Here is a 57,671-nt window from a genome sequence, read left to right on the forward strand (position 1 = left end):
TCGCGATCATGGTGGGCTAGGAGCGCAGTCCTGCCTTGTCGCGTCAGTGTCATGACGGGGTACAGACTCAGGACACCACTAGCGAGCCCAAGGGCCAGCATGTGGAGGGCGGAGCCGATCTGCGATGCAAGCTCGAAGCTTTAGGAGCGACTGGACCTCCCGCACCTCCTCCGATGATCAGTCGGAAGACATGACGCCTGTTTAGGGGCGACATGTCCAGATACAAGGAGCGGCCCGAGGCCACCTCGAGCCGCTCATGCAGGAAAGCGCCTATGGCCACGCCTGAAGCGCCCTTGTGGGAGGGACTTCAGTCCCGACGCGCTACACCATAGATCACCACGGTATGACGGCGCTCTTTCAACGGACGTGGCAGGCCGACGCCGGACGTCCAGCCTCGCTCAGCCATCCAACTCCGGGTAATGCCGGAAGATGCCGTTCTCGTTGAACGGCAGGCGCCGCGGCGAGGCCAGGTAGGCGGCGATGCCCGGGCGCTCGCAGACGCGCTGCTGCAGCGCGCGCAGCCGCGGCAGCTTCGGCGAGAGTTTTTTCATCGCCTGCGGGAAGGCGTAGTCCAGCCCGCTCATCAACTGGAACAGCGACAGGTCCACGTAGGAATGCTCGCGCAGCACGTGGCGCCCGCCGCCCTGGTCCAGCACCTGCTCGAAATAGCCCAGGAACTTCGGCAGCCGTTGCTTGCGTAGGTCTTCGGCGCGGCGCCGCGCTTCGGCTTGCTGGTCTTCGTAGTACAGCGCGCTGGCGATCGGGTGGTGACTGTCGTGGACCTCGGTGACCAGGTCGGCGATGGTCAGTTGCAGTTGCAGGGCCTGCAGTCGCCGCGATTCGCTGTCCGGCACCAGGCCCAGCGGCGGGCCGAGGTAGTGCAGGATGTTGGCGACCTGCGCGATCACCAAGCGACCGGCCTTGAGGAACGGCGGCGCGAACGGGCGCGCGCCGGCATGGGCGCCATCGAGGAAAGGCTGCATCGCCGCATCGCCCTGCTCGCGCGCCACGTCGCGATAGCCGGCGCCGGCATCCTCCAGCGCCAGCCGCACGAACTCGCCGCGGCCCTGGATGCCGGTCCAGTAGTAGAGCTCGTAGTGCATGGCGGGGCCTGTGCGTGGGGACGGGAGCGCCGAGGGTAGCCGCCGTTGCGGTAGCGGCGTGTGACTGCCCGGTGCCGGAGTGCGGCGGACGTCACGTCGCGTCGCCGCCGTCCCGCGAGGTGTATACAGACGTCGCGGACGGCCTTGAAACAGGGGCGGACAGCCGCATTTTGCTGGCATGCCGGCACGGCCGGCCCTTTCCTTCAGAGGACTTCCCGATGCGGATGGACAAGCTCACCTCGCGCTTCCAGCAGGCCCTGGCCGACGCGCAGTCGCTGGCCGTGGGCCGCGACCACACCATCATCGAACCGGTGCACGTGTTCGTGGCGCTGCTCGACCAGGCCGGCGGCAGCACCCGGCCGTTGCTGGCGCAGGCCGGCGTCAATGTGCCGGTGCTGCGCGAGCGGCTCGGCGAGGCGCTGGACAAGCTGCCCAAGGTCAGCGGCCAGCCCGGCAACGTGTCGATGGGCAACGACCTCAGTCGCCTGCTCAACCAGACCGACAAGCTGGCGCAGCAGCACAACGACCAGTTCATCGCCAGCGAGTGGTTCGTGCTGGCCGCGGCCGACGACGGCGGCCCGTTGGGCCTGGCGCTGCGCGCGGCCGGCGCCGACAAGAAGAAGCTCGAAGCCGCCATCGACAAGCTGCGCGGCGGCGAGACGGTGCAGTCGGAGAACGCCGAGGAGCAGCGCCAGGCGTTGGAGAAGTACACCATCGACCTCACCGCGCGCGCCGAGAGCGGCAAGCTCGATCCGGTGATCGGCCGCGACGAGGAAATCCGCCGCACCGTGCAGGTGCTGCAGCGGCGTACCAAGAACAACCCGGTGCTGATCGGCGAGCCCGGCGTCGGCAAGACCGCCATCGTCGAGGGCCTGGCCCAGCGCATCGTCAACGGCGAAGTGCCCGAAGGCCTGCGCGGCAAGCGCGTGCTGTCGCTGGACATGGGCGCGCTGATCGCCGGCGCCAAGTTCCGCGGCGAGTTCGAGGAGCGGCTCAAGGGCGTGCTCAACGATCTGTCCAAGAACGAGGGCCAGATCATCCTGTTCATCGACGAACTGCACACCATGGTCGGCGCCGGCAAGGCCGATGGCGCCATGGACGCGGGCAACATGCTGAAGCCGGCGCTGGCGCGCGGCGAGTTGCACTGCATCGGCGCCACCACCCTGGACGAGTACCGCAAGTACATCGAGAAGGACGCGGCGCTGGAGCGGCGCTTCCAGAAGGTGTTCGTCGGCGAGCCGAGCGTGGAGGACACCATCGCCATCCTGCGCGGGCTCAAGGAGCGCTACGCGGTGCACCACGGCGTGGAGATCACCGACCCGGCGATCGTCGCCGCGGCCACGCTGTCCAATCGCTACATCACCGACCGCCAGTTGCCGGACAAGGCCATCGACCTGATGGACGAAGCGGCCAGCCGCATCCGCATGGAGATCGACTCCAAGCCGGAGGAACTGGACCGCCTGGAGCGGCGCCTGATCCAGCTCAAGATCCAGCGCGAGATGCTGAAGAAGGAGAAGGACGAGGCCTCGCGGCAGCGCCTGGCCGACCTGGAGAGCGACATCGACAAGCTCGAGCGCGAGTTCTCCGATCTGGACGAGGTGTGGAAGTCGGAGAAGGCCGCGCTGCAGGGCGCGACCAAGATCAAGGAGCAGATCGAGCAGGCGCGCGTGGAACTGGAGGCCGCGCAGCGGCGCCAGGACTACGCCAAGATGAGCGAGATCCAGTACGGCCTGCTGCCGAACCTGGAGAAGCAGCTGGCCGCGGCCAACGAGGCCGAACAGCACGACTTCAAGCTGGTACAGGACCGCGTCACCGCCGAGGAGATCGCCGAGGTGGTGTCGCGCTGGACCGGTATCCCGGTCAACAAGATGCTCGAGGGCGAGCGCGACAAGCTGCTGCGCATGGAGGACGAACTGCACCAGCGCGTGGTCGGCCAGGAAGAGGCGATCAAGGTGGTGTCCGACGCGGTGCGCCGCTCGCGCGCCGGCCTGTCCGATCCGAACCGGCCCAGCGGCTCGTTCCTGTTCCTGGGCCCCACCGGCGTCGGCAAGACCGAGCTGTGCAAGGCGCTGGCCGAGTTCCTGTTCGACAGCAGCGACGCGATGATCCGCATCGACATGAGCGAGTTCATGGAGAAGCACTCGGTGGCGCGGCTGATCGGTGCGCCTCCGGGCTATGTCGGCTATGAGGAAGGCGGCTACCTGACGGAGGCGGTGCGGCGTCGGCCGTATTCGCTGATCCTGCTCGACGAAGTCGAGAAGGCGCACAGCGACGTGTTCAACATCCTGCTGCAGGTGCTCGACGACGGCCGCCTCACCGATGGCCAGGGGCGTACCGTGGACTTCCGCAACACCGTCATCGTGATGACCTCCAACCTGGGCTCGCACCAGATCCAGGAGCTGAGCGGCGACGGCAGCGCCGAGGCCTACACGCAGATGAAGGCGGCGGTGATGGGCGTGGTGCAGGCGCACTTCCGCCCGGAGTTCATCAACCGCCTGGACGACATCGTGGTGTTCCATCCGCTGGACAAGGCGCAGATCAAGTCGATCGCGCGCATCCAGCTGCATGGCCTGGAGAAGCGCCTGGCCGAGCGCGGGCTGAAGATCGAACTGGGCGAGCGCGCGCTGGAGCTGCTCGGCAATGTCGGCTTCGACCCGGTGTACGGCGCGCGTCCGCTCAAGCGCGCGATCCAGTCGCAACTGGAGAACCCGCTGGCGCAGCAGATCCTGTCCGGCCAGTTCCTCAGCGGCGACACCATCAAGGTCGAGGCCGAGGGCGGCAAGCTGGTGTTCGAGAAGGCCTGATGGGTTCCATCGCGCAGGCGCGTTCCGCTGTGTCGGCGGCGCGCGCCCTGCTGGTGGACATGGACGGAGTGCTGCGGCTGTGGCCCGACGACGATGCGGCGCTGGAGCGCGCGCACGGCGTGCCGCCGGGCAGTCTGCGCGCGGTGGCATTCGCGCCGGCGCTGCTGGAGCCGGCGATTCGCGGTGCGACGCTCGATGCGCAATGGCGGGCCGAGGTGGCCGCGCGCCTCGCCGCGCTCGCGCACGGGGCCGACGTTGCGGCCTTGGTCGACGCCTGGTCCGCGCCGACGGCGGCGCGGCTCAACCCGCCGGTGCTGGCGCTGCTGCGTCAGGTGCGCCAGCGCATGCCCGTGGTGCTGCTGAGCAACGCCACCTCGCGCCTGTCGCACGACCTGCAGGCGCTCGGCATCGCCGACGCGTTCGATGCGGTGGTGAATTCCAGCGAGGTCGGTGCGATCAAACCCGAGCCGGCGATCTTCCTGCATGCACTGGCGCGGCTCGGCGTAAAGGCGGACGCGGCCTTGATCGTCGACGATGCGACGATCAACGTCGATGCTGCGTGCGCCTTGGGCCTGCGTGCCGAGGGCTATGTCGATGCCGAGGCGTTGCGTGCCTGGCTGTTGGCCCATGGCGCGCTGCATGCCGCGACGGATCGGCGCGCCAAGGTCGGCGTTCCCTCCGGCAGCAGTGCGTGCGCCTACTTCTCCAGGGACAGCGTGATGCCTGCTACGCAGGCCGCCTCGGGGTGTGCGCGTTGCGCGGCGAACGTACCTTGCAGGGTGGCCCCCACGGCAAGCTTGTCGCGCTGGAAACTGGCGCCGACGCCAAAGTCGGTATCGGCGTATTGCGGTGGTGGCGGCTCGACAGCGAAGTACTCTTTCGAGAATCCGGCGGCGGCCAGCCTGTCGGCCAGTTGCCCTAGCCGCAGCGGGCAGGCGTCGCCCATGTCGCGATAGCGGTAGCCGAGCCCGCTGCCCGCAGCCACGGGCGCATCTTCCTTGGAACTGATGGAAAGCGAGAGCGAGGCCCGGTCGGGCAAGTACTTCGCTTCGACCTCTTGCGTGAACGCCATGCCGGCGGCGTCGACGAAAGCAGCGAAGACGTTGCCGACCGGTGGCCGCGGCGAGGGATTCCACGGTTCGGCATACGGCGGCGGCAGCATGCCGGGGAAAAAATCCAGGTCGAACCGATCGCAGAGATGGCGCAAGGTCAACGCCGCCTCGTCGCCAGCGATCACCGCGTCGAGCACGCCGAGGTAGCGTTGCATCATGACGTGCGCGGGCACGCTGGAATCCTGTTCGGGATCGGCCAGATAGCGCTGGTGCTGCGCCTCGCAAGTGTAGGGCTGGCTCCACTGTTCCATCGCATAGGACGGCGGCGGCGCGGCCCGCGCGAACGCTGGCAGGGCGAAGAGCAGCAGCGGAATCGAGCGGATGGCGGCGCGTTGCATCGGGTGAGCATCCCGGCGGGCTGGCCGGCCCATCATACCGGGTGCCCGCGCGCCGTCCGCACCGGGTGGGCTGACAACCCGGCGTCATGGCCTCATAACCGCGGGTTTGCATTCGCTGCCACGCAGGGCGCTATCGTCTCGGCTCCTCTTGCCGAGATCCGTCCATGTCCGACCCGAACTGGAAGCTGGAAACCATCGCCGTGCACGGCGGCTATCGTCCCGATCCGACCACCCGCGCGGTGGCGGTGCCGATCTACCAGACTGTGGCCTATGCCTTCGACGACACCCAGCACGGCGCCGACCTGTTCGACCTGAAGGTGCGGGGCAACATCTACAGCCGCATCATGAACCCCACCACAGACGTGCTGGAGCAGCGCATCGCCGCGCTTGAAGGCGGTATCGGCGCGCTGGCGGTGGCCTCCGGGCAGGCGGCGGTGACCTATGCCATCCAGACCATCGCCGAGGCCGGCGACAACATCGTCTCCTCCAGCGCGCTGTACGGCGGCACCTACAACCTGTTCGCGCATACGCTGCCGCTGTCCGGCATCCAGACCCGCTTCGCCGACTACCGCGATCCGGGCGCGTTCGCCGGGTTGATCGACGAGCGCACCAAGGCCATCTTCGTCGAGTCGATCGGCAATCCGCGCGGCAACGTCACCGACCTGGAAGCGGTGGCCGCCATCGCCCACGCGCATGGCGTGCCGCTGATCGTCGACAACACCGTGCCCACGCCGTACCTGCTGCGGCCGTTCGACTTCGGCGCCGACATCGTGGTGCATTCGCTGACCAAGTACCTGGGCGGCCACGGCACCAGCCTGGGCGGGGCGATCGTCGATTCCGGGCGCTTCCCGTGGGCGACGCACGCACAGCGCTTCCGCCGCCTCAACGAGCCGGACGTGAGCTACCACGGTGTGGTCTACACCGAGGCGCTGGGTGAGGCTGCCTACATCGGTCGCGCGCGGGTGGTGCCGCTACGCAACACCGGCGCGGCGCTGTCGCCGTTCAACGCGTTCCAGATCCTGCAGGGCATCGAGACGTTGCCGCTGCGCATGGACCGGATCAACCAGAACGCGCTGGCGCTGGCGCGGCACCTGCAGGGCGAGGCCAAGGTGGAGTGGGTCAACTACGCCGGCCTGCCGGACCATCCCGAGCACGCGCTGGCGCAAAAGTACCTGCGCGGCCACGGCTCGGGTGTGCTGACCTTCGGCCTGCGCGGCGGCCGCGCCGCCGGCGCGCGCTTCCTCGATGCGCTGCAACTGTTCACCCGCCTGGTCAACATCGGCGACGCCAAGTCGCTGGCCACGCATCCGGCGTCCACCACGCATCGCCAGCTCTCGCCCGAGGAATTGCAGCGCAGCGGCGTCAGCGAGGATACGGTGCGGCTGTCGGTGGGCATCGAGCACATCGACGACCTGCTCGCCGACCTGCAGCAGGCGCTGGCGCAGGCCTGAGCCACGCCGCGGGCTGCACGCGTGCTCAGCGGAAGAACTGGCTCGGCGGCTGCCCGAACTGGCGCTTGAACATGGCGGTGAACGCGCTGGGGCTGTCGTAGCCCAGCTCCAGCGCCACGTCGATGATGCGGTCGCCGGCGGCCAGCCGTTCGAGCCCGCGCAGCAGGCGCAGTTGCTGGCGCCACTGGCCGAAGCGCATCTGCAGTTCGCGTTGGCACAGGCGCTGGATGGTCTTGACGTCCACACCCAGCGCCGCGGCCCAGGCGTGCAGCGTGGTGGGAGCGGCCGGGTCGGCGTCGAGCGCGGCGGCGATGCGCAGCAGGCGCGGATCGCGCGGCTGCGGCAGGTACAGCGGCAGCGCCGGCAGGGCATGCAGTTCGTCCAGGATCAGCCGCATCAGCCGCCCGTCGCGCGAGTCGGCGGCGTGGTCCCAGGGGATCTCCGCGGCGCTGCGGATCAGTGCTTCCAGCAGCGGCTCCACCGCCATCACCGTCGGCGTGTCTGGCATGCCGGCGATGGCGGCGGGGCGGATGTACAGGCTGCGCATGCGCAGGACGCCGATCCAGCGCACGCTGTGCTCGGTGCCGGCGGGGATCCACAGCGCGCGCGTGCTCGGCACCACCCAGTGGCCCTGGCCCGAGCGTACCACCATCAGGCCGGAGACCGCGTAGATCAACTGATGACGCGCATGCCGGTGCGGGGCGATGGCGCTGTCGGGCGGGTAGTCGACGGCCTTGCACACCACGTCGGCGGGCGCGTCGTCCGCATTGCGGCCGGCGCGCGGCACCAGCATGTCCTTTTTGCGATGGTTACTGGGCATGTCGCGCAAGAAGGTCGGGGCAGGGCAGCCTACCATGCACGCACTCCCGGCAATGCCTGTCCCGCCATGTCCACGCTGCGTCCTGCCGCGCCCGCTGCTGCCTCTCCCGCCGCTCCCGTCGCCCTGCGCAAGGTCGCGTCCGGCGTTCTGGCTGCGATCACCTCCTCGCACCTGATCAACGACATGATGCAGTCGCTGATCCTGGCGCTGTACCCGGTGCTCAAGGGCCAGTTCCAGCTCAGCTTCGCCCAGGTCGGGCTGATCACTCTCACCTACCAGATCACCGCCTCGCTGTTCCAGCCGCTGATCGGGCTGCGCACCGATCGCCGACCGGCGCCGTATTCGCTGCCGATGGGCATGAGTTCCACGCTGTGCGGGTTGTTGCTGCTGGCCTATGCGCCCAGCTTCGGCATGGTGTTGCTGGCGGCGGCCTTGGTCGGGATCGGCTCGGCGATCTTCCATCCCGAATCCTCGCGCATCGCGCGGCTGGCCTCGGGCGGCCGCCATGGTCTTGCGCAATCGGTGTTCCAGGTCGGCGGCAATACCGGCACCGCGCTGGGGCCGCTGATCGCCGCGGCGGTGATCGTGCCCAACGGCCGCCACAGCGTGGCCTGGTTCGGCGGCGCGGCGTTGCTCGGCATCGCCTTGTTGTCCTACGTCGGGCGCTGGTACGCGCTGCACCTGCAGGCCGCGCGCGCGGCGCCGCGGCCGGTCGCCGCGGTGCCGGCGCTGCCGCGCGCCACGGTGGTGCGCATCGTCGGCATCCTGCTGCTGCTGATCTTCTCCAAGTATTTCTACATCGCCGGGCTGAGCAGCTACTACACGTTCTACCTGATCCAGCGCTTCGGCATTTCGGTGCAGAGCGCGCAGCTGCACCTGTTCGCGTTCCTGCTGGCGTCGGCATTGGGCACGTTGATCGGCGGCCCGGTCGGCGACCGCATCGGCCGCAAGCCGGTGATCTGGGTGTCGATCCTGGGCGTGGCGCCGTTCGCGCTGGCGCTGCCGCACGTGGGCCTGCATGCGGCCACCGCGTTGACCGTGCTGATCGGCTTCGTGTTGTCCTCGGCGTTCTCGGCGATCCTGGTGTATGCGCAGGAAATGATGCCCGGCCGCATCGGCACCATCTCCGGGCTGTTCTTCGGCTTCGCCTTCGGCATGGGCGGGCTGGGCGCGGCGGTGCTGGGCCTGCTCGCCGACCATCGCGGCATCGTCTTCGTGTACCAGGTGATGTCGTTCCTGCCGCTGCTGGGCAGCGTCGCCGCGCTGCTGCCGGGCCGGCGACCCGACGCTGTCGCGACGCACTAGCACGACCGCGCGTGGCCGGCATCGGCCGGCGTGGACAGCTTGGCGAAAGCCAGCGGCCGCATGCTGTCGCGCCGGCCGTCGCGCCCCCATCGCCGTCTTCGCATGCCTGTCATCGCCATGGTCTCGTCCATTGCCCACGCCTGGTCCACGCTGGTCGACCTGGTCGCCAGCCACGCGGTGGCGCCGCTGCTGGCGGCGCTGCACCTGACCGGGCTCAGCGACGATCCGCACGACATCGCCGCCTCGCTGCTGGTGGCGGCCCTGCAGCTGTCCATCATCGGCGTGCTGTTCCGGCCGCTGGAGAGCCTGTGGCCGGCCGAGCGCTGGGAACATCGGCGGCTGGCGCGGATCGACTTCCACTACACCTGGTTGATGCTGATCGGGGTGTTCCCGCTGTTCTCGTTCCTGATCCTGACCCCGGTGGTGAACGCGCTGGGCGGCGCCGACCCCAACGCCGCGGCGGCGCCGGAGACCGGCCTGCGCCATGCCTGGCCGTGGCTGGACCGGCATCCGCTGGCGCTGTTCGCGCTGTACTACCTGGCCTACGACTTCACCTACTACTGGATGCACCGGGTGCAGCACTGGATGCCGTGGTGGTGGGCGATGCACAGCATGCACCACAGCCAGCGCCAGCTCAGCTGCTGGGCCAACGACCGCAGCAACTACCTGGACGGCATGCTGCAGTCGTTCGTGCTGGCCGCGGTGGGCATCGCGTTCGGCATCGAGGCCGACGAGTTCGCCTGGCTGATGCTGCTCGGCGAGCTGGTGCAGAACCTGTCGCATGCCAACACCCGGTTCGGCTTCGGTCCGGTGCTCGACAAGATCCTGGTCGATCCGCCGTTCCACCGCCTGCACCACATGCGCGTGGACCCGGAGCGACCGGGGCTGCACAACTGCAACTTCGGCCAGGTGTTCGCGTTCTGGGACGTGCTGTTCGGCACCGCGCTGTACGGCGAGCCGGTGCGGCCGACCGGCGTGGGCGACCCGATGGTGGACCGCGACAACGAGCTGGGCCTGGTGGCGCTGCAGTTGGAAGGGCTCAAGCGCTTCTGGGGTGCGGTGCGGCGCCGCTCAGGATGGACGCCGGGCGAAGTGGCGTTCGGCGAGGACTATGCGCCGATTCCGGTGGATCATGCTGGTTTGCCACTGCATGTCGAGCCGCCTGCGGCTGCGGCTTCTACGCCGGCGTCGAATGGTTGAAGGGCCGGGATTGGAGAGTCGGGATGACCAGCCGTTCGGCTGTGGAAAGCAGGGATTCGTAAGAGCGGTGGCGGTTGGCAATGCCGGTCCTTGCTGGCTTCGCTGGCTGTCGTACCCTCACCCCAACCCCTCTCCCGAGGGGAGAGGGGCTCGGCTTTTCCCTTCTCCCCTTGGGAGAAGGTGCCCCGCAGGGGCGGATGAGGGTACGGGCGTAGCCTCGTGCACCCGAACATCGCGAGACGCCAGGCGCCGTACCCTCACCCCAACCCCTCTCCCGGGGGAGAGGGGCTCGGCTTTTCCCCCTTCTCCCCTTGGGAGAAGGTGCCCCGCAGGGGCGGATGAGGGTAGGGCGCAGCCTCGTGCCCCCGAACATCGCGAGACGCCAGGCGCCGTACCCTCACCCCAACCCCTCTCCCGGGGGGAGAGGGGCTCGGCTTTTCCCTTCTCCCCTTGGGAGAAGGTGCCCCGAAGGGGCGGATGAGGGTAGGGCGCAGCCTCGTGCCCCCAAACACCGCGAGACGCTACGCGCCGTACCCCCACCCCAACCTCTCTCCCACGGGACTTCCTTCGGTCGCCGGGGGGAGAGGGGCTTACTGGCTCACTGTTTTTTTGAGGCAACCGCTCATGAAGGTCTTGCGGGCGTCGCCCTGCAGTTTCTGCGTCGCGGCTTGCGCGTTGCAGTCCTTCATCCGTTGCTGCGAAGCGTTGCCGGCTGCAGGCGCGGTGCCGCCGCTGAGGCAGGCCTTTTGCGCGCTCTTGTACTCATCGCCTTTCTTGCCCTTGTTCTGGGCCGAGCACTTGGCCATCAGGGTCTGTTGTGCGGTCTGCGGCTTGGTCGCGGCGGCGGCCAGCAGTGGGGCGGCGGTGAAGCTCAGCAGCAGGCAGGTGGCGGCGAAGCGGGCGGAACGGGTCATGGCGGCAGCTCCGGTTGGATGTGCCGGCAGGGTGCGCCGGCACGGGTGACCGGATCATGACGCGGCGGCGGCCGAGTCGGCAATGCGGCGCTGCGGCAAGGCGTCGGCGGCCTGCGCCGGCCCGTCGAGGAACAGCATCTGTGGCGGTGGATGCATCAGGAACTGCTGGTGCGAGATGTTCCAGGCGTAGGCGCCGGCCAGCGGGAACGCCAGGAAGTCGCCCGGCGCCAGTGCGGCCACCGGCTGGTCGCGGGCCAGTACGTCCTTGGGCGTGCACAGTTGCCCGACCAGGGTCACCCGCGCATCGCGCAGCACCGGCGGCTGGGTGCCGCGCAGCACCAGGAACGGATGGTCGTGGCCTTGCGCGGCAGGCGTGCGGAAATGATGGGTGCCGCCGCGGCCGACGGCGAACTGCGCGCCATGGCTGCGCTTGATGTCCAGCACCTCCATCAGGTACCAGCCGCAGGCGACGCTGACATAGCGGCCCGGCTCCAGGCGCAGGCGCAGACCTTGGCCGTGCGTGCGCAGCAGCGCCGGCAACCCCGCGCAGAACGCGGCCCAGTCGAACGAGGCCGCCGGATCGGCGTAGTCCACGCCGAAGCCGCCGCCGGCATTCACCGTCAGTGGGCCCAGCGCGTAGGCCTGGCGCCAGCCCTGCACGGTCTGCAGGTAGTGCGCGATCAGCCGCAACTGCAGCTGCGCATCGCGCTGGTGCGACAGCAGGTGGAAGTGGAAGCCGTCCAGGCGCAGCCCGCTCGCGCCGCGCAGCACCTGCATCGCGGCATCCAGGTCGTCCACGTCCAGGCCGAACGGCGAGGGTCGCCCGCCCATCACCAGGCGCGTGTCCTGCATGCCCGGCACCACGATGTTCAGGCGCAGGAACACCGACAACGGGCCTGTGCGCGACGCGGTGATGCGCGCCAGTCGCTGCAGCTCGCCCAGGCTTTCCACGTGCACGCTGCAGTCGGGCAGGCTGGCGGCCAGCTGCAGTTCGGTATCGAGCTTGCCGGGGCCACCGAACAGCAGTCGACGGCCCGGCTGGTGCGTGTGCAGCCATTGCAGTTCGCCGCCGGAGGCCGCCTCGAAACCGTCCACCCACGGTGCCAGCGTGCGCAGCACGGGGGGCTCGGCGTTGGCCTTGGCCGCATAGAACAGCTCGCACTCGGCCGGCAGGTGCGCGCGCAGCATCGCCGCATGCGCCTGCAGCGCGGCCAGGTCGTAGACGTAGGCGCAGACCGGGCCGTCGGCCTGCGTGCGCAACTGCGCCAGCGCCGCGTGCAGTGGTGCGGGATCGATGCGCAGGCTCATGCCGCCGCCTGCCGCAGCGCGGCGCTGCCGATCGGGTTGGGCAGGAAGCTGTAGTCGGCATGGCGGTCGGCACGCTGCAGCAGGCGCAGGCGCAGGTTGTTTTTGGCCGGCAGCGGCGCGCCGTCGAGCAGGGCCTGCAGTGCCGGTTGCGTGCCGTGGCGCTGCTGCCAGCTGCGCGCGATGTCGCCGACGATCTGCCACAGCTGGCGTTCGCGGCGGTCGTGGCCGTCGGCGAGGTGGAAGATTGCTTCGGCCAGGTTGTTGACCAGCGCGCAGTAGGCGATGCGGTTCCAGCCGCGTTCGGCGCTGTAATACAGCGACTGTCGCGCGGTCTCGGACATGCCCGACAGGCGTGCGGCCGGCCAGCGCGACGGCAGCAGCTTGGTGCCTTCGAGGTCGCGGATCCACACCTGTGTCGGCAGGCCGTCCTCGCAGCCGATCACGGTGTTCTGCAGGTGCGGCTCCAGCACGATGCCGTAGCCGAACCAGGCGCTCCACACGCCATCCAGCAGAAGTCGCGCATAGGCGCGGAACCAGGCCGCGGTGGCCGCCTCCAGGCTGCTGCCGCTGCGCTGCGCCAGCGTCTGCAGTGCGGCGGCGCAAGCCGGCTGGCCGCGTGCATCGTTGGTGAACAGCGCACCGGCCACCTGCGGGCGATAGCGTGCCCGCTGCGCCGCCGGGATCGCCTGCCGGTACAGCACGCCGAAGCTCTCGCCCAGCTCGCGGCAGGCCTGCGCATCGGCGTCCAGCGCGGAGAAGTCCAGATCGGTGGCGGCCGGCTCCAGCAGCACGTTGAAGCCGGGCACGCGCTGTGCCAGCGCCTGCCAGTCCGGCGCCAGCAGGCGGGTCAGCGCCACCGCGCTTTCCAGTTCGTACCAGGCGTTCTTGCGCACGCAGTTGGTCAGGCGCACGTGTACCGACAGCTTGAGGAAATGATCGAGCTCGGCGTGGTAGAGCGTGCGCACCGACGAGGTCGGGCGCAGCGCCAGGCCGCGTTCGCCCAGCGGCTCGATCCAGCCGCGCGCCTGCGCCTGGCGCAGCAGCGGATGCGCCAGCACGCGCTCGGCCTCCCACGGATGGCACGGGTACAGGTCGGCGCCGCCGCCAGCCTGCGCCAGCGTCGCGCGCACGTCATCGCCCTGTGCGCGATACAGGCGCGGATCGATGCGGAACCAGAACAGCGGGAAGGCGCTGCGCGCTTCCGGCGCGCAGGCCAGCACCTGCTCCAGCGGCACGCCTTCGCGGCTCTTGGGCGTGGGATGGAAGGCGTGGCCCCACAGCATCGACTGCTCGGCATCGATCAGCGTCTCGCCGGTGGGCTGGGCGGCGTCGGCCTGGCGCAGCAACTGCGCGGTGATGGCGATGCTGTTGGCGCTCTGCGCCAGCAGTTCCAGGTTGGGCGCGTGCTCGCCTTCGCTGAGTTCCTGCAGCAGCAGGCGCACCAGCGCCTCTGCGTCCAGGCAGTGCCACGGACGGCCGTCGGCCTTCAGGTAGGGCGCCGAGGCGAAGCGGCAGCGGCCCAGGCCGTCGGCATGCGCCAGGCGCACGCACAGCGTGGCGCCGGAGGGCAGGCGCAGGCGCAGCCAGCGCTCGCCGGCGGCAGCGATGCCGGGCCGGTCCAGGCCGCGATAGTCGAAGTCGGCCAGGCCGCGACCGAGCGCGACTTCGCGCAGGTAGCAGTTGAGCCAGCAGGTGATCGCCTGCGCTTGCGCCAGGCTGTCGTACCACGGGTCATGCATCGGCAACGGGGACATGGACGGTTCTCCGAACGGACGTGAGCATCAGGGCCGGCAGCAGCGCCAGCAGGGCGGCCGCGGCGGCGGCGAGGAAGGGAACGGCCAGGCCATGGCCTTGCACCAGGGCACCGGCGAGGGCGCCGCCGGCGACGCCGGCGTACTTGCCGGCGGCATCGAAGCGGCCGAACAACTGACCCGCGCCGCGCCCGCCGGCAACCTCGGCCAGGCTGCGGTTGAGGCCGCGCAGCGCCATCCACATGCCCAGGCCGAACAGCAGCCGCGCGGCGATCAACCAGCCGGGCGCCGGCGGCGCCATCTGCAGCAGGCAGGCCAGTGCGAACAGCGCCAGCCCCGCCGGCAGCGGCGACATGCGGTGGTCGCGACCGCGCCAGCACGGCATCAGCACCAGGTAGACCAGGTGCGGCAGGCTGTACAGCAGGCCGGCGACCGCGCTGCTGCCGATGCCGTGCGCTTGCGCATACGGCAGGAAGTAGGGAAAGGTCACCACCATCGCGAAACAGAACAGGAACTGCGTGGTCCACAGCGCCCAGCGCTGGCGGCGCTGCGCCGCATCCGCCTGCGGCATCGCGGGTGTGGATGCGACTGCCGCCGGCGCGCGCGGCGGATCGGCCGGCAACCGCCAGCTCAGCGCGAAGGCCAGCAGCGGCAGCAGCGCCAGGTAGCGGTACAGCGACTGCGCCGGCCCCAGCGCGGTGGCCAGGCCGAGCAGCGCCGGTGCGGTGACCATCGCCAGGCGTGCCGAGAACTGGGTCCAGTCCAGCGCCCGCGCCAGCGAGCCACGCTGCGCCTGGCTGCTGAGATAGGCGTTGGTCGCGGCCAGCGAGCCGCCGCAGGCGCCTTGCACGACCAAGCCGACGACCAGCCAGCCCAGGTTCGGCGCGAAGCCGGCCATGAGGAAGCCAAGCGCCAGGCCGAGTTGCGCGCGCAGCAGCGAGCGCTTGCGTCCATAGCGGTCGGCCAGCCGGCCCCAGGTGCTGGCGGTGAGCGCAGTGCACAGCGTCGGCAGCACGTACAGCACGCCGCTCCAGCCGATCGCCGCACCCGGCGCGAGCTGCTGCAGCACCTGCGGCAGGAACAGCGGCATGCCCAGCGCGGTGAAGGCGGCCAGATAATGCGCGGCCAGCACCGGGCCGAGGAGGCGCTTCATCGCGCCGCCCCGGCCGCGACCGCGCGCGCCGTCAGCGCATCCTCGCGCAGCAGGTTGGGCGCGCTGTCGCCGTAGAACTTGTTGATGTCCGCCGCGCCGGTGATCTGCTTGCCGAGCAGGCTGCCGGCGCTGAGCAGGTACTTCACCGGAAGCGTGGGCGCGTCCAGCAGCGCCTGCGCCGGGGCGGTGTCGATGCCGTCCTCACGCAGCGCGCGCAGGGTGCCGTGCAGGCGCGCGCGCAGCAGTGCGTACAGCGGGGCGCGCAGTCCCGGCTGCCATTCCGCCAGCCCTTCCAGCACCGCCTGCAGATCCAGTTGCAGGATGATGGTGCAGAACATCCGCGCCAGCGCGGCGTCGTCCTGCACCACGATACGCGCGTCGCGCGGGGTGCCCAGCGCGGCCAGCGCCGGCCGTTGCGCGTACAGCCGCGGCAGCAGCACCCGCGCCGCGTCGTTGTCCTTCATCAGCAGCCGCGGCGCGCGGCCGGCGGCGTAGATCAGCACGCTGTTCTGCTGGTTGGCCTCCAGCGCGATGCCGTAGCGCAGCCACAGCCGCAGGTGCACCTGGCACATCAGCGCCAGGTAGCTGTCCCACCAGGCGGTGAGGTCGCCGCCATGGAAGCGGTCGGCCAGGTGCGCGGCCAGCGGTCGGCCATCGGGCAGCGTCGCGCACAGGCCGGCCACCGGTACCAGGGTCGCCTCCGGCAACGCCGGATAGCGGCGCAGCAGGTAGGACAGGTGGCGTGTCTCGCCGACATGGCCGGCATGCGCCTCGTCCACGTGCAGGTAGCGTTCGCCCAGCGCCGGATCGTGCGCGGCCAGGTCGCACAGCACGCGTTCGAACCAGTGACCGTCGTACAGCGTGGACGGTTTGATCAGGCGCAGGTTGAGCGCGCCGAGCGTGCGCATCGGCACCGGCAGCTTCAGATGATGATCCGGAAACGCCAGCGGAATCACCGTGCGCAGCGACAGCGACGGGCGCACCTGCAGCCACGGCTGCGGCGCGGCGATCGCGCCGTCCGGCAGGGCGAAGCCGTCCTCGCCCAGCCTCGCGAAGATCAGCGGGTGCAGCGGCCAGGCGACATGGTCGGCGTCCAGCGCCGGGTCCAGGCCGAGCATGCTCGGGCGCGGCCAGAACGCCGGCGGCGGCGTGGTCTGGGTGACCTGCGCGATTGGCAGCGCCAGCCAGCGCAGCGCGAAGCTGGGGCCGAACTCCGGTGCGTAGCGCGGCAGGTCGGCATCGTCCAGGCCAAGCTTGGCGCGTGCGCTGGGATAGAACGGATGGTCGCGGTGGCTGGCCAGTTGTTCGCAGCGGTAGGCGCGCTCGTGCGCATCGGCGGCGTCCAGCGCGGTGGCCAGCAGCGGCCGTTGCTGCGCGTAGGCCTGCCGCGCGAGCGCGCGCTGGCGTACCGCGCACTCGGCTTCCTCGACATAGGCGCGGTGCAGCGCCTGGGTCTCCGCGTCGAGCCCGGCACCCAGTCGCGCCAGCCACTGCGCGGCGCCGGATTCGCAGACACTGTGCTGCCCGGTTTGCAGGACCCAGCCGTCGCTGCAGGCGCTCACGGTCTGCAGGTAGCCGGCGCGGCGCAGCGGCAGCCACAGTTCGCCGTCGGGCAGGTGCGCGATGCGCCACCAGATGGCGTCCGCGGGCAGCGGCGCCTGCGCCCAGGCGGCGAGCACCGCCGGCGGCGGCGTGGCCGCGGCGCCGCGGCTGACGATGCCGCGCAGGTCTTCGCGCAGGCAGGCGTCGATCACGCGCAGGTCGATGTAGCGGCGGTCGGCGTCCTGGCTCATGCCGCCACTCCGGTGGTGGTGTCGATGCGCCAGTGCAGCGACGCCTCGGTGCGGGCCAGCGCCTGCTGCAGGTCCGACGCGGTGTCGGCGAGCACGTCCAGCACGCCCAGGTAATCCTTGTTGGAGTGGCTCAGGCGGATGGCGTCGCCGGGTTGCCGCAGGCGGCGGTAGCGTGCTTCCCAGTGCGCGTCGCTGCTGGCGTGGTCGGCGCTGGCCACCGCCAGCCTGCCGTCGTGCTCGGCCACGTAGTAGCGCACCAGCGCCTGCGCGCGGCGCGCCTGCAGCGCCGGCAGCGGCCGGCCCAGGTGCAGGCCGAGCACGCTGTCGAACCAGTGCCCGCCGAACAGGCGGTCGAGCAGGAATTCGCGGCCGTCGCCGATGCTGCGGTAGTTGATCTCCACCAGCACCGGGCCGTCGGCGGTGAGGATGAACTCGCTGTGGCACACGCCGAAGCCGATGCCGAACGCCTGCAGTTGCGTCAGTGCCTGCTGCAGCACCGGGGTGTCGATGGCGCTGCGCCAGCGCGCCTCGCATTCGACGAAATGCGGTGGCGCCGACAGTTGCACGTCGAAGCCGCCGATCGGCTGCAGGGTGCGCCCGTCGCCTAGCGTTTCCAGGGTGAACAGCGGACCCTCCAGCACGCTCTCCAGCAGCACGCTGCGCTGCGGGTGGCGCTGCCAGAAATCATCGAGGTAGGCCTGCAGCGCCGCCGCGTCGGCGCAGTGGCGCACGTCCAGGCTGGCCACGCCTTCGCGCGGCTTGGCGATCAGCGGCCAGGGCGCCTGCGCCGGCGGCATCGCGCCCGGCGCCAGGCTGCAGAACCACGGCGCCGGCAGGCCGAGCGCGCGCAGCCGCTGGCGCATCGCCGCCTTGTTCTTGGCCGCGTAGCAGACCTGCCACTCCTTGCCCGGCACGCCGAGCGCGGCGGCGACCACGGCGGCGCTGGTCTGCAGGTGGTCGCTGTTGCTGAACACCGCGCGCGGCGGCTGCGGCAGGCTGCCGAGCAGGTCGAGCACGCCCAGCGGATTGAACACGTCGCACTCCAGCACCTGCACCGGTGCGGCCGGCGGATGGCGGCGGAACTGGTCGAGGTGCGCGTGGCGGTGGTCGGTCAGCAGCAGCACCGGCACGCCCAGGCGCTGCGCGGCGGGGAGGAAGCCATCGGTCACCGCCGGGTGGCAGACGTGACTGAGGAGCAGCAGGGGAGCGTCGTGCGAGGTCATGTGCGGGTCTCGTCGGGCGCAGGCGCACGCACGCCGCCGGCGCGGCCGCGCGGAGGCGGACACGGGAGGCATGCGCCGCGGCTGCGGCAGGGTCGCGTGGTTGCCTGGCGCATCGCATCGGGCGCGCGCTGGGTAGGGGAAGGACGCGGCTGCGTCCGCTGCAGGTGCCCGCGTCTCCCGCGGGCGGCGGCGCGCCGTGCTGGCGCGCGGTGGTGCGGCGGCCGGCGTCGTCGTCCGACGCCGGCGGTGGATCAGAACGTGTACTCGAGGCCGACGGTGACGCTGCGGCCCGGCGCCGGCTGCCGGCCCCAGGGACTGGTGTCGATGCCGCGGTACCAGTACTTGCGATCGAACAGGTTGTTGACCGCCAGCGACGCGCTGAGCTTGCCGCTGGCGCCTTCGCTGAGCACCTGGCTCAGCTGCGCGTTCCACACCCAGTAGGCCGGCAGCTCGCCGATCGAGGCGATCGCGTTCTCCTGCACGGTGTTGGCCGCATCGCTGAAGGCGCGGCTGAAGTAATAGCTGGAAACGGCGACGGTGGTATGACCGGATTCGGGCCGGTACGACGCGCCGAGGGTGAGCTGGTTGCGCGAGGTGTAGGGCACGCGCAGGCCGTCGTACACGCCCGATTCCTGCCGCGCATCCAGGTAGGCGTAGCCGGCGTTGAGGGTCAGCGCGCGCAGTTGCGCCGGGCTCCACTGCAGTTCCACTTCGCCGCCCTGGTGGCGGGTCTTGCCGAGGTTGCGGTAGGTGCGCGTGGTGTTGTCGAGCTGGATCTGCTGGTCGAAGTCGATCAGGTAGCCGCCGAACTGCACGCGGGTGCGCTCATTGGGCTGGTAGCGTGCGCCGGCTTCGTAGTTCCAGGCCAGTTCGGCGTCGAGGTTGTCGCCGAAGATGATCTGGGTGACCTGCGGCGCGCGCAGCGAGCGCTGTCCGTCGGCGTACAGGTACCACTGCGGGCTGGCCTGGAATCCCAGGGTCAGGCCGGGCAGCACGTCGTCGGTCTTGTTGCGCGTGCGCGCGCCGCTGGCCAGGTTGTAGTAGCGCGAATCGACCTGCTCGTAGCGCAGGCCGGGGGTGACGGTGACGCGGCCGTCGGCCAGGGAAATCGCGTCGCTCACGTAGGCCGCCGCGCCGCGGTCCTTGAAGCGCCAGTCGCGCACCAGGGTGTACAGGCCGTCCCTGAGGCGGGTGTTGCCGACCAGGAAGTCGATGTCCTCGTTGATCGCGCGCGCGCCCAGCGTCCACTGCTGGCGCACCGCGCCGTCGCCCATCGTCCAGCTCAGCCGCGGCTCGCTGCCGTAGACGCGGAAATCGCGCGGGGCGCTCTGCCGCAGTTGCGGCGGCAGGTCGGGGCGCCAGGTCTCGCTGGCCGCCGAGCGCATGCCGACGATGAAGTTGCGGCTGCTGCGCGCGCTGAAGTTGCTCCAGTCCAGGCGCAGGTCCTGGAACGGCCCCACATCGCCGAAGTCCTGCTGATAGACCAGCGAGGCGCGGGTGGTGCGGCCGGTGAATTCGTCCAGCGGCCGCGTCGACTGGCGCGGATCGCGCAGATAGTCGGCGACGGACAAGGCGCCGGCCATGTCCATGTCGGCGACGTAGCGCTGCACGCTGGCTTTGAGCAGCTTGTCCGGCGCCAGCCACCATTCCGCGCGCAGGCGCAGGTTCTTGATGTCGGTGGCGCTGTGCTCGCGCCAGTAGTCGCCCTTGGTCCAGTTGGCGTCCAGTTGCAGACCGAACGTGTCGCTGGCATAGCCGCCGGTGCTGATCGCGGTGTCGCTCAGGTAATGCCCGACGCCGCCGGCGGTGACCTTCTGGCCCAGCGTGGTGGTCCAGGTGGTGGGGATGTCCGGGCTGATCAGGTTGATCACGCCGCCGACGTTGTTGGGGCCGTACTGCACCGCCGCGCCGCCGCGCACGATGTCGATGCGGTCGATCTGGTTCAGGCCGACCGGGAACAGCGACAGGCTGGTCTGCCCGTATGGCGCCAGCGCCAGCGGAATGCCGTCCTCCAGCACCTGGACGCGGCCGCTGCGGCTCTCGTACAGGCCGCGCAGCATGATCTGCGGCAGCGCGCCGGTGCCGGTCTCGTCGAACACCTTGATGCCCGGCACCTTCTGCAGCGCGTCGTCCAGCGAGCGGTTGGCGCCGGTGCGCAGCTGCGTGCTGTCGATCACCTGGCGGCTGCCGGCGTAGTGCTGCACGTCCTCGACGGTGGAGCGGCCGAGCAGGCTGCCCTGCACCTGCACCGCGTCGAGCTGGCGGATCCGCGCCTGCGCGTCGGCGTCGGGCGGGGTGTCCTCGGCGCGCACGCTGGTGGGAGCGAGCATGGCGGCGGCGAGGGCGACGGCCAGCAGCGAAGGGGATAGCGAAGCGATCAAGGCGACGACTCCAACAGGAACGAAACGGTCAGGGGCTGCGCAGGTCGGCTGCGCGCTGGCGCAACGCGGCCTGCAGCAGCGCGCGGTCCTCGCCGGCGAACAGCCACTGCAGATCCGCCTGCGCCAGCCAGTGCGCGCGTTGCGCGGCGTCGCGCGGATTGGGGCAGAACGGAATGCCGGCGGCGCGGCAGGCCGCGTCGATCGCCAGCAGCTGTTCCCAGACCTGCGGATGGGTGGGCTGCGGGCCGACGCCCAGGTCCAGCGCCAGGTCCAGCGCGCCTTCCATCACCAGCGACACGCCGGGCACCTGCAGGATCTGCGGCAGGGCGCGCACGCCGGCGGCGCTCTCGATCATCGGGATCACGCGCAGGCGCGCGCGGCTGCCGGCGATGTAGTCGGCCAGGGCCACGCTGCCGAAGCCGGTGACCCGGCCGCCGGTGATGCCGCGGCGGCCGTGCGGCGGGAAGTGCGCGGCGGCGACCGCGCGCTCGGCCTGCTCGGCGCTGTCCAGCCCGGCCAGGACCACGCCGCGGGCGCCGGCATCGAGCACCCGGCCGATCAGCTTGGCATCGACCTCGGGCACGCGCACCCACGGTTCGCAGCCGCCCAGCTCGCAGGCGCGGATGGCATGTTCCAGCTCGGCGGGCGAGCGCAGCACGTGTTCCAGATCGAGTACCGCGAAGTCGTAGCCGACATGCCCGAACATCTCGCACAGCAGGGCACTGGGCACGGAGTTGAGCAACCCGATCTTGCAGGCCATGGGGGAGGGCGCGCGGAACTGGGGAAGGGAGCGCAATCCTGCCGCAAACGAGAATGCTTATCAAGAAGATTCGCTACAGGTCTTCACGGCCGCCGTAGACGCTTTCTGTGCGCCACCACACTTTTCGCTGCGACTCACTCGCCGAAGAGGAGCCGCTTTTGCGAATCCCCAATCCCTCATCCCTGCGGTCAAGGCCTCAGCGCGCCGCGGCGCGCATCCCCCGATACGGCGGCGTCGCCATCACCATTTCCGCCAGCGAATAGGCCAGCTCGCGCTCGGCCATCACCGTGCCGTCGGCGCCGTGGTCGAGCAGGTGCTTGACCTCGGCGTCGCTGTGCGCACGCGCCAGCAGGGTCAGCGTCGGGTTCAGCGCACGCAGCTTGGCCAGGGCTTCGCCGGCCTCCAGCGGCTGCGGGATCGCCAGGATCGCGATCTTGGCCTTGTCCGGGTGCGCCTCGGCCAGCACGCGGTCGGCGGCGGCGCTGCCGCGGATGCCGGGGATGCCGTCGGCGTGAGCGCGCTCGACGTGGTCGCGGTTGTCGTCGATCACCAGCACCGGCACGCCGCGCTCGCGCAGCACCGCCGCCAGCGCGCTGCCGACCCGGCCGTAGCCGATCACGATGGCGTGGTCGACCAGGTCCAGCGACGGACCCGGCGGCAACTCCGGCTCCACCGTCACCGGCGCCTCCACCGCCTGCCGCGCCTGCCAGCGGTCCAGCCAGGTGAACAGCAGCGGGTTGGCGATGATCGACAGCAGCGCGCCGGCCAGGATCAGGTCGCGGCCGGTCTCGGGCAGGATCGCCAGGCTCACGCCCAGGCCAGCGAGGATGAAGGAGAACTCGCCGATCTGCGCCAGGCTGGTGGAAATGGTTAGGGCGATGCCGGTAGGGTGGCCGAACGCCCGCACGATCACGAAGGCGGCCAGCGACTTGCCGACGGTGATGGTCAGGAACGTGGCCAGCACCTGCCAGGGATGCTCGACCAGGATGTGCGGATCGAACAGCATGCCCACCGAGACGAAGAACAGCACCGCGAAGGCGTCGCGCAGCGGCAGCGAGTCGTTGGCGGCCTTGTGGCTGAGCTCGGATTCCTTCAGCAGCATGCCGGCGAAGAACGCGCCCAGCGCGAACGACACGCCGAACAGGGTGGCCGAGCCGAACGCCACGCCCAGCGCGATCGCCAGCACCGACAGGGTGAACAGTTCGCGCGAGCCGGTCGCGGCGACCTTCTCCAGCGCCCACGGAATCGCGCGGCGGCCGACCACCAGCATCACCGCCACGAACGCGGCCATCTTCAGCAGGGTGACGCCGAGCGCGCCGAGGATCGCCCCGGTGTCGGCGCCCTTGCCGCCGAGCGCGTCGGCCAGTGCCGGCAGCAGCACCAGCGCCAGCACCATCACCAGGTCCTCCACGATCAGCCAGCCGACCGCGATGCGCCCGCGCAGGGTTTCCAGCAGGCGCCGTTCCTCCATCGCCCGCAGCAGCACCACGGTACTGGCCACCGACAGCGCCAGGCCGAACACCAGGCCGTGCAGGGTCGGCCAGCCCATGCTCCAGGCCAGGCCCCAACCGAGCAGGGTGGCGACCGCGATCTGCGCCAGCGCGCCGGGGATCGCGATCCACTTCACTTCCATCAGGTCTTCGAGAGAGAAGTGCAGCCCCACGCCGAACATCAGCAGCATCACCCCCAGTTCCGACAACTGGGTGGCCAGGGCCTGGTCGGCGACGAAGCCCGGCGTGAACGGGCCCACGCAGATGCCCGCCACCAGATAGCCGACCAGCGGCGAGAGTTTGAGGCGGTGGGCGAGCGTGCCGAGGATGAAGGCGAGCGCGAGCCCGACCGCGATGATGTCGATGAGACTGGTGTCGTGATGCATTCAGGATCGCAGAACAAGTAGGCCTCGAGTGTCGCCGATCGGGGCTTTTGTCGGCAAATGGATGGGGGGCGCCAAACGGCTGGCGGACCCCGGGCATTGTGATTGGGCCACAGGCCCATTACGTGGCGGGCTGTGCGTGCGGCGACAGGACGGGACGATCTCGGGCGGCGGCTGGACGGCCGCCATCGGGAGCAGGCCGCCGCGAGACGCATGCCCTCGGCATCGCGCAGGTGGGGCATGGACGCGCGTGCCAGGGCCGCGAGCCGCGCAACCGGCGACCCGGGCGGTGCCGCATCCCAGCCCCGGCTCCCGCTCCCCGACACCCTGAGTGGGATGGAAGTCGCAGCGATCGGGTCCCTCGCGCAACTCCCTGTCGGGAAAGACATTACACCGGATGATGGACGTTATCTGTCTACTGTTTCGGCCCATGCCGTGGTGTATGTTTGCGCCAATTAGGTGTCCTGCCAGGACCAGGGTGGCATGGCTAGACTGAAGACATTCGCGAGCGGAATCCTCTTGAGCGCGGTGTACTGCGCGGCCTACCTGGCCGTGTGGCACTGCTCTCTGGATCAATGGTTCCTGCCGATCGGACTGCGCACCGCAGCACTGCTGTTTCTCCCGTATCGGCTATGGCCCTACGTTTTTCTGGGAGACGCGGCGGCGCTGCTGAGCATGCGTGTGCCGATGATCGAGGAGGGCGGGGCAAATCCGGTCTGGGTGTACGGCAGCTCGTTCCTGTTGATGCCGGCCTTCTCGCTGCTGCCTTGGGCGGTCCGGCGCAGCCTTCCTGATTTCCGGGTCGAGCAGAGCTGGCTGCCGCTGATCTGCCTGTGCGCGGCATTGTGGGCAGTGCTCGTCAACAAGGGAGTCAACTGGCTGCTGGGTGGGCCTGCCGCCTATATCAATCTGGAAAACACGCTGAAGTTCTGGATAGGTTTCTATCTGGGTATCGTCATGTTCGTCTTTCCCGCCCTGCTGTGGGTCAGGCGAGGAGAGGGAGATACAGGCGAGCGAAGGACGCTGCTGCACAGCGCAGGCGTCGCTACGTTACTGATGGCCGTCCTGTTCGCTGGGGCAATGCAGGCCGAGGGTGTGCTGCGCCAGTTCGTTCTGGTTCTGATGATCGCGCCGGCTGTGTGGCTGACGTTCAAGCATGCATGGCGAGGCGCTGCAATCGGTGTTGTGATGGCCAACTTTGCGGTGGCCATGTCACTGCCAAAGACCAACTATGCCGGTGCCTACGATGCGGACACATTGCAGGTGCAGTTGTTGGTGGCATTCGCGGTGACTGCGCTCGCTTCGCTAGGCGCCAGGCTCTCTGTCGCCTTCGACCAGGCGCAACGCTTCGGCTTTGCCGAAAGGCAGGCCCTGCAAGTCGCCCAGGCCAGCTACATGTCGGCCGAGCGCACCCTGCGTAACCGCGTGATCGAGTACACCGACATCCATGTGCACATCAACAAGCTGCGCCGCGACATCGCCAGCACGCTGAAGGAGCACGGCCACTACGCCGCGGCGATGGAAATGAACCGTACTGGGGTGATCCAGGCGCAGTTGCTGGACGATTACGTCGCGGCGCTGTATCCGCTGGATATCGAAACCCACGGCCTGTACGGCGCGCTGAACTCCATCGCCTTCGCCAACGCCTGCGATACCGAGGTCGAGGCGAGGCTGCACGGGGATTCGCGGCGGCTGTCGATCGGGCTGCAACTGGCGGCGTATCGCTGTGTGCTCAACGCCATGGAAATCCTGCCCGATGCGGGCCGGCACACGATCACTGCACGGGTCTGGACGGCGCGCGGCAAGCGCGGCGTGGTGGTGACCGTGGAAGCCGATGCGGCGATGCCGGGCAGCGATCGCAGGCAGCATAGCGCTGACGAGATGGACTGGGAGTTGGCAAGCCGGTTAAAGGCTCATGACGGCACCTGCCGGCGCCGTCATGAGCGGAAGATCAGTTTCCTGATCTCCGAGCCGCTGCAAAAGACCGTTATTTCTTGATGGTCACGGTCCAGACGTCGCCGTTGGCGCCGCTGGTCACCTGCACGGTGAAGTAGCGCGCATCGTAGACCACGGTGCCGCGGCTGCTGTCGAAGGTGTCGACGGTGCTCACCCGATCCACGTCCTTGCCCATCGGCGTCACCCAGGCGGTGTCGCCGACGCGGCCGACCGCACCGCGCACCTGACCGGTGCTGTCGTTGATCTGCAGGTAGGTCACGCCGTTACGCTCGAACTGATAGATGCGCACCGATGCGTTGGTGGACAGGTTGGTCGCCGCTGGTGCGCTCTCGCCGAAGCCGCGAATGGCGATCGGCGTACCGACACCGCCGCCCGGACAGCAGCTCTGTGCATAGGCATTGGACGCCAGCGCAGAGCAGAGCACGATGCCCGAGAGTGTCGCGAGTTTAGAAGTTTTCCACATAATCAGGTCCTTCCCCGGATGGGGCTTTTTTGCCTGCCGTTCAGGCGATTCCACATTACGCGAATCGCAACAGGCCACTGTTGACAAATAATCAATCGATTCATACTTGTGATGTGGCTCACGCTTATTTTTGCGGAAGAATTCCCGCAAATACGCCGCATCGGCTTGCTCAGGTATGGCCCCAGGTCACGCGCGATTCGCGTCGACCATCCGGCATCGCCGGGGTGTCGGGCGTGGACCTTATTGCAGTTTCCATGCCACATATTGCGGGTATGTCCTCGCGGTGCAGCAGGGCATGTTGTTGCTGGCGCTTCCGCGTTCGGCACAGCCAACTGATGCCGAATGCCGCTGTCGATGGCGATTGCGTTGCATCGTGGGGAAATCCATCGCGCCGTCGCCCGGCGTGTGTCGAATGCGATCACGAGTCGTGTCGTGTCTGAGATGGCCATCACCGACGTGACGGGATCGGAGCAGTCGCTCGGCCCGATGCGCCCGGATCGCGCGGCGAATGTTTGACGCCTCTGCGTCGCTGTCGGCCGCGATCAGGCGGCGCGTCGCTGCAAACGCATGGGTCGAACGGATGACGGCGCGAGTGCGATGCGTTGCCGAACGGGACGAGGCTTATGGGCGCGCGCTTTGCCGACGCTTCGTCACCGCCGCGTTGATGCCCATCCGATTCCTGCGTCAGCGGTGTAGCGCCGCACGCCATCGAGACCGACCTGGCGGACATGCGGTCGCGGCGTTGTCTGCGATGAACGCGGCGGCGGCGGTGCCGGGACACCGCCGCCGCAATGCATCACCAGCTGTAGTTGACGTTGGCGTAGGCGAAGGCGCCGTTGAAGCCGAACGGCGAGGACGTGCTGTACGGCAGATAGGTGCGGGTGCCGGCGCCGGCGCGCGAGCGGTCGGGATACTCGTTGAGCACATTGTCGCCGCCGACGGTCACGCGCCAGCGGCCCAGCGTGTACGCGGCCGACAGGTCCAGGGTCCATTTGGCCGCATAGGTCTGGTCGGCGGCCGGCGTGGTGCCGAAGTCGGTGAATTCGCCCCAGCGCGTGGCCGTGGCGGTGAAGGCCCAGGCGCCGGGCGACCATACGCTGCTCAGGAAGAACTTGTCGCGCGGCGAACCGCGGGTGATGCGCCCGATCTCGGCACGGCCGATGCGTACCGCGGTCGGGTCGATCGCTTCCAGGACCGCAGGATTGCCGGCGATCTTCTCGATGTCGGTCTTGTTGTAGTTGTAGCCGGCGGTGAGATCGAGGCTGCTCGCGGGCAGCGTGAGCTTGTAGGTGCCGATCGCATCCACGCCCTGGGTCTTGGTGTCGATGGCGTTGGTGAAGTAGCGGCCGCCGCCGATGCCGGCGTAGCCGTTGCCCTGCAGGTAGTTGCGTACTGCCGTGGAGGTGAGATTCTCCGAGAGCACGATGCGGTCGTCGATGTCGATGCGGTAGGCATCGAGGGTGATGTACAGCGCGTCCACCGGCTGCAGCACCAGGCCCAGGCCGTAGTTCTTGGACTTCTCGGCCTTCAGCGGTTCGGCGCCGAGCGCGATCGCCGCCGGGTTGTCGGTGCGGAAGGTGCCGATCTCGAACGGCGTGGCGGCGATGCTGCCGTCGGGCTGGGCGACGTTGATGAAGTTGGTGGCGACCGACTGGAAATACTGCTGCTGCAGCGACGGTGCGCGGAAGCCGGTGGAGACGGTGGCGCGCAACGCGACCTTCGGGCTGAAGGCGTAGCGCAGCGACAGCTTGCCGGTTGCGGTGTCGCCGAAGTCGCTGTAGTTCTCGTAGCGCCCGGCGAGGCCGGCGGAGAACTTGTCGGTGATGTCGCCTTCCAGGTCGAGATAGGCCGAGTAGCTGTTGCGATCGTAGTGGCCGGAGTCGCCGGGCTTGAAGCCGGCGAACACCTGCGCGCCCGGAAGCAGGGTGCCGTTGGCCGAGGGAATGCCGCCGTTGACGTAGGACGCCGGCGCGCCCGGCGATTCGTTGAACTTCTCGCCGCGCCACTCGGCGCCGAAGGCCAGGGTCACCGGGTAGGCCAGGCCGACCTCCAGCGATTTGCTGAAGTCGGCGTTGAGCACGTTCTGGGTGACCTGCAGCGCGCCCGCATAGAACTCGGTGGGACTGGCCAGGCCGAGGCTGTTGTTGAGGCTGTGGCGCACGTCGAAACTCAGATCGTTGCGGCCGTAGTTGTAGCTGAGGTCGATGGCCAGGCCGCCGGCGGTGCTGGACTTGACCCCGCCGACCCAGGACACGTCCTTGCTGACGTTGTAGATCTGCGGCAGGAAGCCGTCGGGGTAGATCTCCGGGCGGTTGCGGTTGTCGCCGGACCAGCGGAAGTAACCGTTGGACAGCACCTCGCGGCGGCTGAGCATCGCGTAGGAATAGAAGGTGATGTAGTCGGCCGGGCTGTACTGACCGTTGTAGGAGACCGCGCCCTGGTCCACGTCGGGGTCGCCGTAGCGCTGCTGCACCTGGCCCTGGTACGGCGTGGCGCGGTCGGTCTGGTCCTGGTGTCCTGCCTGCGCGGCGAAGTGCACTGTGCCGGTCTCGGCGAAGGTGAGCCCGGCATCGCCGGAGAGCTGGTACTGCTCGCCGTCGCCGGCGCTGTATTTGCCGTAGCGCCCGGCCAGGCTGCCGCCCGTGCCGCTGCCCTTGAGCACGATGTTGATGACGCCGGCGATGGCGTCGGAACCGTATTGCGCTGAGGCACCGTCGCGGAGCACTTCGATGCGTTCGACCGCGGCGATGGGAATGGTGTTGAGATCGGCCGGCGAGGAGCCGCGGCCCTGCGCGCCGTTGAGGTTGACCAGCGCGGTGGTGTGGTAGCGCTTGCCGTTGACCAGCACCAGCACCTGGTCCGGCGAGAGCCCGCGCAACTGCGCCGGGCGCACCGCATCGGAGCCGTCGGTGATCGCCGGGCGCGGGAAGTTCAGCGAGGGCACCGCGCGCGACAGCGCAGTGGCAAGTTCGGTGGTGCCGGTGGACTGCAGCGTCTCCGGCGAGATGATGTCGATCGGCGAGGCCGATTCGGCGACGGTGCGATCGGCCACACGCGTACCGGTGACGATGACGGTGTCCAGCGTTTGCGCGTTGCCGGTGTTCTGCGCGTGGACCGAAACGGCGGACGTCGCCAGGCACAGGGCGACGGCGTGGGCGAGCGGAGTGAGCGTGCGCGTCATGGGGGAGGCGGCTCCAGAAGTGGGGGGAGGCGCCGCTGCATGCGCACTCCCCTGTCCCCTGGCGGATGCGACGACGCGACCTAGGGATTACCGGTTGATGTCAATGGAGTCAATATTCCGTTAAGCCTGATGGCGAGGTTGCAATTGCAACCACTGCTGCAGGCGTTGCGGCAGCGCCAATCCCGGGATTTTCCGAGCGTGTAGACAAAATGCAGGCCATGCGCACGGACATGGTGCACGCGGCGGTGCCTGCGCGCGGGTGCTGCGGCGTTTTTCGCAGTGCGATGTGAGGGATGCTGGCTGCGCGGCACGAGGCAGAGCACGGTGTTGGGCGCGTCGCGGTTGCACGAGCGCAGCATCTCGCGAGCAATGCGTATGGCGCTTGTGGGAGCGGCTTCAGCCGCGACGAGTGAAGCCCAGCGCCAGCCGGCACCTTCATGCGTCGGGACTGAAGTCCCTTCCACAAGGACGCCCGATCCATGCGCCGGAGGAGCGGCTTCAGCCGCGCCCCATGGACAGCATCGTGCCGCGGCCGGAGCCGCTCCTGCAAAAACGTTCAGGCCGGCGAAAACGTCGCAGGCTGGCGAATCTCCAATCCCAAATCCCAAATCCCAAATCCCCGTCCCAACAACAACAACGGCCCGGAAACCCGGGCCGTCGTCATGCCGTTCAACGCAGGCGCAATCGATGCCCGCGCGTGCGATCACCAGCGGTAATTGATCCGCCCGTACACGTAGGCGCCGTTGAAACCGTACGGCGAGTAGTTGCTGTACGGGAGCATGCCGTAGGTGGAGTTGATCAGGTTGGCGGTCTTGTCCGGGTACTGGTCGAACACGTTGTCCGCGCCCAGCGTCAGCGTCCAGTTGGTGCTCGGCTTGAAGCTGGCCGAGGCGTCGACCACCCAGTCCGCGCCGTAGGTCTGGTCACGGGCGGCGGTGGCCGAATTGCGCACGGTGAATTCGCCGTAGCGGGTGGCGGCCAGGCTCAGGTCCCACTTCGGCAGCTTCCAGGTGCCGCTGAGGATCAGCTTGTCCTTCGGGTAGCTGTCTTCCAGGCGGCCGATCTCGTCGCGGCCCAGCGTGGTCTGGGTCGAGCCGATCGCGGCCAGCGCCTGCGGCTGGGTCACCGCATGGGTGATGTCGGTCTTGCTGTAGCCGTAGCTGGCGGTGAGGTCCAGCGTGCTGGCCGCCAGCGGGATGCTGTAGGTGCCGACCACGTCGACGCCGCGGGTGCGGGTGTCGGCGGCGTTGCTGAAGTAGCGCACGCTGGTGACGTTGCTGTAGCCGAGCTGGCGCAGTTTGCCCAGCACCGCCGCATCGTTGAGGTTGGACGACAGCAGGATGCGGTCGTCGATCTCGATCTGGTACGCGTCCACGGTCAGGTACAGGCGCTCGACCGGCTGCAGCACCAGGCCCAGGCTATAGGACAGCGAGGTCTCGGCCTTCAGCGGCGCAGCGCCCAGGGCCTGGGCCACGGCGCTGTTCACCGGGAAGGTGCCGGATTCGAAGAAGCTGCCGTTGATGTAGCTGCTGGTCACCGCCTGGTACTGCTGCTGCGCCAGCGACGGCGCGCGGAAGCCGCTGGCGACGGTGCCGCGCAGCGCCACCTTGTCGGTGAACGCGTAGCGCGCCGACAGCTTGCCGGAGGTCTTGCTGCCGAAATCCGAGTAGTCCTCGTAGCGGCCGGTGAGGCCGGCGGAGAACTTGTCGGTGAGGTCGGCTTCCAGCCCCGCGTACACCGCGTAGTTGTGGCGGTCCGAATGCACGGCGTTGAGCGGCGCGAAGCCGGCGAAGCCCTGCGCGCCGCCGGTGGTGCCAGTGTACGAGGCCGGCTCGCCGGGCGACTGGTTCCACTTCTCCTGGCGGTACTCGGCGCCGAAGGACAGCGTCACCGGATAGGCCAGGCCCCAATCCAGCGGCTGGGTGAAGTCGGCGTTGACCGCGTTCTGGGTGTACTCCAGCGCGCCGTCGTAGAAGCGCCGCGGGCTGTCCGCGCCGAGGCTGTAGTTGATGCTGTTGGCGGTGTGGAAGTCGACCTTGTTGTAGCCGTAGTTGTAGCTGACGTCCCAGGCGAAGCCGCCGGCGGTGCTGCCCTTCAGGCCGGCGACCAGCGAGCGGTCCTTGGAGTACTGCTCGATCTGCGGCACGTAGCCGTCTGGGTAGACCTGCGCCAGCAGCGCGGTCTGGCCGTTGTGGTTGCGCGAGCGGTAGAACGCGAACGAGGTGATGTCACGGTTGCTGGCGATCGCGGTGGCGTAGCCGGTGAGGTTGTCGCTGAAGCGGAACTCGCCGTTGGCCGAGACCGCGGTGGCGTCGACCTTGGGGTCGCCGTAGACGAAGGTGGTCTGGCCGATGCCGGGATAGTTGCCGGTGTTCGGCGCGGTGCCCTGGTAGGGGCCGGCGCGGTTGGTGGCGTCCTGCTGGCTGATCTGCCCGGCCACGTGCAGGCTGCCGCGGCCGTCGCCGAAGCCGACCCCGGTATCGCCGGAGAGCTGCGACTTGGCGCCGTCGCCGGCCGAGTACTTGCCGTGCTCCACGGCCAGGCTGCCGCCTTCGCCGGCGCCCTTGAGCACGATGTTGACCACGCCGGCGATGGCGTCGGAGCCGTACTGCGCCGAGGCGCCGTCGCGCAGCACTTCCACCCGCTCGATCGCGGCGATCGGGATCGCGTTGAGATCCACCGCCGAGGCGCCGCGGCCGATGGTGCCGTTGACGTTGATCATCGCCGAGGTGTGGCGGCGCTTGCCGTTGACCAGCACCAGCACCTGGTCGGGCGAGAGCCCGCGCAACTGCGCCGGGCGGATGCCGCTGGTGCCGTCGGTCAGCGCCGGGCGCGGGAAGTTCAGCGAGGGCAGGGCACGCGACAGCGCGGTGGCCAGTTCCGAGGTGCCGGTGGCCTGCAGTGCCTCGGGGGTGATGATGTCGATCGGCGATTGCGACTCGGCGACGGTGCGGTCGCTGACGCGGGTGCCGGTGACGATCACCGTGTCCAGTGTGCTGGGCGTGCTGGGCGTGCTCGGCGCGTCGGACGCGGTCTGGGCGAAGGAAGGGGCGGCGAGGGCGGCGAGCACGGCGCTCGCCAGCAGCGACAACGGACGGTTCATAAAAACTCCAGCAGGTGCCGAAACGGCAGGCGGGGCGTGCGGCGACCGGCAGGGCCGGCAGGCCGCGTCCTCAGGGATGTCTAATTATTTTTTAACATGCGTGCTGCGTCGCAGGATGCAAGCGCATGTTCTTATTCCATTGCGTTCTAAGGGGTGGCAGAACGCCGCGCGCCGCCGTCCGCAATGGGGAGGCACGCACAACGTCCCGGTAGCGTCCGCGCCCACCGGGACAGCTGCGGCATAGGCCTGTCGTCCGCGCGAGTCGCGCGTGGCGGACGTCGTCGCCCATCGCGGCGACGCCCGCCAGGGTCGCTCAGAAGCGGTAGCTCACCCGCCCGTACCAGTAGCGCCCGTTGAAGCCGAACGGCGACAGCGGCGAGTACTGCAGGCCGTTGGGGCGGTCGTCGTAGATGTTGTTCAGCGCGGTCCGGGTCGGGTACTGGTTGGTGACGTTGTCGGCGCCGACGGTGAAGGTGAGGTCGTGCCAGGCGTAGCTGGTGGACAGGTTCAGCAGCCAGCGCGCGGCGAAGGCCTGATCCTGGCTGCCGTCGGCGTCGTCGCCGCGGCGGGTGATGGCGCCGTAGCGGGTGGCGTCGCCATGCAGGGTCCAGCCGGCCAGGCTCCAGTCGCCGCTGAGCACGTACTTGGTGCGCGGCGTGGCATCGGTCAGCAGGCCCTGGCTGGCGCGGCCGAAGTTCGGATCGGAGATCTCCAGGATCTCGATCTTGTTGTAGTTGGCGCTGAAGCTCAGGTTGAGCGTGCCGGCGCGGTCGAGGTCGAGCAGGTAGTTGCTCACCCAGTCCACGCCGCGGGTGCGGGTGGTGGCGCCGTTGACGAAGAACTGCGCGGCGCTGACCTGGCCGATCGGCACGGCCAGCGAGATCTGGTCCGAGTACAGGATCTGGTCCCAGATGCGGATCTGGTACAGGTCCAGGGTGGAATTGAAGCCGCCGCCGGGCTGCCAGACCGCGCCGATGCTGTAGTTGGTGGATTTCTCCGGCGCCAGCGGTTTGGCGCCGAGCGCGATGGCCACCGGGTCGGAGGTGCGGTAGGTGCCGATCTGGCTGAGGACGCCGTCCACCGGCAGGGTCACCACCGAGGCGTAGTTCTGTTGCGCCAGCGAGGGCGCGCGGAAGCCGTTGGAGATCGTGCCGCGCACGGCGAAGGCGTCGTTGAGCTGATAGCGCGCCGACAGCTTGCCCGAGCGGGTGGTGCCGGCATCGCTGTAGTCCTCGTAGCGTGCGGCCACGCCGCCGGACAGGCGCTCGCTCAGGTCCGCTTCCAGGTCCGCGTACACCGCCTTGCTGTGGCGCTGGAACTGCCCCGCCACGGTCGGCGACAGGCCGGGGAACACTTGCGAACCGCCCGGATACGGTGCGCCGGTGTCCGGGTTGATGGCGTTCGGATCGAAGTAGATCGAGGTGGGCGAGCCGGCCACCACGGCGTACTTGTCCTGCCGGTACTCGGCGCCGAAGGCGAGGTTGACCGGATAGGCCAGGCCCCAGTCCAGGGATTTGCTGAAGTCGGCGTTGAGCGCGTTCTGCTCGTTGCGGAAGCCGCCGGCGTTGAAGCGCGTCGGCGAGGCGCCGGTGCTCCAGTACAGGTTGGTGTTGATGGTGTTGCGCAGGTCGAAGGTGACGTCGTTCTTCCCGTAGTCGGCGGAGACGTCCCAGGTCCAGCCGCTGTCGGTGCTGCCCTTGACGCCGAGCACCGCGGCGCGGTCGTTGGACGGGTTGTAGATCTGCGGCAGGAAGCCGTTGGGGTAGACCGCCGGCACGTTGCGGTCGCTGTTGTCCCAGGCGCGGTAGTAGCCGTTGGACAGCACCTCGCGGCGGCTGACGTTGGCGTAGCCGTACAGGTCGACGTGCGGGGTGAGCGCGTAGCCGAAGTTGACCAGCCCCTGATAGGTCTTCAGCGCGGGATCGCCGTAGCGCTCGTAGGGAACGCCGCTGGGGTTGGCGGCCCCGGCCAGGGTGGTGGCCTTGTCGGTGTTCTCGGCGCGGTTGGTGTTCATCGCGTTGAGGTAGTTCCACGACACCCGCACCCAGCCCGGCGCCTCGCCGCCCGGCGCACCGCCGAAGGCCAGCCCGTAGGAGCCGTCGATGCCGTTCTGCGCGCCGTCGCCCTTGTCCATGATGCCGCCGCTGACGGAGACGCTTTTGCTGCCGGCCTTGGCGCCGTGCTTGAGCACGATGTTGATGACGCCGGCGATGGCGTCGGAGCCGTACTGCGCGGAGGCGCCGTCGCGCAGCACTTCGATGCGCGCGATCGCCGACATCGGAATCGAGTTGAGGTCGGCCGGCGCCGAGCCGCGCCCGACCGACGGGTTGTAGTTGACCAGCGAGGTGGTGTGGTAGCGCTTGCCGTCCAGCAGCACCAGCACCGCATCCGGCGACAGGCCGCGCAGGGTCGCCGGGCGCAGCGCGTCGTTGCCGTCGTTGATCGCCGGGCGCGGGAAGTTCAGCGACGGCAGCAGCTTGCCGAGCGCGCTGGCGAGGTCGCTGGCGCCGGTGGCCTGCAGCGCCTCGGGCGCGATGATGTCGATCGGCGATTGCGATTCGGCCACCGTGCGGTCGGCGATGCGGGTGCCGGTGACGATGATGTTGTCCAGCGTCGTCGGCGCCTGCTGGGACTGGGCGAGGCTGTTGCCGGAGGCGAGCACGAGCAGGACGGCACGGACGATGGGGAGGCGGCGTTGCGTCATCGGGCGGAGACTCCTGGCTGGGGGATTGGCGCGGGTCTGGCGATTTCCGGTGGGGCGGGGTGGATGCTGCGGTGCAGCGTTTGCCATCGAATTGAAATCCGTTTTTCACATGGGCGCGTATACAAAAACGGACCTGGGTCGGGTTTTCGCGGCGGCCCGCGCGCCGCCTCGGACCGCGCCGCGTCGCCGCCCCGGGTGGGCCGGGACGGGCGAAGCGGCTACACTTCCGCCTCGCTAGCCGAGTGCCCTGCCTTGATTTCCCTACGTAATTTCGCCTTGCGCCGCGGCGAGCGGCTGTTGCTGTCCAATGTCGACCTCACCCTGCATGCCGGTTACCGGGTGGGCGTGGTCGGCCGCAACGGGGCCGGCAAGTCCAGCCTGTTCGCGGCGGTGAAGGGCGAACTGGAGGCGGACAAGGGCGACGTCGACCTGCCCGGCAAGGTGCGCATCGCCAGCGTCGCCCAGGAAACCCCGTCGCTGCCGGACCCGGCGTTGAGCTTCGTGCTCGGCGGCGACACCGCGGTGGCCGCGGTGCTGGCCGAAGAGGCCGAGGCGACCGCGCGCGAGGACTGGGAGGCGGTCGCCGCCGCCCACACCAAGATGGCCGAGATGGGCGCCTACGACGCCGATGCGCGCGCCGGCAAGCTGCTGCACGGCCTCGGCTTCCCGGCCGAGACCCATCACCGCGCGGTGTCCTCGTTCTCCGGCGGCTGGCGCGTGCGCCTGAACCTGGCGCGCGCGCTGATGATGCCCAGCGACCTGCTGTTGCTCGACGAACCGACCAACCACCTCGACTTGGACGCGGTGTACTGGCTGGAGCAGTGGCTGCTGAAATACCCGGGCACGCTGCTGCTGATCTCGCACGACCGCGAGTTCCTCGACAACGTCGCCACCCACACCCTGCATCTGCACAACGGCGGCGCCAAGCTGTACACCGGCGGCTACACCGATTTCGAGCGGCAGCGCGCCGAGCAGTTGCGCCAGCAGCAGATCGCGCACGAGAAGGAACAGGCCGAGCGCGCCCACCTGCAGAGCTTCATCGACCGCTTCAAGGCCAAGGCGTCCAAGGCGGCGCAGGCGCAAAGCCGGATGAAGCGCCTTGAGAAGCTGGCCGGCACCGAGGCGGTGCGCGCCGAGCGCGAGTTCCGCATCGAACTGGCGCCGCCGGCCAAGCTGCCGTTCTCGCTGATCCGCCTCAATCACGCCGAGGCCGGTTACGGCGCCGACGCGGTGATCCTGCACAACGTCGGTTTCGGCCTGGAGGCCGGTCAGCGCATCGGCCTGCTCGGCCCCAACGGCGCCGGCAAGACCACCCTGGTCAAGACCCTGGTCGGCGAACTGCCGCCGATCGCCGGCGAGCGCATGGCGCATCCGGACCTGCGTATCGGCTACTTCGCCCAGCACACGGTGGAGTCGCTGCACGAAGGCCAGTCGCCGATGGACCACATGCGCGAGATCGACAAGGACGCCAGCAACCAGGCGTTCCGCGATTTCCTCGGCAAGTGGAATTTCCCCGGCGACCGTGCGTTCGAGCCGGTCGACGGGTTCTCCGGTGGCGAGCGCGCGCGCCTGGCGCTGGCGTTGATCGCCTGGCAACAGCCCAACGTGCTGCTGCTCGACGAACCGACCAACCACCTCGACCTGGAGATGCGCGAGGCGCTGGCCGAGGCGCTGAGCGATTTCGAGGGCGCGATCGTGATGGTCTCGCACGACCGCCACCTGATCGGCCTGGTCTGCGACACCTTCTGGCGCGTGGCCGACGGCGTGGTCGAGCCGTTCGACGGCGACCTCGACGCCTATGCCGCCTGGCTGCGCACCCGCCCGGCCGCGCAGGGCACCAAGCAGAAACTGGCCGAGGCCGTGCCGACCCCGCCGCCGCCGGTCAAGCCAATGCCGGCGAAGAAGCCGCCGAACCCGCACAAGCTGGCCGCCGCCGAGAAGCGCGTGGGCGAACTGGAAGCGGCGCTGGCCGAACTCGACCGCCAGCTCGCCGATCCCAAGCACTACGCCGATGCGGAGAAGATGGCGGTGCTGGGCCGCGAGCGCGAGGCCGCCGCGCGCGACCTGGCCCAGGCCGAGCAGGCGTGGATGGAGTTGATCGACGGCGCCTGAGCCGCGGTGGATCTCGCCATTGCCGGTATGCGCCGGCGAGCACGGACGATCCACGTCGAGCTGACGGTTCCTTCTCCCTGCGGGACCATGGCCCCCTTTTCGGGGGAAGGTGCCCCAAAGGGGCGGATGAGGGTGCGGGTGCCTGGGGACTCGGAGTGGCCGGCCGTGCGTGCCGGCGTACCCTCACCCCAACCCCTCTCCCGGTGGGAGAGGGGCTTCAATCGCTTCTTCACGCCGCTCCAGGCGAGGCCGGAACGTGAGCCGGCGTACCCGGTGTGGGAGAGGCTTCAGCCCCGACGTCGCATCGCCTCAGCCAACGGCAAGTCCCACCTGCATCGCCTGCGCCAGCGCCCAGGGCTGCGCACGCGCCGGACATGCCGTGCAGGATGAGGACGACGCATCCGCCGACGCGCGCGGCGCCGGCCCGTGCCGCTCAGGCGGCAGCGCTGGCCACGACCAGCAGGCCGCCAGCGATCGCCGCCCAGTCCAGCGGCGTGCGCGAGCGCAGGCTCTGCAGCGAGGGGCGGGCGGTCGGCGTCGGCCGGAGGCTGGCCTTGAGCGCCATCAGCGCCAGGCCAGCGGCGCTGAGCGCCCAATGCCATTCGCTGGCGCCGCCGCGCAGGAAGTAGGCCAGATGCAGCACACACAGGCAGCCCAGGACGGCTGCCAGCACGACGTCACGCGAGACCAGGCCCGGACGGGCGGTCAGGACAGCACGGTTCATCAGCATGTTTCCCCCGAAACGGTCAGCGCCATCCCCGGCGCACAGTGCGACTGCGACCAGGATCATATTTCGGGCCTGCCCGGCCGCCAAGCGGCAGTGCACAAATTCTTCACATTACTGTCAGGCCAAGGTGCGTGCCGGCGTGTGCCCAAGCCCTCCCGGCGCCCAATGCGGCGGCAGCGGCGTCGCTCAGCCGGTCAGTGCGGCCTGCTCGGCCAGCAACCACTCGCGCAAGCGCCGGGCGGCGTTGCTTTCCGCGCGCGAGCGCAGCCGGGTCAGCCAGTAGCGGCCCAGGTCGATGCGGGTGGTGAACGGACAGACCAGCCGCCCGGCATCCAGGTCCTGGGCGAACAGCCGCAGCGGCAGCAAGGCCACACCGTGGCCGGCCGCGGCGATGCTGGCCAGGGTCAGCGAGGCATCGCAGATCGGGCCGCCGGCCTGCACCTCGGGCGCGCCGGCGGCCTGCAGCCAGCGCGGCCATTCGTCCAGCCGGTAGGAGCGCAGCAGCGTGGTCCTGGCGAGGTCGGCGGGCGTGCGCAGCAGCGGCGCCAGTGCCGGCGCGCACACCGGCGCGAACGGCGCGCCCAGGATCGGCGTGGCGTGCTGGCCCTGCCAGTCGCCATCGCCGAAGCGGATCGCCAGGTCCAGGCCTTCGCCGGCCAGGTCGACGCGGTTGTTGTGGGTGTACACGCGCAGTTCGATGTCCGGGTGCGCGGCGTGGAAGGCGTCCAGCCGCGGCAGCAGCCAGCCCACCGCGAAGGTGCCGACCACGCCCACGCTCAGCGTCTCGCGATAGCGGCCGCCGGCGAAGCGCTGCAGCGTCCCGGCGATGCGGTCGAAGGCCTCGGTCAGCACCGGATGCAGGCGCAGGCCTTCGTCGGTCAGGGCCACGCCGCGCGGCAGGCGCTGGAACAGCACCGCGCCCAGGCGCGCCTCCAACTGTTTGATCTGATGGCTGAGCGCGGCCTGGGTCACGCACAGCTCGGCGGCGGCACGGGTCAGGTTCTGGTGCCGCGCCGCGGCCTCGAAGGCACGCAGGGCGTTCAACGGCAGATGCGGACGGATCATCGCCAGGTATCAATTTGGCTCATGGGTGCGATTGAATAACCTCGCTGGTGGGGGTGGGTCAATGCGGCCATCATCCTGGCTCCCGACGGAGGTGGACGATGCTGACGAGACGACGGTTCCTGCAGGGTGTGGGAATGGGCGCGAGCCTGCTGGTCGTGGCTGGTGCACAGGCAAAAAACGCGAAAAACCCGACGCCGACGCTACAACTGCGGCTGGCCGAGATCGAGCGTCGCAGTGGCGGCCGGCTCGGCGTGAGCCTGCTCGACGGCGGCGGCGCAACGCTCGGCGGACAGCGCCAAGACGAGCGCTTCCCGCTGTGCAGTACCTTCAAATTTCTATTGGCAGGGGCGGTGCTGCAACGGGTCGACCGCGGCGAACTGGCCTTGGAGCGGCGCGTGCCGGTGCGCAAGGCGGATCTGCTGGCGAATGCGCCGGTGTCCGAGCGCCATGTCGGCGGCACCCTCAGCGTGGTCGAACTGTGCCGCGCGGCGATGATCTACAGCGACAACACCGCGGCCAACCTGCTGCTGCCGCTGGTCGGCGACCCGCCCGGGGTGACCCGCTTCCTGCGTGCGCTGGGCGATACGCAGACCCAACTGGACCGCAACGAGCCGGGCATGAACGAGTTCGTCGCCGGCGATCCGCGCGACACCACCACGCCGGCGGCGATGGCGGCGACGATGCGTGCCTTGTTGCTCGGCGACGTACTGCAGCCGGTGTCGCGACAGCGCCTGATTGCTTGGATGCGCGACAACCGTACCGGCAACGACTGCCTGCGCGCCGGCCTGCCGGCGGGCTGGCGGATCGGCGACAAGACCGGCAGCAACGGCACCGATACCCGCAACGACATCGCCATCGTCTGGGCGCCGGGACGGCCCACGCCGCTGCTGCTCACCGCCTATCTCAACGGCGCCACGGTCGACAGCGCCGCGCGCGATGCGACGCTGAAAGCGGTGGCGCAGGCCGTCGTTGCCTCGCTGCCTGCGCAGACGCTGCGTACTGGCTAGGCGCGTTGCGCGCTGTCGCGCCGGATGCAGGTCGATCTCCCGTAGGCGCGGCTTCGGCCGCGACAGGTTTTATCGCGAAGGTCCGTCGCGGCTGATCCCACGAGCGGGAACCGCAGCCATGCGTACGAGACGCTGCTCGCGATCATCGGCGACGCCACGTGTCGATGCCGCGCGCGATTGCCCGCGTTGTACCAACGGCCACGGCCACCGTTGCCGTGCTCACTGATCGTGCGGTCCCTTCCATTCCCAACCCTGTTCGGAGCGTCCCATGCGTCGATTCGTGTGCTGTTCGTTGGCCATTGCCCTCGGTCTGTCTGCCCACGCCGCGCAGGCGCGGGTCTGGGAACCCGCACCGGGCCACGTGCAGGTGCCGATCTGGCCTGGCGTGGTGCCGGATGCGCTGCCGCATCCGAAGCCGGAAACGGCTGGGCCCGGGGCCAGGATCGACAACGTCAGCCGGCCGACCATGACCGTGTACCCAGCGCAGGGCCACAACACCGGCGCCGCGGTGGTGGTATTTCCCGGCGGCGGCTACCAGATGCTGGCGATGGACCTGGAGGGCACGGAGATCTGCGACTGGCTGGTCTCGCGCGGCATCACCTGCGTGCTGTTGAAGTACCGCGTGCCGAACTCCGGGCCGACCTGGGTCAACGACCGGCGCTACTACCCCAAGGTGCAGACCGCGCTGCAGGACGCGCAGCGCACGCTGGGCCTGGTGCGCCAGCAGGCCACCACCTGGGGCGTGGACCCGCACAAGATCGGGGTGATGGGCTTTTCCGCCGGCGGCCACCTGGTCGCCGCGACCAGTACGCATTTCGCCAAGCGCACCTATCCGCTGGTGGATGCCGCCGACCGCGTGAGCTGCCGCCCGGATTTCGCCATCGCCGTGTATCCCGGCCATCTGTGGGTGCACGAGGACGAGGATGACGACACCCGCAATCCCACCGATCTGGCCTTGCGTCCGGACATCCGCGTCGCCGCCGACACCCCGCCGACCTTCCTGCTGCAGGCGCAGGACGACTACGTGGACGGCATCTCGCAGGTGCTGGCGTACTACGTCGCACTCAATCATGCCGACGTGCCGACGGAAATGCATATCTACGCCCAGGGCGGCCACGCCTTCGGCCTGCGCGCCAAGAACCTGCCGATCGCACAGTGGCCGCAGCTGGTGGAGACCTGGCTGCGGACGATCGGGGTGCTTGAGGGCCGGGATTAGGGAGTCGGGATTGGGGATTCGCAAGAGCGGTGCCTGCACGCTGATGCATCTCTGCCAATCCCGAATCGTGCGTCCTAGCCCGAACTCGCGCGGAAGCTGCTTTTACGAATCCCCAATCCCGATTCCCGAATCCCGCCCGCCTCCGGCGGGCTCCTGATACAGCCGCGCCGCCCCGCCCATGGCCGGATCGCTGATGCCGGGCTTGCCGGTTTCCACGCGGCCGGCCAGACGCTGGCGCGCGTTGTCCTGGATCAGCCACAGGTCGTACCAGCCGCCGCTCGGCTTGGCATTCCAGCGAATGCACTGCTCGGCGCCGGCCGCCAGCGTCACCCGTTGGCGCGGTTGTGCCTGGGCGTAGGCGGCCGGTTCCAGGGACACGCTGAGTGGGGCGGTCCCGGGGTTGCGCAGGACCAGGCACAGTGCCTGCGCGTCGGTCGGCTCCTGGACGATCTCGGCCTGCAGCAGCGGGGCGCTGAGGTCGCCACGGTAGTGGCGGTGGAAGCCGTTGGGGCCGAGTAGCCACAGGTCGTAGCTGCCGTCGTAGGTGGTCCAGGTGCCGTCCAGGGTTGCGCCGGCGCCCACCGTGTAGCGGCGCGGGATCGACTCCAGGAGGTAGCGGTCGTAGACGTGCAGCACCGCCGCTGCGCCGGTGTTGGCCATGCGCAACTGCACCTCGCCGCGCTCCGGCACGTGCTGCAATTGCACCGTCGGCCGATACGGCAAGGCACGTGCGCGGCGCACGCCGAACGCCTGGCGCGGTGCCTGCAACTGCGCCGGCAGCGGTGGCACTGCGTGGTCGTGCAACGCCGCGGCGCGCGCGGCCGCCTCGCGCACGTCCGGCAGGTCGGCGACGAACGGACGGGTGTCGGCCTGGCGGAAATCGAAGGCGTTCAGCAGGTCGCCGCAGACCGCGCGACGCCAAGGGGTCAGGCCGGCGGCGGCGACACCGAAGCGGCGCTCCAGCAGGCGCAGCACCGAGGTGTGGTCGTAGACCTGCGAATCGACCCAGCCGCCGCGGCTCCACGGCGAGATCACGTACAGCGGTACGCGCGGGCCCAGGCCGTAGGGACGCCCGCGCAGCTCCGGCGGATCGGCCTTGGCGTCGCCCGGCGCAGGATGCAGGTGGTATTCGCCGTCGGTGGCGACGCTGGAGGCGCCGGCCCAGCCGCCGGCCGCGGACGGGTCGGGCGAGGGCGGGGCCGGTGGCGGCACGTGATCGAAGAAGCCGTCGTTCTCATCGAACATCAGCAGCAGCGCGGTGCGCGCCCACACCTTGGGATCGGCGGTCAGCGCATCGAGCACGCGCGCGGTGTAGGCCGCGCCCTGCGCCGGGCTGGACGGATCGGGATGCTCGCTGCCGGCGGCGTCGGCGATGATGAAGCTCACCGACGGTAGCCGCGCGGCCAGCACGTCCTCGCGCAACTGCGCCAGGCTGCGGCTGGAGACGCCGCGTGCGCGCAGTTGCGGATCGTGCCCGGGCGCGCCGCGCCAGGCCGCGCGGAACGGCGCGAAGCCGGCCAGCGGGTTGTCGGTGAAGTTGTCGGCCATGTCCTGGTAGATCTGCCACGACACGCCGGCCTGCTGCAGCGCCTCGACGTAGCTGGGCCAGCGGTAGTCGTCCGGGTCGCCGCCCAGTTCCGGGAAGTTGTCGTGCGAGTTGGCGATCGCCGGGCCGCCGGCGCGCGCATGCGGATCGTTCTGGCCGGTCCACAGGAACACGCGGTTCGGATTGGTGCCGGCCTGGATCGCGCAGTGGTATGCGTCGCAGACGGTGAAGGCGTCGGCCAGGGCGAACTGGAACGGCAGGTCGTCGCGTTCGTAGTGGGCCAGCGCGTGGTCGCGCTTGGCCGCCGGCCATTGGCCCATGCGGCCGTGGTCCCAGGCCTGCTGCGCGTTCGGCCACGTGTGCGGGGTGCCCTGCACGCGCATGGTGGCGAAGTCGCGTGCGGTGCGCAGCGGGAACGGCGCGAGCTGGCGGCTGCCGTCGGCGCTGGGTTGCAGCCAGACCGTGCGCGGGGCGGTGTCGGGCAGCGGCGGGGCGGGGATCGGGAAACGGTCGCCGAAGCCGCGCACGCCGGGAAGGCTGCCGAAGTAATGGTCGAAGGCGCGGTTCTCCTGCATCAGGATCACCACGTGCTGCAGGTCGTCGAGGGTGCCGCTGCGCACGTCCGGGGCGATCGCGGCGGCGCGGGCGATGCTCGGCGGCAACAGCGCGGCGGCGCTGGCGGTGAGGCCGGCGCGGAGCAGCCGGCGGCGGGTCTGGTCGGTCATGGGGGTCCGGGGAAGCGCAATGCGGCGGCGGCCGGGATCGGCCGCCGCCGCGAGACTGCCACGGCGCCGGTGACAGGTCGACCATGAGGGCGCTGCGACGCCGCGCTGTTGGCGCTGTTGGCTGTCTTCAGCGGCGTGTCGCGTTTGCTGCGACATGGCCTGTGCAGTGCGGGGGGGCTGGGATCGCACGCGGCCTGTGCCATCGCGGCGCGAGCGATTGGCACGCCAGCGCTCCGTGATGGCACAGCATACGGCCGACCCGGCATCATCGCCGCTGCCGCCGCCGGCGGGTCCCACCGGAATCTCCTGCCCGATGAGCCACGAACTGATCTACCTGCTGCTGATCTTCGCCCTGCTGGTGATCCCGCGCGCGCTGCAGCGTTTCAAGATGCCCGCGCCGCTGACCTGCCTGCTGTTCGGCATCATCGCGATGCTGGTGATGGGGCCGCGCGCGCACGACCCGGTGGTGACCCTGCTGGCGACGCTCGGCATCTCCTCGCTGTTCCTGTTCGCCGGCCTGGAAGTGGACCCGAAGGCGCTGCGTCGCGGCTTGTGGCCGCTGCTGCTGCACTTGGTGGTGCGTGGCGGCACCCTGTTCGGCGTCGGCTGGCTGGCCTGGCGCTACGCCGGGCTGTCGTGGCAGGCGGCCGGATTGCTGGCGCTGGCCCTGCTGACCCCCTCCACCGGTTTCATCATCGAGTCGCTGGGGCGGCTGGGGCTGGACGAAGAAGAGCGCTTCTGGGTCACCAGCAAGGCCATCGCCGGCGAACTGCTGGCGCTGGCGGCGCTGTTCGTGATCCTGCAGGCCGGCGATCCCTGGCAGATGGGCCTGTCCAGTCTGGCGCTGCTGGCGATGCTGGTCGGCCTGCCGCTGCTGTTCGTGGCCCTGGGGCGCTGGGTGGCACCGCAGGCGCCGGGGTCGGAGTTTTCGCTGCTGGTGATGGTCGGCCTGATCGCCGCCTACATCACCTATTCGCTGGGCGTGTACTACCTGGTCGGTGCGTTCATCGCCGGGCTGGTGGCGCGGCTGCTGCGCCAGCGCATGCCGCTGCTGGCCTCCGACGAGAACCTGCAGGCGGTGCGCCTGTTCGCCTCGTTCTTCGTGCCGTTCTACTTCTTCAATGCCGGCACCAAGGTGCCGAGCGGGGCACTGAGCCTGCAGGCGCTGGGCCTGGGCCTGGCCATGACCGCCTGCGTGCTGCCGCTGCGCATCGGCATCCTGTGGCTGCAGCGGCGGGTGCTGTTCGGCGAAGGCGCGCGCAGCAGCCTGCGGGTGTCGCTGGCGCTGTCGCCGACGCTGATCTTCACCCTGGTGCTGGCCGGCATCCTGCGCGACCGCTTCGCCATCGCCGACGCGCTGTTCGGCGCCCTGCTGCTGTACGCGGCCCTGACCACGCTGCTGCCGGCGCTGCTGCTGCGCATGCCGTTCGATGTCAGCCCGCTGGAGGCGGCGCCGGCCGCGCCGACCGATCCCGCGTCGGCGCAGGCACCGACGGCGCCGGACGAGCCGGTGGCCGAGGCACCGTTGGCGGACGCACCGACGCCGCCTGCCGGCGCGCCGGAAACGGCGCCGCGGCCCCAGCCCGGGCCGGCGTGATGAGCGGGGACGCTTGAAAGCCGGCGTGCGGCCCCCATACTGGCCGCCTCCGTTGCTCTCGCGTTTTTGCCGCCATGCCGATCTACGCTTTCCAATGTGCCGCATGCGGTCACAGCTTCGACCGCCTGCAGAAACTGTCCGATCCCGATCCGGAGACCTGTCCGGCCTGTTCCGCTACGGCGGTCAAGCGCCAGCTCACCGCGCCGGCGTTCCGCCTGTCCGGCAGCGGCTGGTACGAGACCGACTTCAAGAAGGACGGCGACAAGAAACGCAACCTGGCCGAGTCGGGGAGTACGGCCAGCAGCGGGGACAGCAAGCCCGCGGCCGCCGCGACGACGTCCGACGCGCCGGCCAAGCCCGCTGCGGCGGCCACGCCTGCCGCCGCGCCTGCCGCGGCCAAGCCTGCGGCGACCTGAGTCCCGCCAGGCCGCGCCAAGCCCGCGGCCTCTCGTAGGAGTGGCTTCAGCCGCGACCGAGCCTTGCCCGGTCGCGGTCAATGCCAAAAAGAGCAAGAGCTACTCCTGAAGTCGACCTGTCACCCCATGCATCCGGCCGCGCAGCACGCCACGCGGCCCGTTGCCTTGGCTCAGCGCGCCCCGAAGCGTGCCCGGCAGCCGCCGTTGACCCACACCGAATTGCCTTCGTAGCCCCAGGTGCGGCCTTCCGCGCAGGTGGTGCCGGACAGCTGTTCGATCAGTTCCGGGCGGCCCTGGCGGCGGTCCCAGGCGCAGGTGCGCAGGCGCTTGTCGTCGCTGCTGCAGGTCACCGTGTAGCCGCTGTCCAGCGGCGGCCGGCCCGGCCCCCAGCCACCGCCGCCGCGACCCTGGGCGAACTCGCCGCGACAACCGTCGTCGACCCACACCGCGCCGTCGCGCGAGCCCCAGGTGCGGCCCTCGATGCAGCGGGTGTCCGACAGCTGCCGCACCAGCATGGCGTTGCGCCAGCCGGTCGGGCAGATGCGCTGGCGCTGGTCCTGGCTCTCGCAGCGGACGGTGCCGGCCACGCCGCCACTGCCGCCGCCGTCGCCCCAGTTGCCGCCCCAATTGCCGCGACCTTCGACGAAGCGACCACGGCAGCCCTGGTCCACCCACACCACGCCGGGCGCCGAGCCCCAGGTGCGGCCTTCGATGCAGGGCGAATCGGACAGGGTGCCGACCAGTCGCGCAGGCCCGCGAAACGGCGTGGCGCATTGCTGGCGCCGGCGGTCGTTGCTGGAGCAGGCGACGGTGCGGCCGTCGAAGCCCGGTTCCTGCCGCCAGCCGCCGCCGCTGCCGCGCAGCGAGGTGGCGATGTCCTGCTGGATGTTGCCGAAGCCCCAGCCGCGGTCGATCTGGTCCAGGTAGAACTCGAGCTGGTCGTCGGGGATCTGCCGGCCGCGCGACTGGTCGGCGTACTCGCGCTCGATCACCCGGACCCGCCCGGGGACCGACAGTTGCCGCAGGTCCTGCGGCGCGTAGGCGCGGGCGCTCTGGGCCGCGGCCGGGGCGCTGGCCAGGGCCAGCGCGGCGATCACCAGCCAGCCACCAAGGTGCTTCAACATGGGTTCTCTCCTCCCCGTGAATGGTGCGCGGACTATAGCCGCAGGCCAACTTAAGCCAGGATGAGTCATGCGCGATTTGCCCGGGCCGACGCGCCGCCGCAGAATACCGGGCTTGCCGGCGCCTTCTGCGCCGGGCGCCCCCTGTTTGGAGCTAGCGATGCGTACCCACTTCTGCGGCCTGGTCGACGAGACCCTGATCGGCCAAACCGTCACCCTGGCCGGCTGGACCGACGTGGCCCGCAACCTCGGCGGCGTGTGCTTCATCGACCTGCGCGACCACGAAGGCATCGTGCAGGTGATGGTGGAGCCGGAGAACGCGGAGGTGTTCAAGGTCGCCGCCAGCCTCGGCTACGAGGACGTGCTGCAGGTCGAGGGCGTGGTGCGCGCGCGGCATGCGGTCAACGACAAGCTGCGCAGCGGCAAGGTCGAGGTGATCGCCACCGCCATCACCGTGCTCAACAAGGCCGCGCCGCTGCCGTTCCACGCGCACGAGAACCCGGGCGAGGAAACCCGCCTGAAGTACCGGTATCTGGATCTGCGCCGCCCGGAGATGCAGCGCATGCAGCGCACCCGCATCAAGTTGGTACAGGCGCTGCGCCGCTACCTGGACGAGCGTGGCTTCCAGGACATCGAGACGCCGATTCTGACCAAGGCCACCCCGGAAGGCGCGCGCGACTTCCTGGTGCCGGCGCGCATGCATCCGGGCGAGTTCTACGCGCTGCCGCAGTCGCCGCAGCTGTTCAAGCAGATCCTGATGGTGGCCGGCTTCGACCGCTACTACCAGATCGCGCGCTGCTTTCGCGACGAGGCGCTGCGTGCCGACCGCCAGCTCGAGTTCACCCAGCTCGACATGGAGTTCGCCTTCGTCCGCGAGCGCGACGTGCAGGACTTCGTCGAAGCCATGGTCCGCGCCATCTTCAAGGAGGTGGTCGACGTCGAGTTGGCCGCCGAATTCCCGCGCATGACCTGGGCCGAGGCCATGCGTCGCTACGGCTCGGACAAGCCGGACCTGCGCATCGCCCTGGAACTGACCGACGTCGCCGAGCTGGTCAAGGACAGCGACTTCGCGGTGTTCAGCGCCGCGTCCGCCGATCCCGACGGCCGCGTCGCTGCGCTGCGCATTCCCGGCGGCGCCAGCCTGTCGCGCAAGCAGATCGACGAGTACGCCGCGCACGCCGCCAAGTACGGCGCCAAGGGCCTGGCCTACGTCAAGATCGCCGACAGCGGCGAGATCAGCTCGCCGATCCAGAAGTTCTTCGGCGAAGCCGCGTTCGCCGCGCTGCTCGCCCACGTCGGTGCCGGCAACGGCGACATCGTGTTCTTCGGCGCCGGCGCCTACGGCAAGGTCTCCGACTTCATGGGCGCGCTGCGCCTGAAGGCCGGCAAGGATTTCAATCTGGTCGCCGACGGCTGGCGTCCGCTGTGGGTCACCGATTTCCCGATGTTCGAGTGGGACGAGGAGGCGCAGCGCTACGTGGCCCTGCATCATCCGTTCACCGCGCCGGCGGTGGACGATATCGCCGAGCTGCGCACGCATGCCAAGACCGCGGTGTCGCGCGGCTACGACATGGTGCTCAACGGCAACGAGATCGGCGGCGGTTCGATCCGTATCCACCGTCCGGACATGCAGAGCGCGGTGTTCGAGCTGCTCGGCATCGGTGCCGAGGAAGCGCGCGCCAAGTTCGGCTTCCTGCTGGATGCGCTGAACTACGGCGCGCCGCCGCACGGCGGCATCGCCTTCGGCATCGACCGCATCGCCGCGCTGATGGCCGGCACCGAGTCGATCCGCGACGTGATCCCGTTCCCCAAGACCACCGGCGCGCAGGACCTGATGACCGACGCGCCGTCGCCGATCGCCGACGCGCAGCTGGCCGAAGTGCACGTGCAGGTGCGCCCGCAGGCGCAGTGACTTCTTTCTTCCAACAACCCTAGCGCAGGCCGACACATGAGCGAGACCGCATTCAATCTGGAGTGGGAAACCCTCGGCAACGAGGGCGCAGTGGAGGCCATCGTCACCCAGCGCGCGCGCGTGTTCGGCGGCTGGCTGGTGCGCGCCGGCAGCGGCGCCAACGCGCCGCTGGCGTTCGTGCCGGATCCGGAAGGCCGTTGGGACGGCGAGGACTTCGGCGAGGACGATTACGAGTACGAGGAAGACGACGAGGAAGAAGAGGACGAGGAAGAAGAAGGCGACGACGAAGACGAGGGCGACGGCGAAGAGGCCGACGCCGATGCCGCGCACCCGGCGCGCTGAGCCGTGCTGATTCGTCGCGCCACGCCGGACGATGCCGCGGCGGTGACCCGCATCGCCACGGCCACCTTCTGCGAAACCTTCGGCCATCTGTATCCTGCGCAGGACCTGCAGGCCTTCCTCGACGAAGCCTATTCGATCGAGCGCGCGCAGGTGGTGCTGGCGCATCCGGACTACGCGATCTGGCTGGTCGAGCATGACGGCGAGGTGGTCGGACACGCTGCCGCCGGCCCTTGCGGCCTGCCGCATCCCGACGTGACGCCCGGCGATGGCGAACTGAAGCGCCTGTACCTGCTGCGCGCCCACCAGAACGGCGGCTGGGGTGCCCGGCTGTTCGATACCGCCCTGGCCTGGCTGGAGCGCGACGGCCCGCGCACGCTGTGGCTCGGCGTGTGGTCGGAGAACCTGGGCGCGCAGCGGTTCTACGCGCGCTACGGCTTCGAGAAGGTCGGCACCTACGAATTCCCGGTAGGGCAGGTGCGCGATCTCGAATTCATCCTGCGCCGGCCGCCGCGCGCGGCCTGACGCCTGCCGCCGGACGTCGTCCGGGCATGCCGCGTCGACACAGCGGCAACGAGCGCGCGCTACAGTGCTGGCCTGTCCAGCTTGAGGAGAGCACGCCATGTTCCGACCGTGGATGGGAATCGCCGCCGTGGTGCCGCTGCTGGCCGCGTGCGCGCCACCGGCGTCGCTGCAGCCGGCCAGTGCCGGGCCGACGGTGCAGGGCGATGGCCGCTGCAACGTCGAGGCCGTGGCCTGGGCGGTGGGCCAGGAGGCCACCCAGGCGACCATGAGCCGGGTCTGGAAGGAGAGCGGAGCCGGCGTGGTGCGGCCGATCGCGCCGGGCCAGGCGGTGACCCGCGACCTGCGCCTGGATCGGCTCAACGTGTTCCTGGATGGCAGCAATCACATCGTCCGTACCACCTGCGGCTGAGTCGCCGATGGCCGCCGCGCCCCAGGTGCTGTTGCTGCACGGCATCTGGAACGCGCGGCCGTGGCTGCTGCCGCTGGCGTTGCGCCTGCGCCGCGATGGCTGGCGCGTCGCCAGCTTCGGCTATTCGACCGCGTTCGGCGGCGCCGAGGCTGCGCTCCCACGGCTGCACGCCCGCATCGAACGTATGGCAGCCACCGGTCCGGTGGCGCTGGTCGGGCATAGCCTCGGCGGCCTGATCGCCTTGCAGGCCTTGCGGGAGGTGCCCTCGCTGCCGGTGACCCGGGTGGTGTGCCTGGGCAGCCCGCTGGCCGGCAGTGCCGCCGCGCGCGCCCTGGCGCAACGGCGGCTCGGACTGGCGCTGGGTCGCAGCGCGGCGCTGTTGCAGCAGGGTGTGGCGCGCTGGGACGGGCTGGCCGAGGTCGGCGTGGTCGCCGGCACCGTGGCGCGCGGGCTGGGCGCACGCTTTGTCGCGCTGGGGCCGGAGTCCGACGGCAGCGTGGCCCTGGCCGAGACCCGCGTGCCCGGCCTGGGCGATCACTGCCGGGTGCGCGCCAGCCACAGCGGCCTGCTGTTCTCGGCGCAGGCCGCGCGGCAGACCGCCGCCTTCCTGCGCGACGGCCGCTTCGCCGCCTGAGCCGGTCGCCAGACATCGAGCGTCCGGCGGCGGCGGTGGCCGGCGCCGCGTCGCGGTGTCCGCCCGACCGCCTTGGCGCCGGCACAGGCGATGCCGCCGCTCAGGGCGTCACGAAGGTCTTCAACCAGTCCAGCGTGGGGTTGAGCGCCCAGGCGGCGGTGCCGCTGCGGTAGTTGCCGTCGACCAGCACGCCCGTGCACTGGGTGCCTGGATAGCCGCCGAAGCCCATGAAGCAGTGGTCGGCGTAGAGGTCCTGCACCTCCCGGTCCTTGACGACGTACCAGCCGCTGCCGTTGCTGCGGAAGCACGACTGCTGCCCGTCGCAGCGCAGGCCGGTGACCAGTTGCGCCTGGGTGCGGGCGACGTTCTCGGTGCCGCCGACGAACATGTCGCGCTCGCCGTTGATGATGCGCAGGCGATCGGACGGCAGGCTGTGGTTGCCGTCGGCGATGCAGGAGGCCAGGTTGTAGTAGGCGGTGTAGGTCGTACCGGTGCCCTGGCCGAACGAGGCGGCGACCCGGGGATCGTAGTCGTGCGCCATCACCGAGATGATCGAGCCCTGGCTGAGCCCGCCGGTCACCACGCCCTTGGAGCAATCGGCCTTGTCGCGGGCGCAGAGCTGGGCGATGGCGCTGTTGATGTTCTGCGCGTCGAAGATGGCCTTGGCGCGGTTGCCGATGACGCCGCAGCTGCCGAAGCTGGCGTTGTCGTACTCCACCGAGGCCGCCACGAAGCCCTTGGCCGCGGCGGCATTCACCGCGGCCATCGCCCAGTTGCTCTGGTAGTTCTCCCCGGTCCCGCCGATATGCACGTAGACCGGGTACTTGCCCGTCGCGCGGGGTTCCTGGCCGCTGATCGCATAGGTGGTGACGCCGGCGTTGTAGCGGCCCCGGAAGGCATCGGTCTGGGCGCTGGCCAGGCCCGGGGCGGCAAGGGCGAGCAGGCCCAGGCAGCGCAGGGCCTGCGACAGGAACGGGGCGGGGGTGGTGCGGGGCATGAGGGATCTCCTTTCGGTGCGATGGAAAGCGGGCGCGACTTACGCGTTCAGCCTCCAGGTGGGGCATGACAGTTCTGGCAGCGATGTGGCGCGCATGGGTAGACAGTCCGCCAAGGTTCGACCGGCAGCACGGGCCGACGCGCGCTGGAGTGGGCGCCGGCCGGGGAACGGGCGGCATGCGCCGGTCGCACGCGCGGTCGGTCGTCGGCGCGGCCGGGCCGCGGGATGTGCGCGGCATCAGGTAAAATCCGCGTCTTGTCCTTACAACTGTCCGGAACGCCCCATGGGTAGAGGCCCCTCGATCGAAGCCCGCAAGAACGCATCCGATGCGAAGCGCGGCAAGATTTTCACCAAGATCATCCGCGAGATCGGCGTCGCCGCGCGCGCCGGCGGCGGCGATCCGTCCAACAACCCGCGGCTGCGCGTGGCGATGGACAAGGGGCTGGCCTCGAACATGTCCAAGGACGTGATCGAGCGCGCGATCAAGAAGGCCACCGGCGAACTGGAAGGCGTGGAGTACGAGGAAGTGCGCTACGAGGGCTACGCCCCGGGCGGGGTGGCGGTGATCGTCGACTGCCTGACCGACAATCGCGTGCGCACCGTGGCCGACGTGCGCCATGCCTTCAGCAAGTGCGGCGGCAACATGGGCACCGACGGCTCGGTGGCCTTCATGTTCAAGCGCCTGGGCGTGCTCAGCTTCGCCGCCGGCGCCGACGAGGAGAAGATCACCGAGGCGGCGATCGAGGCCGGCGCCGACGACATCGTGGTCTACCCCGAGGACGGCGCGATCGACGTGCTGACCGCGCCGGAGGCGTTCCAGGCGGTCAAGGACGCCATGGACGCGGCCGGCCTGTCCGCCGACCATGCCGAAATCACCTTCCGCGCCGACAACGACATTGCCGTGGACGGCGACACCGCGGTGCAGGTGCGCAAGCTGCTGGACATGCTGGAAGACCTGGACGACGTGCAGAACGTCTATTCCAACGTCGACCAGGCCGCGCTGAGTGACGGGGGCTGACATCATGAAACCCGGGGCCCGGGGCCCAAGACCCGGAACCCGGAGCGGCGTCGTGCCGGTGCCGGAGGCATCGCCGACGTCGATGGCTGCCACGGGCATCTCTGCCCGCACGGGCGCTGCTTTCACGATTCCCGATTCCCGATTCCCCAATCCCGGCTCCACCCGCATCCTCGGCATCGACCCCGGCTCGCAGCGCACCGGCGTGGGCATCATCGACGTGGACGCGGCCGGCCGTACCCGCCACGTGCACCACGCGCCGCTGGTACTGCTGGGCGAGGGCGACTTCGCCCTGCGGCTCAAGCGCCTGCTGCACGGGCTGGATGCGCTGATCGAGGAGTACCGGCCGCAGGAAGTGGCGATCGAACGCGTGTTCATGGGCAAGAGCGCCGACGCGGCACTGAAGCTCGGCCATGCCCGCGGCGCGGCGATCTGCGCGGCGGTGCTGCGCGAGTTGCCGGTGCACGAGTACGCCGCCAAGGAGATCAAGCTCGCCGTGGTCGGCAAGGGCGCGGCGGAGAAGCAGCAGGTGCAACACATGGTCGGTCTCATGCTGAGCCTGACCGGCAAACTTCAGGCCGACGCCGCCGACGCACTGGCCGTCGCCATCACCCATGCCCACGTGCGCGCCACCGCGCAGCGCCTGGGCGTCAGCACGCAGCAGGCGTGGAGTAGAAAATGACAAAGGCTGGGAATCGGGAGTCGGGAATCGGGAATCGGAACAGCAGAAGCGGTGAAGCGGCCACCCGCTTTGCCCATTCCCCATTCCCCATTCCCCAATCCCGGCGCCTCGCACGAGGCGCCCAATGATCGGCCGTCTGCGCGGGATCCTGGCCTACAAGCAGCCGCCGTGGCTGGTGATCGACGTGGGCGGGGTGGGCTATGAGCTGGAGGCGCCGATGAGCACCTTCTACGACCTGCCCGATGTCGGCCGCGACGTGATCCTGTTCACCCACTATGCGCAGAAGGAGGACAGCGTGTCGCTGTACGGCTTCCTGCGCGAGGGCGAGCGGCGGCTGTTCCGGGATGTGCAGCGGGTCAGCGGGATCGGCGCGAAGATCGCGCTGGCGGTGCTGTCCGGGGTCAGCGTCGACGAGTTCGCGCGGCTGATCACCGCCGCCGACGTCACCGCGCTGACCCGCATCCCCGGTATCGGCAAGAAGACCGCCGAGCGCATGGTGGTGGAACTACGCGACCGCGCGGCCGACTTCAGCGGCGGTGCGCCGGTGACCGGACAACTGGGTACCGACGCGGTCTCCGAGGCCACGGTGGCCCTGCAGCAGCTCGGCTACAAGCCGGCCGAGGCGGCGAAGATGGCGCGCGACGCCGCCGCCGACGGCGACGAGGTCGCCACGGTGATCCGCAAGGCCCTGCAGGCGGCGCTGCGCTGACCTCGGGTCGGCTCGGCTCCCCGCTCTTTCTTCACGTTCTGGCGCTACTCTTCCCACCATGTCCAGCTCCTCCAGTTCCGCCGCCCGCCCGGGCAGCCACGATCCGCACGCCAAGACGGGCTTTGGGGTGATGCTGACCGCCATCGGCGTGGTCTTCGGCGACATCGGCACCAGTCCGCTGTACACGCTCAAGGAAGCGTTCTCGCCGCACTACGGGCTGACCCCGGACCACGACACCGTGCTGGGCATCCTGTCGCTGGTGTTCTGGGCGCTGATGCTGGTGGTCACGGTCAAGTACGTCACCGTGATCATGCGCGCCGACAACGACGGCGAGGGCGGCATCATGGCGCTGACCGCGCTGGCGCAGCGGACCCTGCCGGGCGGCTCGCGCTCGATGTACGTGGTCGGCATCCTCGGCATCTTCGGCGCCTCGCTGTTCTTCGGCGACGGCGTGATCACCCCGGCCATCTCGGTGCTGTCGGCGGTGGAAGGCCTGGAGGTGGCCGCACCCAAACTGGAGCCGTTCGTGGTGCCGATCACCCTGGTGGTGCTGGGCATGCTGTTCATGGCCCAGCGCTACGGCACCGAGCGGGTGGGCAAGGCGTTCGGGCCGATCACCCTGGTCTGGTTCGTGGCGCTGGGCGCGATCGGCGTCTACAACATGACCCGCGCGCCGGAAGTGCTGCACGCGCTGAACCCGTGGTGGGGCGTGCGCTTCTTCGCCGAACACAACTGGCACGCGGTGTTCGTGCTCGGTGCGGTGGTGCTGGCGGTGACCGGCGGCGAGGCGCTGTACGCGGACATGGGCCATTTCGGCGCCAAGGCGATCCGCCGCTCGTGGCAGTGCGTGGTGCTGCCGATGCTGACCCTGACCTACCTGGGGCAGGGCGCGCTGGTGCTGCGCGATCCTGCGGCAGTCAGCAACCCGTTCTACGAGGCGGTGCCGGAGTGGGCGCTGTACCCGATGATCGTGCTGGCCACCGCGGCCACGGTGATCGCCTCGCAGGCGCTGATCACCGGCGCCTACTCGGTGGCCAGCCAGGCCATGCAGCTGGGCTACATCCCGCGCATGCACATCCGCCACACCTCGCACTCCACGATCGGCCAGATCTACGTGCCGGCGGTGAACTGGTGCCTGCTGGCGTTGGTGGTGGTGGCGGTGATCGGCTTCGGCGACTCCACCTCGCTGGCCACCGCCTACGGCGTCTCGGTCACCGGCACCATGCTGATCACCACCGTGCTGATGGTCATCTACGCGCGCGCCAATCCGCGCGTGCCGGCGCCGCTGCTGTGGCTGTTCGCCCTGGTCTTCCTGGCCGTGGACTGCGCGTTCTTCTACGCCAACATCATCAAGTTCCTGGACGGTGCCTGGTTCCCGCTGCTGCTGGGCCTGATCCTGTTCACCCTGATGCGCACCTGGCGCCGCGGCCGCAAGCTGCTGCACGACGAGATCCGCAAGGACGGCATCAAGCTCGACACCTTCCTGCCCGGGCTGATGCTGGCGCCGCCGGTGCGCGTGCCTGGCACCGCGGTGTTCCTGACCGCCGACCCGATGGTGGTGCCGCACGCGCTGATGCACAACCTCAAGCACAACAAGGTGCTGCACGAGCGCAACGTGTTCCTGACCGTCGAAACCCTGCAGGTGCCGTACGCGGCTGCCGGGCAGCGGTTGAAGATCGACGCGATCGGCGACGAGTTCTATCGCGTCTACGTGCGCTTCGGCTTCATGGAGACCCCGGACGTGCCGCTGGCGCTGATGCGCTCCTGCGACCAGGGCGGGATCTACTTCGACCCTATGGACACCACCTATTTCGCCAGCCGCGAGACCATCGTGGCCAGCGCCAACCGCGGCATGCCGATCTGGCGCGACAAGTTGTTCGCAGTCATGCACCGCAACGCCGCCCCCGCCACCGGCTTCTTCCGCATCCCCGGCAACCGCCTGGTGGAACTGGGCGCGCAGGTGGAGATTTGAGGCCACGACGTCGTCGCGGCCTTGGGAATGGGGAGGCGGGAATGGGGAACAGGGAAAGGCAACTGCCGCGGCGTCTGGCCTGAAACCAGGCGGCGACCATCAAAGTAGGCGCCAGTCGTGCCGCCAACCGCTACTATTGTCCGCTCGATTCCCCATTCCCGATTCCCCAATCCCGGCTTTCCATGGACCGCATCATCGCCAGCAGCGCCACCCGCGAGGATGACGCGGCCGAGGCCAGCATCCGCCCCAAGCGGCTGGACGACTATCTCGGCCAGCAGCCGGTGCGCGAGCAGCTGTCGATCTACATCGAGGCGGCCAAGGCGCGCGGGGAGGCGATGGACCATGTGCTGATCTTCGGGCCGCCGGGCTTGGGCAAGACCACGCTCAGCCACGTCATCGCCAACGAGCTGGGGGTCAATCTGCGGGTCACCTCCGGACCGGTGATCGAGAAGGCCGGCGACCTGGCCGCGCTGCTGACCAACCTGCAGCCGCACGACGTGTTGTTCATTGACGAGATCCACCGCCTGTCGCCGGTGGTCGAGGAAGTGCTGTACCCGGCGATGGAAGACTTCCAAATCGACATCATGATCGGCGAGGGCCCGGCCGCGCGCTCGATCAAGATCGATCTGCCGCCGTTCACCCTGATCGGCGCCACCACCCGCGCCGGCCTGCTGACCGCGCCCTTGCGCGACCGCTTCGGCATCGTCCAGCGCCTGGCCTTCTACACCCCGGACGAGCTGGCGCAGATCGTGCGCCGCTCCGCCAGCATCCTCGGCATCGCCTGCAACGCCGACGGCTGCGCCGAGATCGCGCGCCGCGCGCGCGGCACCCCGCGCATCGCCAACCGCCTGCTGCGGCGGGTCCGCGACTTCGCCCAGGTCCGCGCCGGCGGGCAGATCGACCTGGCCGTGGCGCAGGCCGCCACGCAGATGCTCAAGGTCGACGCCGAGGGCTTCGACGAGCTGGACCGGCGCATGCTGCGCACCATCATCGAGTACTTCGACGGCGGCCCGGTCGGCGTCGAGTCGCTGGCCGCCTCGCTGTCGGAGGAGCGCGGCACCCTGGAGGACGTGATCGAGCCCTACCTGATCCAGCAGGGCTACCTGATCCGCACCGCCCGCGGCCGCATGGCCACCAACAAGGCCTATCTGCACTTGGGCCTGCAGCCCAAGCACCGGGAGTTGGGAATCGGGAATGGGGAATCGGGAGCGCTGTTCTAGGATGTTCTGGTTACCCAGCTATCGACAGGAGCGCCGCTCTTGACTGCCCATTCCCCATTCCCTGTTCCCGATTCCCGGCTATTCAGTTGGCCGACACGCGTCTACTGGGAAGATACCGACGCCGGTGGCGTGGTCTACCACGCGCGCTACGTGGCCTTCCTGGAGCGGGCGCGCACGGAGTGGTTGCGGGCGCTGGGGTATGGTCAGGAGCGTCTGCGCCTGCAACACGATCTGGTGTTCGCGGTGCGCGCGATGCAGCTCGACTTCCTGCGCCCGGCACGCCTGGACGATTCCCTGCAGGTCGGCGTCGCGCTGTCGCAATGCAAGCGCGCCAGCCTGGTGTTCGCGCAGTCGATCCGCCGCGACGACGGGGAGCTGCTGTTGCGCGCGCAGGTGCGGGTGGCCGCGCTCAGCGCCGACAGCTTCCGCCCGCGCGGCATGGACGACGCGCTGCACGATGCATTGAAAGTTCTTGAAATCACTGAAGCCGAATTACTGAGGAACGACGGATGATCGCATTGCTCCTGGCCCTGCAGGACACGGTGGTGGAGGCGCTGCCGCAGGACGTGACCCAGACCGCCACCCAGGCCGTCGCCAGCACCGCCGCCCATGGCGGCATCAACTACCTGGACCTGATGGTCAAGGCCAGCCTGCCGGTCAAGGTGATCGTGCTGCTGTTGCTGCTCGGCTCGCTGATCAGCTGGGTCATCATCTTCCGCAAAGGCAAGGTGTTCAAGGACGCCAACCGCGAGGCCGACGACTTCGAGAACCGCTTCTGGTCCGGCACCGACCTGAGCAAGCTCTATGCCGGCGCCACCGACCGCAACCGCGTGGTCGGCGGGCTGGAGGCGATCTTCGAGGCCGGGTTCCGCGAATTCACCCGCCTGCGCGACAAGCGCCGGCTCGACGCACGCATTCAGTTGGAAGGCGCGCAGCGGGCGATGCGCGCCACCTACGCGCGCGAGGTCGACCGCCTGGAGCGCAACCTGGAACTGCTCGCCAACATCGGCTCCACCGCCCCGTACGTGG

The 57,671-nt window shown here is 69.6% G+C and carries 44 protein-coding genes (1 of these 44 running past the window's edge); 24 read left to right on the plus strand and 20 right to left on the minus strand.

Annotated features, from left to right (window positions below; all coding sequences use genetic code 11):
* Positions 1-398: 398 nt before the first annotated feature.
* Complete coding sequence (locus CEK68_RS12480; RefSeq protein ID WP_152239572.1) at positions 399-1,103, minus strand: glutathione S-transferase; 705 nt, start codon at positions 1,101-1,103, stop codon at positions 399-401.
* Positions 1,104-1,321: 218 nt separating this feature from the next.
* Between CEK68_RS12480 and clpB the strand changes: the two genes are divergently transcribed.
* The 3 genes from clpB (at position 1,322) to CEK68_RS12500 (ending at position 6,808) form a co-directional block, all read left to right on the plus strand.
* Positions 1,322-3,907: an ATP-dependent chaperone ClpB gene (gene clpB, locus CEK68_RS12485; protein ID WP_152239573.1), complete on the plus strand. Its 2,586-nt coding sequence runs from the start codon at positions 1,322-1,324 to the stop codon at positions 3,905-3,907.
* The gene (locus tag CEK68_RS12490) at positions 3,907-4,863 is read left to right on the plus strand and encodes an HAD-IA family hydrolase (RefSeq protein ID WP_226977871.1); all 957 of its coding nucleotides are present in this window, start codon (positions 3,907-3,909) and stop codon (positions 4,861-4,863) included. Before clpB ends, CEK68_RS12490 begins: the two co-directional genes overlap by 1 nt.
* Before the next feature lie 658 nt (positions 4,864-5,521).
* Positions 5,522-6,808 (plus strand): O-acetylhomoserine aminocarboxypropyltransferase/cysteine synthase family protein, encoded by a 1,287-nt coding sequence (locus tag CEK68_RS12500; protein WP_152239574.1) that lies wholly within the window; start codon positions 5,522-5,524, stop codon positions 6,806-6,808.
* 25 nt (positions 6,809-6,833) lie between these two features.
* On the opposite strand, the gene CEK68_RS12505 is transcribed toward CEK68_RS12500, so the two are convergent.
* Entirely contained in the window at positions 6,834-7,601 is a 768-nt protein-coding gene (locus CEK68_RS12505; RefSeq protein WP_226977872.1) for a helix-turn-helix transcriptional regulator, read from the minus strand.
* A gap of 93 nt (positions 7,602-7,694) precedes the next feature.
* Here CEK68_RS12505 and CEK68_RS12510 point away from each other — a divergent pair, with 93 nt between their 5' ends.
* Together CEK68_RS12510 and CEK68_RS12515 are read left to right on the plus strand one after the other, a co-directional pair.
* Positions 7,695-8,933 (plus strand): MFS transporter, encoded by a 1,239-nt coding sequence (locus CEK68_RS12510; protein ID WP_152239575.1) that lies wholly within the window; start codon positions 7,695-7,697, stop codon positions 8,931-8,933.
* Between the two features lie 102 nt (positions 8,934-9,035).
* Positions 9,036-10,133, plus strand: coding sequence for a sterol desaturase family protein (locus CEK68_RS12515; RefSeq protein ID WP_152239576.1), 1,098 nt, complete (start codon positions 9,036-9,038; stop codon positions 10,131-10,133).
* A gap of 590 nt (positions 10,134-10,723) precedes the next feature.
* Here the strand turns inward: CEK68_RS12515 and CEK68_RS12520 are convergent.
* From CEK68_RS12520 to ybaL, 9 genes are all read right to left on the minus strand, one after another.
* Entirely contained in the window at positions 10,724-11,047 is a 324-nt protein-coding gene (locus CEK68_RS12520; protein ID WP_152239577.1) for a PsiF family protein, read from the minus strand.
* A gap of 54 nt (positions 11,048-11,101) precedes the next feature.
* On the minus strand, positions 11,102-12,355 hold the full coding sequence (locus CEK68_RS12525; RefSeq protein WP_148828140.1) for a type III PLP-dependent enzyme: 1,254 nt from the start codon (positions 12,353-12,355) through the stop codon (positions 11,102-11,104).
* A complete protein-coding gene (locus CEK68_RS12530; RefSeq protein WP_152239578.1) occupies positions 12,352-14,109 on the minus strand; it encodes an IucA/IucC family protein in 1,758 nt (585 codons plus the stop codon). Before CEK68_RS12530 ends, CEK68_RS12525 begins: the two co-directional genes overlap by 4 nt.
* Entirely contained in the window at positions 14,087-15,259 is a 1,173-nt protein-coding gene (locus tag CEK68_RS12535; protein ID WP_148828138.1) for an MFS transporter, read from the minus strand. Before CEK68_RS12535 ends, CEK68_RS12530 begins: the two co-directional genes overlap by 23 nt.
* Positions 15,256-17,052: an IucA/IucC family protein gene (locus CEK68_RS12540; protein ID WP_152239579.1), complete on the minus strand. Its 1,797-nt coding sequence runs from the start codon at positions 17,050-17,052 to the stop codon at positions 15,256-15,258. The genes CEK68_RS12535 and CEK68_RS12540 overlap by 4 nt, the downstream gene beginning before the upstream one ends.
* Positions 17,049-18,275, minus strand: a complete 1,227-nt coding sequence (locus CEK68_RS12545; RefSeq protein WP_152239580.1) for a siderophore biosynthesis protein PvsA — start codon at positions 18,273-18,275, stop codon at positions 17,049-17,051. The genes CEK68_RS12540 and CEK68_RS12545 overlap by 4 nt, the downstream gene beginning before the upstream one ends.
* A 251-nt stretch (positions 18,276-18,526) precedes the next feature.
* Entirely contained in the window at positions 18,527-20,605 is a 2,079-nt protein-coding gene (locus CEK68_RS12550) for a TonB-dependent siderophore receptor (protein ID WP_152239599.1), read from the minus strand.
* Positions 20,606-20,684: 79 nt separating this feature from the next.
* Complete coding sequence (locus CEK68_RS12555) at positions 20,685-21,416, minus strand: aldolase/citrate lyase family protein (RefSeq protein ID WP_043091784.1); 732 nt, start codon at positions 21,414-21,416, stop codon at positions 20,685-20,687.
* Between the two features lie 196 nt (positions 21,417-21,612).
* The gene (ybaL, locus tag CEK68_RS12560) at positions 21,613-23,292 is read right to left on the minus strand and encodes a YbaL family putative K(+) efflux transporter (RefSeq protein ID WP_152239581.1); all 1,680 of its coding nucleotides are present in this window, start codon (positions 23,290-23,292) and stop codon (positions 21,613-21,615) included.
* 480 nt (positions 23,293-23,772) lie between these two features.
* Between ybaL and CEK68_RS12565 the strand changes: the two genes are divergently transcribed.
* A complete protein-coding gene (locus tag CEK68_RS12565) occupies positions 23,773-25,287 on the plus strand; it encodes an MASE1 domain-containing protein (RefSeq protein ID WP_081613585.1) in 1,515 nt (504 codons plus the stop codon).
* Here CEK68_RS12565 and CEK68_RS12570 read toward each other — a convergent pair.
* On the minus strand, positions 25,277-25,708 hold the full coding sequence (locus CEK68_RS12570) for a hypothetical protein (protein WP_026143831.1): 432 nt from the start codon (positions 25,706-25,708) through the stop codon (positions 25,277-25,279). The two genes, CEK68_RS12565 and CEK68_RS12570, sit on opposite strands and share 11 nt — an antisense overlap.
* Positions 25,709-26,050: 342 nt before the next feature.
* Here CEK68_RS12570 and CEK68_RS21020 point away from each other — a divergent pair, with 342 nt between their 5' ends.
* On the plus strand, positions 26,051-26,224 hold the full coding sequence (locus CEK68_RS21020) for a hypothetical protein (protein WP_193314193.1): 174 nt from the start codon (positions 26,051-26,053) through the stop codon (positions 26,222-26,224).
* A gap of 280 nt (positions 26,225-26,504) precedes the next feature.
* Here the strand turns inward: CEK68_RS21020 and CEK68_RS12575 are convergent, their stop codons facing one another.
* The 3 genes from CEK68_RS12575 to CEK68_RS12585 form a co-directional block, all read right to left on the minus strand.
* Complete coding sequence (locus CEK68_RS12575; protein WP_152239582.1) at positions 26,505-28,889, minus strand: TonB-dependent receptor; 2,385 nt, start codon at positions 28,887-28,889, stop codon at positions 26,505-26,507.
* 703 nt (positions 28,890-29,592) lie between these two features.
* On the minus strand, positions 29,593-31,992 hold the full coding sequence (locus CEK68_RS12580; protein ID WP_152239583.1) for a TonB-dependent receptor: 2,400 nt from the start codon (positions 31,990-31,992) through the stop codon (positions 29,593-29,595).
* A gap of 313 nt (positions 31,993-32,305) precedes the next feature.
* Complete coding sequence (locus tag CEK68_RS12585) at positions 32,306-34,696, minus strand: TonB-dependent receptor (protein ID WP_152239584.1); 2,391 nt, start codon at positions 34,694-34,696, stop codon at positions 32,306-32,308.
* Between the two features lie 252 nt (positions 34,697-34,948).
* On the opposite strand from CEK68_RS12585, the gene CEK68_RS12590 reads away from it, so the two are divergent.
* Positions 34,949-36,808, plus strand: a complete 1,860-nt coding sequence (locus tag CEK68_RS12590; protein WP_152239585.1) for an ABC-F family ATP-binding cassette domain-containing protein — start codon at positions 34,949-34,951, stop codon at positions 36,806-36,808.
* A gap of 433 nt (positions 36,809-37,241) precedes the next feature.
* On the opposite strand, the gene CEK68_RS12595 is transcribed toward CEK68_RS12590, so the two are convergent.
* Together CEK68_RS12595 and CEK68_RS12600 are read right to left on the minus strand one after the other, a co-directional pair.
* Complete coding sequence (locus CEK68_RS12595) at positions 37,242-37,532, minus strand: hypothetical protein (protein ID WP_039727065.1); 291 nt, start codon at positions 37,530-37,532, stop codon at positions 37,242-37,244.
* Positions 37,533-37,721: 189 nt separating this feature from the next.
* Positions 37,722-38,600: a LysR substrate-binding domain-containing protein gene (locus CEK68_RS12600; RefSeq protein ID WP_152239586.1), complete on the minus strand. Its 879-nt coding sequence runs from the start codon at positions 38,598-38,600 to the stop codon at positions 37,722-37,724.
* Between the two features lie 98 nt (positions 38,601-38,698).
* On the opposite strand from CEK68_RS12600, the gene bla reads away from it, so the two are divergent.
* On the plus strand, positions 38,699-39,607 hold the full coding sequence (gene bla / locus CEK68_RS12605) for a class A beta-lactamase (protein ID WP_152239587.1): 909 nt from the start codon (positions 38,699-38,701) through the stop codon (positions 39,605-39,607).
* A 292-nt stretch (positions 39,608-39,899) separates the two neighbouring features.
* Positions 39,900-40,823, plus strand: coding sequence for an alpha/beta hydrolase (locus tag CEK68_RS12610; protein WP_152239600.1), 924 nt, complete (start codon positions 39,900-39,902; stop codon positions 40,821-40,823).
* A 102-nt stretch (positions 40,824-40,925) separates the two neighbouring features.
* Here CEK68_RS12610 and CEK68_RS12615 read toward each other — a convergent pair whose 3' ends face one another.
* Positions 40,926-43,094: a phospholipase C, phosphocholine-specific gene (locus tag CEK68_RS12615; protein ID WP_152239588.1), complete on the minus strand. Its 2,169-nt coding sequence runs from the start codon at positions 43,092-43,094 to the stop codon at positions 40,926-40,928.
* Positions 43,095-43,407: 313 nt separating this feature from the next.
* Between CEK68_RS12615 and CEK68_RS12620 the strand changes: the two genes are divergently transcribed.
* Both CEK68_RS12620 and CEK68_RS12625 read left to right on the plus strand, forming a co-directional pair.
* Positions 43,408-44,691 (plus strand): cation:proton antiporter, encoded by a 1,284-nt coding sequence (locus CEK68_RS12620; protein ID WP_152239589.1) that lies wholly within the window; start codon positions 43,408-43,410, stop codon positions 44,689-44,691.
* A gap of 74 nt (positions 44,692-44,765) precedes the next feature.
* Positions 44,766-45,107 (plus strand): zinc ribbon domain-containing protein, encoded by a 342-nt coding sequence (locus CEK68_RS12625; RefSeq protein WP_017908986.1) that lies wholly within the window; start codon positions 44,766-44,768, stop codon positions 45,105-45,107.
* A 170-nt stretch (positions 45,108-45,277) separates the two neighbouring features.
* On the opposite strand, the gene CEK68_RS12630 is transcribed toward CEK68_RS12625, so the two are convergent.
* The gene (locus tag CEK68_RS12630; RefSeq protein ID WP_152239590.1) at positions 45,278-46,231 is read right to left on the minus strand and encodes a DUF3011 domain-containing protein; all 954 of its coding nucleotides are present in this window, start codon (positions 46,229-46,231) and stop codon (positions 45,278-45,280) included.
* A 157-nt stretch (positions 46,232-46,388) separates the two neighbouring features.
* Between CEK68_RS12630 and aspS the strand changes: the two genes are divergently transcribed.
* The 5 genes from aspS to CEK68_RS12655 all read left to right on the plus strand — a co-directional run bounded on the left by aspS (position 46,389) and on the right by CEK68_RS12655 (position 50,047).
* Positions 46,389-48,140, plus strand: coding sequence for an aspartate--tRNA ligase (gene aspS / locus CEK68_RS12635; RefSeq protein ID WP_152239591.1), 1,752 nt, complete (start codon positions 46,389-46,391; stop codon positions 48,138-48,140).
* Positions 48,141-48,176: 36 nt separating this feature from the next.
* Positions 48,177-48,482, plus strand: coding sequence for a DNA primase (locus CEK68_RS12640; protein ID WP_152236023.1), 306 nt, complete (start codon positions 48,177-48,179; stop codon positions 48,480-48,482).
* 3 nt (positions 48,483-48,485) lie between these two features.
* Positions 48,486-49,004, plus strand: a complete 519-nt coding sequence (locus CEK68_RS12645) for a GNAT family N-acetyltransferase (RefSeq protein ID WP_043091795.1) — start codon at positions 48,486-48,488, stop codon at positions 49,002-49,004.
* 97 nt (positions 49,005-49,101) lie between these two features.
* Positions 49,102-49,413, plus strand: a complete 312-nt coding sequence (locus CEK68_RS12650; RefSeq protein WP_223875595.1) for an I78 family peptidase inhibitor — start codon at positions 49,102-49,104, stop codon at positions 49,411-49,413.
* 7 nt (positions 49,414-49,420) lie between these two features.
* Positions 49,421-50,047 carry an alpha/beta fold hydrolase gene (locus CEK68_RS12655; protein WP_226977873.1) on the plus strand — a complete coding sequence of 209 codons (627 nt, stop codon included), beginning with the start codon at positions 49,421-49,423 and terminating at the stop codon, positions 50,045-50,047.
* A 100-nt stretch (positions 50,048-50,147) separates the two neighbouring features.
* On the opposite strand, the gene CEK68_RS12660 is transcribed toward CEK68_RS12655, so the two are convergent.
* Positions 50,148-51,044, minus strand: a complete 897-nt coding sequence (locus tag CEK68_RS12660) for a hypothetical protein (RefSeq protein ID WP_152239592.1) — start codon at positions 51,042-51,044, stop codon at positions 50,148-50,150.
* A 283-nt stretch (positions 51,045-51,327) separates the two neighbouring features.
* On the opposite strand from CEK68_RS12660, the gene CEK68_RS12665 reads away from it, so the two are divergent.
* The 7 genes from CEK68_RS12665 to tolQ form a co-directional block, all read left to right on the plus strand.
* A complete protein-coding gene (locus CEK68_RS12665; protein ID WP_043091798.1) occupies positions 51,328-52,062 on the plus strand; it encodes a YebC/PmpR family DNA-binding transcriptional regulator in 735 nt (244 codons plus the stop codon).
* An 82-nt stretch (positions 52,063-52,144) separates the two neighbouring features.
* Entirely contained in the window at positions 52,145-52,741 is a 597-nt protein-coding gene (gene ruvC / locus CEK68_RS12670; RefSeq protein ID WP_226975086.1) for a crossover junction endodeoxyribonuclease RuvC, read from the plus strand.
* A gap of 124 nt (positions 52,742-52,865) precedes the next feature.
* Entirely contained in the window at positions 52,866-53,450 is a 585-nt protein-coding gene (gene ruvA, locus CEK68_RS12675; protein ID WP_010344317.1) for a Holliday junction branch migration protein RuvA, read from the plus strand.
* Positions 53,451-53,580: 130 nt separating this feature from the next.
* Positions 53,581-55,422 (plus strand): potassium transporter Kup, encoded by a 1,842-nt coding sequence (locus tag CEK68_RS12680; RefSeq protein WP_225851637.1) that lies wholly within the window; start codon positions 53,581-53,583, stop codon positions 55,420-55,422.
* Between the two features lie 182 nt (positions 55,423-55,604).
* Positions 55,605-56,642 carry a Holliday junction branch migration DNA helicase RuvB gene (gene ruvB / locus CEK68_RS12685; RefSeq protein ID WP_017912299.1) on the plus strand — a complete coding sequence of 346 codons (1,038 nt, stop codon included), beginning with the start codon at positions 55,605-55,607 and terminating at the stop codon, positions 56,640-56,642.
* Positions 56,643-56,681: 39 nt separating this feature from the next.
* The gene (gene ybgC / locus CEK68_RS12690) at positions 56,682-57,155 is read left to right on the plus strand and encodes a tol-pal system-associated acyl-CoA thioesterase (RefSeq protein ID WP_152239593.1); all 474 of its coding nucleotides are present in this window, start codon (positions 56,682-56,684) and stop codon (positions 57,153-57,155) included.
* On the plus strand, positions 57,152-57,671 hold the 5' portion of the coding sequence (gene tolQ / locus CEK68_RS12695) for a protein TolQ (RefSeq protein WP_017907448.1). It continues 257 nt past the right edge of the window; 520 of the gene's 777 nt are visible here — the first part of the coding sequence; the start codon lies at positions 57,152-57,154; its stop codon lies off the right edge, out of view. The genes ybgC and tolQ overlap by 4 nt, the downstream gene beginning before the upstream one ends.

The organism is Xanthomonas sp. LMG 12461 (genome assembly GCF_009192935.1).
Classification (GTDB): Bacteria; Pseudomonadota; Gammaproteobacteria; order Xanthomonadales; family Xanthomonadaceae; genus Xanthomonas_A; species Xanthomonas_A sontii.

Bases quoted from the DNA above. Each gene is read 5' to 3' on its own strand.
- CEK68_RS12480 (WP_152239572.1), bottom strand. From the start codon at position 1,103: ATGCACTACGAGCTCTACTACTGGACCGGCATCCAGGGCCGCGGCGAG.
- clpB (WP_152239573.1), top strand. From the start codon at position 1,322: ATGCGGATGGACAAGCTCACCTCGCGCTTCCAGCAGGCCCTGGCCGAC.
- CEK68_RS12490 (WP_226977871.1), top strand. From the start codon at position 3,907: ATGGGTTCCATCGCGCAGGCGCGTTCCGCTGTGTCGGCGGCGCGCGCC.
- CEK68_RS12500 (WP_152239574.1), top strand. From the start codon at position 5,522: ATGTCCGACCCGAACTGGAAGCTGGAAACCATCGCCGTGCACGGCGGC.
- CEK68_RS12505 (WP_226977872.1), bottom strand. From the start codon at position 7,601: ATGCTGGTGCCGCGCGCCGGCCGCAATGCGGACGACGCGCCCGCCGAC.
- CEK68_RS12510 (WP_152239575.1), top strand. From the start codon at position 7,695: ATGTCCACGCTGCGTCCTGCCGCGCCCGCTGCTGCCTCTCCCGCCGCT.
- CEK68_RS12515 (WP_152239576.1), top strand. From the start codon at position 9,036: ATGCCTGTCATCGCCATGGTCTCGTCCATTGCCCACGCCTGGTCCACG.
- CEK68_RS12520 (WP_152239577.1), bottom strand. From the start codon at position 11,047: ATGACCCGTTCCGCCCGCTTCGCCGCCACCTGCCTGCTGCTGAGCTTC.
- CEK68_RS12525 (WP_148828140.1), bottom strand. From the start codon at position 12,355: ATGAGCCTGCGCATCGATCCCGCACCACTGCACGCGGCGCTGGCGCAG.
- CEK68_RS12530 (WP_152239578.1), bottom strand. From the start codon at position 14,109: ATGTCCCCGTTGCCGATGCATGACCCGTGGTACGACAGCCTGGCGCAA.
- CEK68_RS12535 (WP_148828138.1), bottom strand. From the start codon at position 15,259: ATGAAGCGCCTCCTCGGCCCGGTGCTGGCCGCGCATTATCTGGCCGCC.
- CEK68_RS12540 (WP_152239579.1), bottom strand. From the start codon at position 17,052: ATGAGCCAGGACGCCGACCGCCGCTACATCGACCTGCGCGTGATCGAC.
- CEK68_RS12545 (WP_152239580.1), bottom strand. From the start codon at position 18,275: ATGACCTCGCACGACGCTCCCCTGCTGCTCCTCAGTCACGTCTGCCAC.
- CEK68_RS12550 (WP_152239599.1), bottom strand. From the start codon at position 20,605: ATGCTCGCTCCCACCAGCGTGCGCGCCGAGGACACCCCGCCCGACGCC.
- CEK68_RS12555 (WP_043091784.1), bottom strand. From the start codon at position 21,416: ATGGCCTGCAAGATCGGGTTGCTCAACTCCGTGCCCAGTGCCCTGCTG.
- ybaL (WP_152239581.1), bottom strand. From the start codon at position 23,292: ATGCATCACGACACCAGTCTCATCGACATCATCGCGGTCGGGCTCGCG.
- CEK68_RS12565 (WP_081613585.1), top strand. From the start codon at position 23,773: ATGGCTAGACTGAAGACATTCGCGAGCGGAATCCTCTTGAGCGCGGTG.
- CEK68_RS12570 (WP_026143831.1), bottom strand. From the start codon at position 25,708: ATGTGGAAAACTTCTAAACTCGCGACACTCTCGGGCATCGTGCTCTGC.
- CEK68_RS21020 (WP_193314193.1), top strand. From the start codon at position 26,051: ATGCCGCTGTCGATGGCGATTGCGTTGCATCGTGGGGAAATCCATCGC.
- CEK68_RS12575 (WP_152239582.1), bottom strand. From the start codon at position 28,889: ATGACGCGCACGCTCACTCCGCTCGCCCACGCCGTCGCCCTGTGCCTG.
- CEK68_RS12580 (WP_152239583.1), bottom strand. From the start codon at position 31,992: ATGAACCGTCCGTTGTCGCTGCTGGCGAGCGCCGTGCTCGCCGCCCTC.
- CEK68_RS12585 (WP_152239584.1), bottom strand. From the start codon at position 34,696: ATGACGCAACGCCGCCTCCCCATCGTCCGTGCCGTCCTGCTCGTGCTC.
- CEK68_RS12595 (WP_039727065.1), bottom strand. From the start codon at position 37,532: ATGAACCGTGCTGTCCTGACCGCCCGTCCGGGCCTGGTCTCGCGTGAC.
- CEK68_RS12600 (WP_152239586.1), bottom strand. From the start codon at position 38,600: ATGATCCGTCCGCATCTGCCGTTGAACGCCCTGCGTGCCTTCGAGGCC.
- bla (WP_152239587.1), top strand. From the start codon at position 38,699: ATGCTGACGAGACGACGGTTCCTGCAGGGTGTGGGAATGGGCGCGAGC.
- CEK68_RS12615 (WP_152239588.1), bottom strand. From the start codon at position 43,094: ATGACCGACCAGACCCGCCGCCGGCTGCTCCGCGCCGGCCTCACCGCC.
- CEK68_RS12620 (WP_152239589.1), top strand. From the start codon at position 43,408: ATGAGCCACGAACTGATCTACCTGCTGCTGATCTTCGCCCTGCTGGTG.
- CEK68_RS12625 (WP_017908986.1), top strand. From the start codon at position 44,766: ATGCCGATCTACGCTTTCCAATGTGCCGCATGCGGTCACAGCTTCGAC.
- CEK68_RS12630 (WP_152239590.1), bottom strand. From the start codon at position 46,231: ATGTTGAAGCACCTTGGTGGCTGGCTGGTGATCGCCGCGCTGGCCCTG.
- aspS (WP_152239591.1), top strand. From the start codon at position 46,389: ATGCGTACCCACTTCTGCGGCCTGGTCGACGAGACCCTGATCGGCCAA.
- CEK68_RS12640 (WP_152236023.1), top strand. From the start codon at position 48,177: ATGAGCGAGACCGCATTCAATCTGGAGTGGGAAACCCTCGGCAACGAG.
- CEK68_RS12650 (WP_223875595.1), top strand. From the start codon at position 49,102: ATGTTCCGACCGTGGATGGGAATCGCCGCCGTGGTGCCGCTGCTGGCC.
- CEK68_RS12655 (WP_226977873.1), top strand. From the start codon at position 49,421: ATGGCCGCCGCGCCCCAGGTGCTGTTGCTGCACGGCATCTGGAACGCG.
- CEK68_RS12660 (WP_152239592.1), bottom strand. From the start codon at position 51,044: ATGCCCCGCACCACCCCCGCCCCGTTCCTGTCGCAGGCCCTGCGCTGC.
- CEK68_RS12665 (WP_043091798.1), top strand. From the start codon at position 51,328: ATGGGTAGAGGCCCCTCGATCGAAGCCCGCAAGAACGCATCCGATGCG.
- ruvC (WP_226975086.1), top strand. From the start codon at position 52,145: ATGGCTGCCACGGGCATCTCTGCCCGCACGGGCGCTGCTTTCACGATT.
- ruvA (WP_010344317.1), top strand. From the start codon at position 52,866: ATGATCGGCCGTCTGCGCGGGATCCTGGCCTACAAGCAGCCGCCGTGG.
- CEK68_RS12680 (WP_225851637.1), top strand. From the start codon at position 53,581: ATGCTGACCGCCATCGGCGTGGTCTTCGGCGACATCGGCACCAGTCCG.
- ruvB (WP_017912299.1), top strand. From the start codon at position 55,605: ATGGACCGCATCATCGCCAGCAGCGCCACCCGCGAGGATGACGCGGCC.